This is a genomic window from Butyrivibrio sp. AE3006, assembly GCF_000424165.1.
GTDB lineage: Bacteria > Bacillota > Clostridia > Lachnospirales > Lachnospiraceae > Butyrivibrio.
In genome coordinates this window covers 57,672-115,342 of record NZ_AUJJ01000012.1, presented here as the reverse complement: position 1 = coordinate 115,342, position 57,671 = coordinate 57,672, and the positions used below count along the sequence as shown (strand labels likewise).

The window sequence follows — 57,671 nt, the reverse complement described above, 5'->3', positions numbered from 1 at the left end:
TTTATAAAAACGATAATTATATTCTTAATGATGCTTTTGACCAGGTGGTTATGAATCTTCATATATTGAAGAAACAGAACGGATACAAAAGTTTTGTTATTTGTGGCTGCGAATCCGGTAATGGTGCGACAACAGTTGCAATCAATCTGTCAGCGGCTCTTGCAAGCTCAGGATGGAAGACTGTACTTATAGATGGTGATATGCGTAAGAAGAACAGCTATAAGAGACTTAATGAGTACGCTTCTGTGGGACTTTCGGATTATCTGATGAACAGAGCATTACTGGATCAAATCATATATGAAACTACCACAGACAATCTTGCATATATTCCATGCGGGGAATTGATCAATAATCCTGTACGATTACTTTGCTCTGTAAAAATGAGCGAGGTTAGAGACAAACTCGCTGATATGTACGATTTTATTATCTTTGATATGCCTGCAGTTAATGCTGCCATGGATGCGGAAGTAATAGCTGTAAATTCAGATGCGGTTATACTTGTATCTGCCATTGGAAATACAAGGAAAAAACAGCTGGTGGCGGCAGCAAATGCTCTCGTTGATGTGAAGGCCAATCTGATAGGCACAATTATCAATAAAACCGATATGGATCAATACAAAGCATATAACGATGAATATGATTACTTCCATAAAGAAAAATACAAAGATGCATCCAAAGAAAGTAAGAAAAAGAAATAAGCTGAATGAACTTATCATAGGAGGAGTTTTAGAGCAGTAGGGCAAAGGGAGGATAAATAAAAGATTTCATGCAAAATATTCAATATATTGCTCTTTACATTTTCCTAATTGCGCTGTGTTTTGTTGGAGCTAAAATAAGAAATGATAAACAGGAGAACTGCATTAGCATTCAAGCCAATGTCAACTCATTAAGGGGCGTTTTTGCTATCTTTATTATTTACACGCATTGTACTTTGGCTATTAATGATTTGCCTTTGATATTGATTCCATTAAGGAAAGTCAGTACTTTTGGTGTGGGATTTTTCTTTGTTGTTTCCGGATTTGGTTTAGCTTACTCGTTTGGTACAAAACAAGACTATTTAAAAGGCTTTTTTAGGAAGAGAGTATCAAAAATAGTAGTATTTTCATTAGTTTCGAGAATAGTATCTGAATTGATTGAAATAATTATGCTTGGAAAAAAGTTCTCTTTAAAGAGCATATTTGTATTTAACTGGTACATTTATTCATTGATCATACTTTATATTCTCTTTTTTGCAGTTTATAAAGTAGTTGAACGTAGAGATATTAGAGTAATTGCGATATGGGCATCGGTGATTTTTGTAACGCTCGTATTTTTATACTTAAATATTAACATTTTTGATTTCGGCAGAAGTTATTTTATTAGTCAATGGGCATTTCCATTTGGAATAACTATTTATGAGTGTCATGATGAAATAGATAAACTGATGGAGAAGTATAAGATACAGATATTTGCAGCTATGGCAGTACTTTTGGGCTTTTCATTCATATGGGCTCTAAAAAGTATGGAGTATAGCATTAGTGATCTGGTATCACATAATCTAATGCTTATTCCTTTTTATTATTTTGTTATGCGTACATGTAAATATGTTACATTTGATAATGTCCTATTACGTGGCCTGAAAACTATTTCTTTTGAAATATATTTATATCATAGGGTGGTCATGGTATATTTTAAAAACGTGCTTCCAACCATAGATATTTGGTTTTTCGTTTTAGTGACTTTGGTTTCAATAGTTATATCATTTGTGATGAACAAGTTTGACAATATTGTCGGTATAGGAATAAATAAGGTGTTTCGAGTAAGGTAAGGTATTATGACAATGAAGAAAAGAAAAAATATAAGAGTATTTAATATCGTAAGCTTTTTGCTTGCAATTTCTTTATTCACTTTTTCCGGAATTACAGCTTTTGCAGTTGAAGAAGAACCTGCATCGGTTGAAAATGCACAGACCGAGGGAGGAGTCGGGGAAAATGTTGAGTTATCTAATATACAGTCTAATGATTTAAAGGCTGCTTTTATTGAAGTGCAGGGCTATTCTGTTGAAAGTGGATTGCTTGAGGCCGGTAGCGACTTAGATGTTACTATTACATTGCACAATATCAGTTCTTCTGTTAGTGCAGATGGTGTGGTGATGACTATTAACAATTCCACAGGATATGTTTTCCCTAGATATGGTTCAGATAATCAGTTTTATGTGGGAAAAATTCTTCCTGATGAAAGTAAGGATATTGTAATTCCCTTAACGGTCAGTTCCAACTTTTCAGGGGATAATATCGATATTACATGTGAACTTAATTATGCTAGTGAATCAAACCTTGTTCATAATAAATCATCCATGGTCATTACATCGGCAGCCGGAAAAAGTATCATCGTTAAGAATGTTGATATAAGTAATACTGCAACACTTAATGGTAAATCATTATTGAGTATTACATATAACAATATAAGTCTTAACAATATTACTGACGCTAAATTGGTAATTGATGGTAATGTATCGGAAGAATGCAAGAATATCAATTTGGATACTGTATATGCAGGCAAAAACTATTCCAAGGATTACAATGTTGTATTTACTGAAAAAGGAAATCAGAAAATTGTACTTAAGTTAACATATACTGATTCTGAGGGTGGCTTAGTAGAAACAGACCTCGGAACATATACTGTTACAGTAAACAACAAAGATACTTCAGCCAGGATAAAAACGACTCCTAACATTACTTTGATAATAGCCGGAAGAGTGATTGCCGCAATTGCCATAATAATTGCCATTGGTATTACGATTGTGCGTTATAATAAAAAATGATTATTTAATTAAAATAAAGCTGCTTTGGATATATAGACTAAAGCAGCTTTTTTGGGATTAAGCATGAAAAGAATAGCGATTATTTCACCTTTGATTTTACCTGTACCGGCTACTGAAGGTGGGGCTGTTGAAGGGTTGATAACAAGACTTATAGATGACAATGAAAAAGCTAAACATTTTCAGATTGATCTGTTTACAGTCGGAAATGAAAGTGAAGAAATAAAAAAAGAATTCACAGATATAATTTACGTTAATATAAGTTCTGTTCAGAAGGCTATTGATAAGTTTTCCGACGCCTTTTATAGGAGAAATAAGTTATTTAGTGCAAGACGACAAATTGATAACGAGCTGATAGAAAAGTTAGCAATTAGCTTAGATCAGCTTGAGAAACCTTATGATGCGATCATTGTAGAAAATCAAATGTCTACTGCTGTCAAGGTAGTCGAGTATTGCATAGACAGGTTTGATATTCCTGTTTATTTTCATATGCATAACTGTGTTGATGTATATAGAAGTCCTGAATACATCAGAGAGTTAGTTAAAAATGGAGTACAGTTTATAGCTGTCAGCAATTATATAAAAGAAGAAATATGTTCGTGTGACAAAAATGCAGTTGTCCATGTCTTGTATAACGGTGTTGATGTTGAAAAAAGCAGAAGAAAAGAAAACAATCAGCATATAGCACGAAAATTCCTGTACGCGGGAAGGATAATCCCGGAAAAGGGAGTCCGAGAACTGGTGACTGCTTTCGGTAACTTTATTGAACAACAGGATATTGAAAGAAAAGATGAGTTCAGGCTCGATATTATAGGTTTCTCAGATAGACAGACAAAATATGAAAAGGCAGTTCAAAAGTTATCTGAAAAATATGCAAAGAATATTACATGTGTAAAAATGCTGCCGGCAGAACAGATGCCGGAGAAATTTCTCGAATATGATGCAGTAATAATGCCAACTGTTATAATTGATGCATTTGGTCTTGTTGCATTAGAGACTTTGGCTTCAGGAATTCCGCTTATTACTACTAATTCAGGGGCATTACCGGAGGTTGTAGGTGACGCGGCTGTTGTTGTGGATAAAGATCATGATTTTGTAAATAAACTTACAAACGCAATCAGTAAAGTTGCATTTGATAATGAATTGATAAAGGAATTGTCAGATAAAGGGTTTAAGCGAGTTCAAAATACGCCTTCTTTTGATATAAAGAATTATTATAATGGCTTTTTCGAGATTGTTAATTCGAAAGAAAATACTGAAAAAATCTCGGTCATTGTACCGGTTTACAATGTACAGCAATACATAAGCAGATGTATCGATTCAATAATTTCACAATCCTATCCGAATTTTGAAATTATTTTGGTAGATGACGGCTCTACTGATTTATCCGGAGAAATATGTGACTCTTATGCAAAAAAGGATAATCGCATCAGAGTGTTTCATCAGAAAAACATGGGATTATCAGCAGCACGAAATACAGGTTTGGATAATGCAAAAGGCGATCTGATTTTCTTTTGTGACAGTGATGATTACATAAAATCCGAGACACTGGAAAATATGCTGAAGAAAATGCATAGAGATCATGCGGATATCGTTGCCTGCGGAATGATGAAGGTTGGTTCTCAGAACGAATTATTTACAGCTAATGAACATGGAGTATGGAGCGGGCATGAAGCTGTTATTCAGATGATGAGGACAAATAATGTCTGTACTGTGGCATGCAATAAGCTCTATAAGAAGGAACTCTTTGATGGTATAAGATTTCCTGTGGATAAGATGCACGAAGATGAAGCAACCACTTATAAATTACTTTACAACTCAAAAATCGTCTCATATACGCCTGAGGCTTATTATCAATATTTCATCAGGCCTGATAGTACAATGGGTGGAAAAATAGATGAAAGAGGCTTTTTTATTGTTGAAGCAATGGAGGACAGAGAGCGGTATTTTGAGAATCTCAAGGAAAAAGATTTAATTGAGCATACACAGATAGCTCTTCTTGATGCTATCAAATATGTATATAGAAATTCAAAAAACGACGAGATAAAGCAGATTCTTTTGAATAAATACAGGAAAAAAGTAACAGTTAAAAATGTGCCTTTAGTTATGGGACTGACAAAAGCTATAGCACTTGTTTTGTGGAAATATATCAGATATTAACTATGGAAAACAAATTGGTTTCTATCATAATGCCGACTTTCAATGGCTCCGTCTATATTGAGAAGTGCATTGAAACGGTATTGGCTCAAACATATAAGAATTTTGAATTGATAATTATTGATGATGGATCAACAGATAATACACTATCTGTTTGTAATAGTTATGCGCAAAAAGATAATCGTATTACAGTTATAAAAACAGATAATTGTGGCGTATCGTCTGCCAGAAATGCAGGAATCAGTGCAGCCGGCGGCGAATATGTTACTTTCGTTGATGATGATGATTATCTTGAAAATGCTTTGATTGAGAAGTATGTGGAGGCTTTTTCTGAATGGAAAGATAAAGCCGCATTTGTTACGGTCGGTATTGTGATGCAAAATGAGTTCAACAGAAATGTTGAAGATAAGAACCTGATTTTAGAGTCGGGATATGGATATTTGTTAGGCGAAAATTATCTGCTTAACAGAAGTGTTGCATCTACGCTTGCATGGCTTAAGCTTTTTAATTTTGTAACAAATAAGTGCTATCGACTCAGTAAAATTATAGATAAAAATATTAAATTTGATTCCAATGTAAATGTTGGTGAAGATTTAAAATTCAATCTGGATTATTTGTTAATTGATAATGGGAATATCGGAATGATCAATATTCCTCTCTATCATTATGTAAAAAGAAAAGAAGATGGTCTTTCATTAAAATATCACGAGGACAATCTGAAAAATACAAAAGAGATATACAGATATTTCATCGAATGGGAATCCAAGCAGAAGGGAACAACGGAGGACAATATTCTTGTGCTTAAATCCATGTATATTTATGACTGGACCAATAGATTGACATCAGAGTATACAGAGCATAAAGGGGACCGCGATTTAAGCCTGGTAAGGAAAAAACTGAACAGGGAAATTCGAAGCAAGGAATTTCGAACAATGCTCAAGGAAGTACATAAAGCAAAAAAAATAAGCTTCGTAAGATATATGTGCCTTCGAACCGGAATATATGACATATTCTATTTTGCCCGGATTATTTATATGCTTCCAAAGGGCTGAGTAAGGTTACGCTTCTTTTTATAATAAAATAATAATATCGGAAGGAATACTATGAGGGAGAGTGATAAGCTGGTATCTGTAATAGTGCCGGCTTATAATGTTGAAAAATACATAGAGAAATGTGTAAGATCAGTTATTTCACAGACATATGAAAATCTGGAGATAATAATTGTTGATGACGGATCATCTGACAGTACATGGGATATCATCAGGTCTCTGATGGCTGAAGATGAGCGGGTTAAAGGCTTTAAATCAGAAAACGGAGGCGTTTCTCACGCAAGAAATATTGCTTTAGAGAACGCGAAGGGTTATTACTGTCAGTTTGTTGATTCTGATGACAGTCTGGCTGTCGATGCTGTGCAGACGATGGTTGATGAAATTGAAAAAGCCGGTTCGGATTGGGTAAACTGTCAATATAACAGGTTAGGCGAAGATGGACATAGTCTTGAAGAATACAATTTCATTAAAGGATTTATAGACACCTCTGACGAGAACAAAAAGTTTGATTTTATAATAAATAAGCTTCTTGAATATCATGTTGGATATGAAGTCTGGAATAAGTTGTTCAAGATGTCCGTAATACAAAGCAATGGTTTAAAATTTCTTGAAAATTGTCATATAGGAGAGGATTTTGCCTTTAATATTGAGTATGCTTTCTATGCGAGCAGTATTTCATGCATAGAGAACAGACTGTACAACTATCTGGTTCGTCCGGGATCCGCTATGGGGAGCAGCGGAGCATTAGAAAAAAGCTTCGAAGAGTCGTTGATCATAGCAAAAGGACTTAAGAACAGATTTGAATCAGCGTTTATTGGAAATACAAAAGAAAAATATTGCCAACTCTTTGTGAAAATCATGAATCACGCCAGCCAGGGTTACACTGCTCCGGAGACTGTAAAGGTTGCAGCTGCTTCCAAAGATAGAATGATTTATCATAGTATACTTAAGATGGCTGTGGATCATAAAAATGATTTTAAAAGTTTTTACAGAGAAGATTTGTCAAAACTGTACTGGCGATATTGCTACTATGTTTTGACATATTTAGAGGAAAACAATGCCGGGAAGATATACTTTCGAGTTTACAATGCATATCGGAGATTAAGAAAAAGAGCAACAATTGAAGAGTGGCGATTGATTTAGAGGGTGTATCATCTCAGAGATGTTTTTTAAAATAGTAAACAACATCATTGTTGAGCTGATATTAAGGAGAATGATTTTGGGAGTGATAAAGGAAAAAGTCAAAGACTTTAAAGGTGGTATAATTGCAAGATTATATTACAACCTGAAATGGATATATTCTTTTTATCATAGTTATATTGTAAGGATAATATTATATGTTTTAATCGAACTGGTATGTATGAGTGTTGATTTTTATATAACGTATAAATTAGGTACTTTGGTCGATTTCGCATTGGATAGGAATACATCAAAAACTATCGGAATGTTTATTCTCTATATAGGTTTATTTGTTATAAATGCATTACTGAGCATCACGGCAAATAGATTTGGCGCATGGAATTGTAATTCCATGCGTTCTGAACTTGTAAAGAAGTTGTACGATAAATTGATACACGCTGATTGGGAACAGCTTACGTCTTATCATTCAGGTGACCTTATAACAAGAATGTCCACCGATGCTATGACTATTTCGGGAAACGCTAACGGATTGTTCACAACATTTATAACAAGAACGCTGATGATTATTCTTTCACTGGTAGTAATCATTATGAACGACGTATCCATGATATTTGTTGTATTAGTTGTGGCACCGATTATTTTGGTAAGCTCTAGAATTTTCATGAATAAAGTCTATGAATGTCAGGCAGCAATAAAAGTGGTTGAGAGTAAGGAAAACTCTTATCATAAAGAATCATTTCATAATATTCAGGCTATTAAGGCATTTGGACTCGCTGATGAGTTTTACAAACGAATAGAGATTCTTGAAAAAGAACGCTATAAAGCGGATATGAAATCAAATTTGTTTTCGTTATTACAATGGGGAATTACGTACCTGGGAGGTATTTTCTCAGGACTTATTTGTATCGGTTGGGCATTCTACAGAGTTAATTCCGGAATTATGACTATTGGTGCACTTACTGTAGTGATAGCCATGGCTTATAGAATTGCAACTTCAGGTAAGGAACTGCTTGCATTGGTACCGATTTCACTTCAGCTGACTGTTTCAACGGAAAGAGTCAGAGAATTACTTGATATAGAAGACGAAAAGGACGTTGATTATTCTGCCTGCGAAGAACTATTTGAAAATGGAAAAGACAAGGGCATTGCCATTAAAGTAGAGGATATGTCTTTTGCGTATAAAACCAGCAGACAGATTTTTAATAAAGTTTCACTGGAGGCACATCCGGGAGAAATAATAGCACTGGTAGGACCTTCGGGTGAAGGTAAGACGACTATGCTCAGACTGCTTCTTGGTATTTTGAATGTTCAGGAAGGAAGAGCGTTTGCATATCCTGAAGGAAATGAAGAGGAAAGCCTGGCTTTATCAACTGATACCAGGCCTCTTATAGCATATGTACCGCAGGGCAACACAATGCTTGCAGGAACAATAGAAGAAAATATGAAATTGATCGCTCCGGATGCTTCTGAAAAAGAGATAACAGATGCGTTGGAGCAGGCTTGTGCTTATGATTTTGTTAAAAAACTTCCGGACGGAATCCATCATATGATCGGTGAAAGCGGTACAGGTTTTTCCGAAGGGCAAAATCAAAGACTGGCTATTGCCAGGGCTATTCTTAGAAAGACACCCATACTTTTGATGGATGAAGCTACATCGGCTCTTGATGTCGCCACAGAGAGAAAGGTTCTCAGTAATATTATGAAGAAGGACAATACGAGGACCTGTATACTCACAACACACAGACCCAGTGTGCTTTCAGCCTGTGACAGAGTTTACAGAATCAGTGATGGCAATGTGACTGTTATTGGTGGAGCAGAGATTCAAAAACTGATGAATGAGTTTTAACCAGAAAAAGCAGAGAATGCAAAATATTAAAAAGATTGGAAAGGTTTCATAATGATCCAGGTATATTTAAGATTTTATTCTTCATGTGAGCATAATAGAATTATTGCGACCGGATTTAAAATGCTTGAAAAACTGTCAGTTTTGGAACTCCATATGCAGGTAATGCCTTCAGAAAACGAAGAGCTTAACAGAATGGGAATTGTTGAAGCAAAAGTAAAGGACGACAATAATTCTGTTACAATGGCATATGATTTAATGGATGGATATAATTTTGATACTAAGATAGTGGCAGAGTATATAGATTCAGTGGATTTTTATTTTAAGCGAAGCTTTAGTAAAGACATAAATATGAATATATTTAATGAAAATCAAAGTAAGAAAACATATCCACTATCTCTTAATTATGATGTGAGCTATTTCTTTAATCCTATAGATTACAATGGGAGCTTTTCGGAAATATTGAAGGTGTTTACTAAGAAGATAGCAAGGCGTAATGATGTGAAATATTATGAAAAGGGAACGGATGGGCTTATATATGATTGTTTATTTATGTGCAGATTGTGGAATCCGGATGAAATCTCCGAAACATCGCTAAAAGAAGAACGTAATAGAATAAATGAGGATAGAATTAAATTAATCAGAGCACTTCGTGAGGAATATGGACAAAGATTTATAGGTGGATTACAGGATAATGAGATTGCCAGAAAAATGTGTCCGGATTTAATTATTTCTCAAAAACTCACACAGAAAAATAACTATATGAAAATAATGAGAAATTCTAAAGTATGTATTGCAACTACGGGCTTACATAATAGTATAGGGTGGAAATTTGCAGAATATATGGCGGCCGGAAAAGCAATTGTTTCAGAAATGCTTAATTATGAACCATACGGTGACCTTAGAGAGGGCATTAATTATCTGGGATTCAATACAGGTGATGAAGCTCTTAAGAAAATAAAAGATTTATTGGGAAATGATTCAAAAAGAGTTTCTATGGAACAAGCAAATAAAGAGTATTATTTTAAATATCAAAGACCTGATAAACAAATCTTGAATTCTTTAAGATTGGCAGGTATTGTCAGTGATTAGATTAAGTAACTGTTGATTACTGCCAAGACTATATTTAAAAATGTGTTTACAGCTTGAGGGAAAAATGCAGGAAGACATATATGTCACAAGACCAACTCTACCGGAGTTGGATGAATACATAGAATATTTAAAACAGATTTGGGATACTCATAGCCTGACTAATATGGGAGAAATCTGTCAAAAGTTTCATCAGAAATTATCAGATTACATGAATGTGGAGTACTGTCTGCCGTTAACTAATGGACATATGGCGTTAGAGCTGGTAATTCAGGCATTTGGGCTTTCCGGTGAAGTAATAACAACTCCTTATACATTTGCATCCACAACACATGCTATTGTAAGAAATAATCTTGCGCCGGTGTTTTGCGATATAAGGGAAAGCGATTGCACCATTGATGCAGATAAAATAGAAGAGCTGATAACGGATAATACCTGCGCAATCGTTCCTGTGCATGTATATGGGATGCCCTGTGATGTTGAGAAAATCGAAAGCATTGCTAAAAAACATAACCTTAGAGTCATTTATGATGCGGCACATGCTTTTGGCGAGAGTATAAATGGGAAGAATATCGCAGCCTTTGGCGATGCTTCCATGTTCAGTTTTCATGCTACAAAGTGCTTTAACAGTATCGAGGGTGGCTGCGCGGTTCTTCACGATGATGAGTTATTACTAAGACTTTATCAGCTGCACAATTTTGGCATAATGGATGAAGAAAATGTTGATTTCGTCGGAGCCAATGCCAAGATGAATGAGTTCCAGGCTGCAATGGGATTATGCAATCTTGAGCATTTTGAAGAAAATAGGCTTAAACGTAAAAGATTATTTGATTTGTACAGAGAAATGCTATCCGGCATAGATGGTATCAGACTGCTGGATTATGATGAAGACAGGATTAAATATAATTACAGTTATTTTCCGATTTTTATTGATGACAGAAAATTCACCATGGGCAGGAACGCGGTTTATGAATATCTGTTAACTGAGAATGTACATGCGAGAAAATATTTTTATCCTATCACAAGCAAATTTAATTGTTATAAAGACATCAAATATAAGGGAGACACTCCCATAGCAGAAAAAATGTCGGAGCAGGTGCTTGCATTGCCTATGTATGCGGACCTCGACATTGAAACAGCTCGGGCTATTTGCGAATTGATTATAAAACTTAAGTGATCTTGCATATTTTAGGTCAATATTTAGCCGACAGTAAGGAATTTACAAATGAACTTAAAGGTAAGTGTAATTGTAGCAACCTATAATCAGGAAAAATATATAAGACACACGCTTGAGAGCATAGTGACTCAGAAAACAGATTTTGCTTTTGAGGCTTTAGTCGGAGATGACTGCTCAACTGATGGTACGGCAGAGATTATCAAAGAGTTTGCAACTAAGTATCCTGAAATCATAGTCCCCTATATAAGGGATAAAAATCTTGGAATGTATGGCAATATTCCTGAGCTGATGACTCATGCCAAAGGAGAATATATTTCCATTATTGAAGGTGACGATTATTGGATAGATGAAAACAAACTCCAAAAACAGGTAGATTTTCTTGATAATAACCCGGATTACATCGCATGCTATGGAAGATGTATCATCGTTGACGAAAATGAGGTACGTCATCCGGAAATAGAAGCATATGACATGTTTAAAGCTGATAAGGGTGACTATACAATAAAAGAATTTGAAGAGTATATTCTTCCGGGTCAGACTGCGACATCGATGTTCAAAGTAATAGACTATAAAGAGATGGGAGAGAAATTTCAGAAGGCAAACATTGATGTAAGCAGGATCATAGACAGGGATTTGATTTTATGTATGATGTCCTGCGGAAAAATATACAATTTTGGAGAATACTTTGCTGCTTATCGAAGGATGATGAATGTCGACAGCGGATCATGGTCATCCCAAAATGATTATTACAGCATAGATAATTTGCTGCAATATCTTGATGGCTTAAAGAGAATGGAAAAGATGGCTACAGCGCTCGGGCTCAATCTTGATTTTGATGCAAGAAGAAATTATGAGCTGGGCAAGCTATATAAAAACAAGGATTCTTTTTCTGCAGAAGATATTAAACTGATAAAAGAAAAGCTTAAAGACGGGTACAATACATCTTACAAATTTTATCTTATGAATTTGAAAGTATTGTTTAAAAAGTGATTAAAATGAGGGATTAGATAATGGATAAATTACTACTGTTAGGAAATAACTATCATGTTGATTCATTGCTGAAATGTGCACAGGACAGAGGAATATATGTTATCGTTACCGATAATTTACCTGTGGAAGAGTCGCCGGTAAAGAAGATGGCAGATGAGTACTGGGATATTAGTATAACAGATATCGATTTACTTGAAAAAGAAATCAGAAACAATGGAGTAAACGGCATTTTATGCGGAGCAAGTGAGCTTTGTATGGATGTAAATATAGAGTTATGCAAACGTTTGGATCTGCCTTGTTATGTTCCGGAAAACGCATGGGAAATAACAGGCGATAAAGTTAAGTTTAAAAATGCGTGTAGAAAACATAACGTACCTGTTGCGGAGGATTTTTCAATAGATGAAGAATTTTCAAAGAGTGATTTGGAGAAAATTAGTTATCCGGTAATTATCAAGCCAATTGATGGATGTTCAAGTATCGGAATTCATGTATGTAATAATGAGACTGAATTAATTGAAGGCTACAAGGATGCAATAAATCATTCGAATAAAAAGCAGGCCATGATTGAAAAGTATTATTCCGGTAAGGATGTAATGCTTATGTTCTTTTTCAAAAATGGAAAAGCAGAATATGTTGAATCGTGTGAGTTGATAGGTGATAAAAAGAATGGAAGACTATTTGTTAATGCAACTAATCCATCTAAGCATGTAGATTATTTCAAGAAAGAAATATTTGGTTCACTCTATGATCTTTTTAGTGATTTGAATTGTAATGAAGGCTTGGCGTGTGTCCAGGGAATTATGACAGATGGTAAATTTGTCGTAATCGAGATGAATTATCGTTTCCCGGGATGCAGTTTTATGCAACAGGGGTATGCATGCGATCTGGTTTTAAACTATATTTATCCGGGGTATGCTAAAAATAATTTGGAGTTAGTGACATATCCGGCATTGAATGCGTATGATGTTTGGCTAAGATGCGGTAAGATATCTCGAATTGATGGGATAGAAAAAATAAAAGAACTGATTCCGGGTGTTATGTTCGATAGAGCCAGAGAAGTAGGAGATGTAATTGTTGAAAACTCAGGGATGAGACAAATGTATTCACAGATATTGTTTTTCGGCGATGTAAACGATGACGATATGCGCAGATATATGGAAATCGTCAATAAATACTTAGTGGTAGAAGATCAAAATGGTAATGACATGGTATGTAGATATAAGATAGAAAATGGTCGTGCAATTCAATTATGATGCAGAAGATAAATAGACGATGAGCAAATATTACAAGATTATGAGGGGCTGGAATTATAATTTAGGTTGGGTGACAATATGAAGATAGGAATAATGCAACCGTATTTTTTCCCTTACCTGGGATACTGGCAGCTTATGAATGCGGTTGATGAGTATTTGATTATGGATAATGTTAATTACAAAAAAAATGGTTTTATTAATAGAAACAGGATTCAGATAAATGGTGAGCCTGCGTATTTTGGGGTTCCTATCAGAAAGGCTTCTCAAAATAAGTTGATCTGTGAACATGAGACAAATCTCGATGAGAGTATTGTGAACAAGATGCTTACCACAATTAACAACACATACGCAAGAGCGCCATATTTTAAGGATGTTTATGAGCATATCAGAGAAATTTTGGAATTTGGGCTTTCTGATGTAGGCCGTAATCTTTCTGATTTTTTAAATTATTCAATAAACAGAACTGCAGAAAAGCTGGGAATAGAAACTACGATAATGAGAACTTCTGAGAAAGTCAGACTTGATTATGAGTACAGGAGAGAACATCTGGTAGTAGCCTATTGTAAGCAAAGAAATGCTGATGAATATTATAACGCTATAGGTGGAACCAAGCTTTATTTTCAGAAGTTTTTTAGGGAGAACGGAATTAATCTTAAGTTTGTAAAAACAAATGATGAGTTAAGCTATAAGCAATTTACGGATGATTTTATCAAAAGCTTATCAATTATTGATGTGATGATGTTTAATTCACCGGAACAGATCAAGGAACTTTTAAACCAATTCACATTGATAGATGGATACGAAACTATTGATGATTATGAAAGAAGTGTGAAAGAAAGTTAGTTTTATATATGAAACATATAAAATCCATAGCATGAGCGATGATAGAAATAAAGATATGGAGCTTCCTGTATGATATAAACAGGGGTTGACCTAAAAAGAATACCTCAAGTAAAGTTGGATTGTTACTGACCTGGCAGTTGGTAATAATCCAAGAATACGAGAGGTATCTAACATGAATGCTAAGGCAAAGAACAACAAAAATCAAGTAAGCAACAACTTTTCGGTGATAAATACTTTATCTGCCGAAGAAAGACAAACCAGAGTGGATGATCTCTTAAATACATTGCAGGCTAAGACCTGGCATGATCTGGAGACATCAGGAAAGTTTGATAAGAATGCCAAGCTATCATTTATATCAGATGACATGCTTATAGTTGGATGCGATATAGGCAGTGAAACCCACTATCTGAGGGCTATAGATAGAAAAGGCAGAGAACTCAGCAAAAAGCCATTCTCTTTCCTTAACAACGAGGAAGGATTTGAAGCCGCAAAAGCTTGGATGGTAGACCTTGCTGCAGTAAATGGTAAGAAACAGATAGTACTTGGACTCGAACCTACAGGTCATTACTGGTTTTGCGTGGCAACATGGCTGATAAGCAATGGTATCAGTGTGGTGCAGGTAAATCCATATGCAGTAAAACAGACAAAAGAAATCGAGGATAACAGCCAGCTTAAGGATGACAGAAAAGATCCCAAGGTTATTGCAAACCTTGTTATGAACGGAAACTACGGTATGCCATATCTTCCGGAGGGCATCTACGCTGATCTGCGTAGTCTCTCACTTCTAAGGAGCCAGCTTGCTGAGAACAGGATCCGCAGCATAAACAGGTTACACAGGCTGATGAAGATTTACTTCCCTGAATATAAGGACGCATTTGGGAAAACAGATGGCAGTTTTGCAATGGAGATACTTAAGGTTGCACCGTTTCCAGAAGATATAATCAGACTAGGCGAAGACGGTATCCGAGATATATGGCACAATGCTAAGCTTAGAGGACGCGGCTATAGCAGGGCTGCTGAGATATTCAAGTATGCTAGCGTAAGCATAGGCAAGAAAGAAGGCTCAGAGCCGGACAGATATTCAGTAAAGTGCCATGTTGAAGACATCATCTCATTGGATGAGAGGCTTGCAACAGTTGAAGCTGCAATCAATGAAAAGTGTATGGAAATACCCCATGCAGAGAACATCCTTGAAATAACAGGACTTGGACAGAACATAGTAGCCGGAATCATATCTTCAATGGGAGACATTGAAAGATTTGATGACGCAAAGGAAATACAGAAACTCAGCGGATTAAACCTTGTAGCCAACAGTTCAGGCAAGCATAATGGCGAAACAAAGATAAGCCATAGAGGACGCAAAGAACTGCGAACCTGGCTGTTTCAGGGAGCTAAATCGGTAGTGGCTCATGCTCCAGAATTCCAGTATATACATGAGTATTACACTACCAGAGCGAAGAATCCTCTAAAGAAGATGCAGTCGCTGATAGTCATAGCATGTAAGCTTCTCAGAATCATATTTACTATCCTTAAAAAAGGAATTACCTACGATCCACAGAAGATGCTTGATGATATCAATAGATTTGAAGAAGCAGAAATAGTGGCTGCTTAAGAAAGAAACATGCTCCGGAATCCTGTCGAACTACTGAGCGTTGTTCAGTGGTTGGCCAGGGTTCCGGATAGGAATCCAGTAACAGCAGAAGCAAGTCTTCTGCAAAATAAAGCTACCAACTTACAACAGGATGGATTGCGTCCACCGACTTGTCGGTACCATCCAAAGTGTAGATTGGTCAGTAAAGGACAACAAACAAGAGCTGTAGCTGGCGGTGGTATTTTCCCTAGGGCTTGACCCTGTTTAGGAGCTTTGCTGGCACTTGGTGTATGAATTGGCTGGACGAAGGAAGTTGGGACACGATCCCTTTAGACACGGAAGGTTAGCCATCATAGTTGATCAAAGGAGAAATGGCCTTTATAGAGCAAACAAGAGGATGCTTTATTAGTGCTACCTGAAATCGGCTATTCAGTACAAGATACTATGACAATTCATCACCTTTGGCTCTTGTTTTGAGGAATAACAAAATCGTCAAAGCCAGTAAAAATCGTATTTTCAGGCTTGACAGAATAGGAAGGATTTTATGAAAAAAAGAATTTTATCTATGCTGTGTGTAACTGCGCTTACAGTAGCTACTTTGGCAGGCTGCGGCTCTGCGGGAGATACTGCATCTGAACCTGATGCTACAGAGCAGGTAGCTGAAGTTGAGGCTACTGATGAGCCGGCGCAGGAGGCAGAAGAGAGCGAAGCTTCTGATGCTGCTACAGAGGTATCTGAAGAAGAGGTAGCAGAGGCTACAGAAGAAGCTTCAGAAGAAGAGGCTACAGAAGTAGCTGAAGAAGAGATAGCAGATGATGGCAGAAGCTTTGAGCTTCTCAGAATAGGGTCTCTTAAAGGCCCCACAACCATGGGCATCGTAAATATGATGAAGGATTCCGAGGAAGGCAAGACTGCCGGTAACTACGAGTTCGAGATGGCTACTCAGCCCGATGAACTGGCATCCAAGCTTGTTGCAGGAGATCTTGATATAGCGCTTATTCCTGCCAATCTGGCATCAGTTCTTTATAATAAGACAGAGGGCGGAATAAGCTTTGTTGATATCAATACACTGGGCGTTTTGTACTGCGTTACAGGAGATGAATCTGTAAAAACTGTAGCAGATCTTGCAGGTAAGACAGTTATTACAACCGGTCAGGGTGCAACACCTGAGTATTCCATCAGATATCTTCTTGATAAAAATGAAGTAACTGACTGCACTCTTGATTTTAAGTCAGAAGCTACAGAGGTTGCTGCCGTACTTGAAAATGATCCTACAAGTATCGCGGTTCTTCCACAGCCCTTCGTGACATCTCTTTTGATTAAAAATGAGAATGTAAAGATTGCATTCAGTCTTGCGGATGAGTGGGAGAATCTTTCCGAGAGATCACAGCTTATCACAGGCGTTACTGTTGTAAGAAATGAGTATCTTGATGAGCATGTTGATGAAGTTGAGAACTTCATAGATGAGCATGTTGCAAGTGTAGTTGCTGCCACAAGCGATGAAGAGCGTACAGCAGAGCTTATTGCTGAATACGGAATCATCGAGAAAAAGGAGATCGCCAAGGCTGCACTTCCTAACTGCAATATTGTGTGTATCACAGGTGAAGCTGCAGGAGAGATCCTTTCAGGATATCTTGAGACTTTATTTGCACAGGATCCCAAATCTGTTGGCGGACAGCTTCCGGATAATGATTTTTATAAGCTGAGGTAAATATGACAAAATTTATCAAAAACGTAGTGGCTGCTGTTTTCTGGCTTTTAGTATGGCAGATAATAGCACTTATAGTTCACAATAAGGTTCTGCTTGCAGGTCCCATCACTTCTTTTAATGCACTTATAAGAATGTCGGGAGAGCCTGAGTTTTGGCAGTCTGTTTCCGCTTCATATTTGCATATTATCGCAGGTATATTTATCGGAATACTGCTTGGAGCGATCCTTTCCGTTGTTTCATATAAATATGAGCTGGTGGATATGTTTTTATCCCCACTTGTACTTGCGCTTAAGTCCATACCCGTTGCCAGTATAATTATCCTTATACTGATATGGGTGGGAAGTGACTTTATTTCAACCTTTATTTCTGCGCTTGTGGCATTCCCCATTATGTACGTGGGAATGAAAAACGGATTTACATCGGCAGATAAAAAGCTCCTTGAGATGGCTCATGTTTACAGAATGCCGCCTTTAAACCAATTCAGGTTTATTTATATGCCTGCTGTATTCCCGTCACTGGTAAGTGCTGTGTCTCTTGCTATCGGAATGGGATTTAAGAGCGGTATCGCAGCGGAAGTAATCGGACAGCCACTTTTGTCTATGGGAAATGGCCTGTATCGTGCTAAAATATATTTGGATACGGGAGACGTTTTTGCCTGGACCTTTGTAATCATTCTTGTTTCATGGATCACAGAGAAAATAGTTATGCTTCTGCTTTCTCTTATTAAGAGAGGAGGTATGGTAAAATGACTATAGATCTTGAGAATATTAGTAAATCCTATGGTGATCTTAAGGTTCTTGATAACTTTAATCTTGAGATAGAAAACGATCACTCTTATGTGATAACGGGTGAATCCGGAAAGGGCAAGACCACTCTTATAAGGATTTTGCTGGGGCTTGAACAGCCTGATTCAGGAAAAGTACACCTGATGGGTGACTATAAATATGCATATCTTAATGCGGGAGTTGTTTTCCAGGAAGACAGACTTTGTGAGAATTTCTCCGCAGTACAGAATGTAGTCATGGTCAATAAGAACAATTCCGTAAAGGTGGCTGAGGAGGAGCTTAAAAAGCTTCTTCCGGAGGATTCAATTTATAAGCCTGTAAGGGAGTTGTCAGGGGGCATGAAAAGACGAGTGGCTATCGTCAGGGCATGCTCCATACCTTCAGATATGCTGATAATGGATGAACCTTTTTCAGGGCTTGATGCTGTGGCAAGGCAGAAGGCAATTGATTATATCAGAGAAAAGCAGGGGAGAAATCCTCTTTTCATAACCGCACATGATGCGGAGGGCTTTGATTTCTGCAGAGAAGTGAAGCTTTAAGGTAGTAACTAATAAATGGTAGGAATTAGATAGGAGATTTTATGGTAACAAACGACAAAGGGATAGTAAGCTTTAAACACAAGATTATGGAAGAGGTATGTCGCCTCGCATGGAATGATGAGCTGGATGAAGCTCATAAGGATAAACTTGCGTATGACATGGCTCCCGGTCCCAAGCCGGAGTATCGCTGCTGCGTTTATAAGGAAAGAGAGATTGTACGTCAGAGAATCAGACTGGCATGCGGTCAGGCACCTACTTATAACGAGGGCTCTAAGAATGTGGTTCAGGTAATCGATCCTGCTTGTGATGAGTGCCCTATTTCTGCATTTTCAGTAACTGATAACTGCAGATTCTGTATAGGTAAGGCTTGCCTCAATTCATGTAAATTCGCAGCTATTCACGAAGGTGATATGCGTATGCATATCGACCCTGCAAAGTGTAAAGAGTGCGGTATGTGTGCAAAGGCCTGCCCTTACGGAGCAATCGTTCATCTTGAGCGTCCCTGCCACAAGGCTTGTCCTGTTGGCGCTATCACTTATGATGAGTATGGTTACTGTAAGATCAATGAGGATAAGTGCATACAGTGTGGTCATTGCATCCACAGTTGTCCTTTCGGAGCAATCGGTTCTAAGACTTATCTTATTCAGATCATCGAAGCTATCAAATCAGGCAAAAAGGTAATCGCTATGTGCGCACCTGCTACAGAGGGTCAGTTTGGTGAGAATATCACCATGGCTGCTGTACGCAATGCTCTTATCAAGGTTGGCTTTACTGATATGGTAGAAGTTGGTCTTGGCGGAGACATGACAGCTGCTTATGAGTCCAAGGAGTGGGCAGAAGCTTACGAACAGGGCAAGAAGATGACGACATCATGCTGTCCTGCATTTATAAATATGTTAAAGAAGCATTTCCCGGAGCAGTTTGAGAATAACATGTCCTCAACAGTTTCTCCTATGTGTGCCATTTCAAGATATCTTAAGGCTCAGGATCCTGAGTGCATAACAGTATTTGTAGGTCCCTGCATTGCTAAGAAGTCTGAGGCGCAGGATGAGACAGTGCCGAACAATGCTGATTTCGTTGTGACTTATGGTGAGCTCAGAGCTCTTATGAGATCGAAGGATGTTGAATTTGAGCCTGTTGATGATACTTATCAGGAGTCTTCAATCTGGGGTAAGAGATTTGCTACAAGCGGCGGCGTTGCCAATGCTGTTATTGAGTGTATGCAGGAGAGAGGCCAGGATGTAGCAGACCTTAAGCTTCTTAGAGCAGCCGGTGGTATCGAATGTAAGAAAGCACTTACACTTCTTAAGATGCATAAGCTCCCCGAGGACTTCATCGAGGGTATGGTTTGTCCCGGTGGTTGCGTAGGTGGTCCTTCCAAGCATAAGACAGAGGTTGAGATTACCAAGGCAAGAGCAAGTCTCCTTGCAAAGGCTGATGGCAGAAAGGTTCTTGAGAATCTTAAGAACTATCCTATGGATAAATTCTCAATGCACAGAGACGGTAAGAAGATCGACCTTCCTGATTGATAGAAATAACGTGGTTTTGCTAGATTGACATTTTTTTATCTATTATTGAGTATGAATTATTATTGATGTAAAATAATCCTCGTGTGATTTTTTGCGTGATTTTTTACAATACGTTTTCAGGTCTTTAGACCTATGTTCATAATTAGGAGGAATTAAAATGTACGGTTTTGGCGAGATGATTTCAAAACTTAAAGCAAACCCAAAAACAATAGTATTCACAGAAGGTGAAGATCCCAGAATTCTTGAGGCTTCTTCAAGACTTCTTGCAGGTAACTTCTTAAAGCCTATTCTTCTTGGTAACCCTGATGTTATTAACAGGGCTGCAGAGGAAGAGGGATATAACATCAGAGGAGCTGTTATAATCGATCCTAACAACTACGAAGATTTTGATGCTATGGTAGACGAGTTTGTAGAGCTTCGTAAGAGCAAGGGCATGACACCTGAGCAGGCAAGAGAGATTCTTTCTCATTCCAACTATTTCGGAACAATGCTTGTTAAGATGAAGAAGGCTGACTGTCTCCTTGGCGGTGCAACATATTCAACAGCTGATACAGTTCGTCCTGCGCTTCAGATCATTAAGACTAAGCACGGCAACAGCGTGGTTTCATCATGCTTCATCCTTGTTCGTCCCTCAGCAATCGGCGACAATGAAGTAATCGCAATGGGTGACTGTGCTATCAACATCGATCCTACAGAGGACGAGCTTGTTGAGATCTGCAAAGAGACAGTTGATTGCGCTAAGGCATTTGGCGTTGATCCCAAGGTTGCATTCCTTTCATTCTCAACTAAGGGTTCAGCTAAGAGCCCTTCAGTTACTAAGATGCAGAATGCTGCAAAGAAGGCACAGGAGAAGTATCCTGAGATTCCGATCGATGGTGAGCTTCAGTTTGACGCAGCAGTTTCTCCCAGAGTAGCAAGGAATAAGACACCGGATTCACCTGTTGCAGGACATGCAAATACATTTATTTTCCCTAACATCGATGCAGGTAACATCGGTTATAAGATTGCTCAGCGTATGGGTAACTTTGAAGCATACGGTCCTATTCTTCTTGGACTTAATGCACAGATCAACGATCTTTCAAGAGGCTGCAATGCTATAGAGGTTTATTCTATGGCTATCATCACAGCAAGCCTTGCATAATTGATACAAGCGTTACCGGCTTATTCTGATTGAATAAGCCGGTTTTTTAACTTATATGGAATCACTATCTGATTTCTGTAAGTTTTAGGAGACATCTATGGAATATAAAGATTACATGGTGCGTGCCACAGCAGGTAATGCACAGATTAGAGCATTTGCAATTACTTCAAGGAATCTTGTGGAGGAAGCAAGGAAGATTCACTCTCTTAGCCCTATTTGCTCAGCGGCTTTGGGCAGACTTATGAGCGGTGCTCTAATGATGGGAGATATGCTCAAAGGAGAGAAGGATGCACTTACAATAACTGTTGACGGAGACGGCCCCATTGGAGGACTTCTTGTTACTTCAAATAACAAGGGCCAGGTAAAGGGCTATGTTAAGAACAATGCAGTTGTTCTTCCCAATAACGCCGAGGGTCATCTTAACGTAGGCGGAGCTGTAGGTAACGGAACACTTACTGTTACAAGAGATCTTGGACTTAAGGATCCTTATGTTGGAACAATTTCTCTTTACTCCGGTGAGATAGCAGATGATCTTACCTGCTATTTTGTAGAATCAGAGCAGATCCCTTCATCTGTTGGTCTGGGAGTTCTTGTGAATAAGGATCTTAGCATTATGGAGGCGGGAGGCTTTATTGTTCAGCTTATGCCTGATGCTACTGAGGAAGTAATTTCCAAGCTTGAAAGCAATATTCAGGGAATGCCTACAGTTACAGATATCCTGAGAGATGGCAAGACTCCGGAGGATCTTCTTTCCATGGTTCTTGACGGACTTTCAATGGAGATTACAGATACGAGACCTGTTGAGTATCACTGTGGCTGCGATAAGGACAGAGTAGAGAGAGCACTGGTCCTTCTTGGTAAAAAAGAATTGCAGAGCCTTATAGATGATAATGAGGATATTGAGATAAAGTGTCAGTTCTGCGGAACAGCTTATAGCTTTACTCCCACAGAACTTAAAGAACTTATGCTTAGAGCAAAATAAAAAAGAAGACCTTCCATGAAGCTTTGATTAGCCAAATGGAAGGTCTTTTTATTGTTTGCTATCGCCAGAGCTACAGCAGTTAAAACGAAGCAGTGTGGAAAATTTTTAATGCGCCAGTACTTTATCGAGGCGCTTTTTTAATTCGGGTCCGACGATTGCTACTATAGCAATTTTGATTATGCTGGTAGGAATAAAAGGAATAACGCAGGCTGCCAGTGAATATGCAAGATCAGCCTGAGCAATGATCATGAACCATACTGTACCAAACGCGTAGTTAACTACTGCTCCCAGGATGAGGGCTGTAACAACTGTAGCATAGTAGAGAGCAGGCTTTGAAGATGATGTGCGAACCTTTACTCCAAGCTTATGTCCAAGACCTGCAGTGTAGGACAGTATAGGGAATGATATAAGGAATCCGCCTGTCATACCAAGAAGTATGCCAAGACCACCCTGAAATGAAGCAAATACCGGAATTCCTACAGCTCCCATGAGAAGATAAAGCAGGGTAGCCAGTGTTCCCTTTTTTCTACCTATAACAATTCCTGCAAGAGGAACGATCAGTGTCTGCAAAGTCATAGGAACACCTGCAGGCATAGGTATTGAAATCTGTGAAAGTACAGCCATGATTGCAGCAAATGCTGCGATCTCACAAATATCTACGGTGGTCAGCTTCCCTTTTGTTAATTCATTGTCCGAGTAATTCTTTTCTTTAGTCATCATTTGTCTCCTTTTAAACATAGGCAGGTTATCAAAAAATATTTAAGTTACTGTAAACCGTAAAAATTGTGTGTAAATATAGAACAATTATCAAATTATAGTAACAAATACCTGTCTGCATTATTGAGTTTATTGTTTATTGTTTATCATGTCAACTACAATTTGATATTTGTATTTGCATTGAAGACACACTAAATATGGGCATGAATTATGATTAGATACAATATATTTGAGGAAAAATGGTTATTTGTCACACTTTGTATAATAATTCACAAAATTTAAATGAATTGTACAGTATATTCTGAATAATAAGATAATTAGCTATAAAAGTGTAAATTATCTAAAATATATATTAATTAAGCGGAAATGTGTTGACAATTTAAGGCGATATTGATATCATCATAATTACCAAAAAGAAAGCGGATGGAAACAAAAGTAGCAAAGGTAGCGAGTGCTTTACCGGAGCGAGGATAAGAGGTTTCCTCTGTTTTGAGGAACAGGGCGAGATGAGGCGGCGAGTGCTTCACCAATTCGAGTCAGTGTTCCCTTATTTTTCTAACGAATCGTGGTACCACAGGAACGGCGAGTAATTCGGATGCCGGTGGTAGACAGAGATCAGGTGCGCAACTGGTTTCGGTGATGAAGGATTCGAGAAAATAAAATAATTCTACAAAGGAGAACAGTCCATTGGAAATTCAGAACTAAAGGGCGTCGATCAATTGAAGGTCGGCGCCCTGATTCTTTGTCCTTTTTTAATCTATTGTAAATATGTAGAAAAAACATAGTTGCACTTACAAAAAATTTAGTGTATATTACGAAACTATGAAACGGAAAAAACGAGTTTCTACTATTATATAAAAGAACGAGGGGCATTAAATGGCAACAAAGAAGAAAAAACTGCTTATTGTGGAGTCTCCCACTAAGGTAAAGGCTATCAAAAAGTTCCTGGGTAATGGCTATGAGGTTGCAGCCAGCAACGGTCATGTCAGAGATCTTCCCAGAAGTCAGATGGGTATCGATGTAGATCACGGATTCGAGCCCAAATATATCACTATAAGAGGAAAAGGCGACGTTCTTGCTTCTCTTAGAAAGGCAGCAAAGAACGCAGAACATATATATCTTGCAACTGACCCTGACCGCGAAGGTGAGGCTATTTCCTGGCATCTTATGACGGCTCTTAAGCTTGAGGATGCTAAGGATCGTTTTTCACGTGTGACTTTCAATGAGATCACTCAGTCTGCAGTTAAGGAAGCTATGAAGCATCCAAGGGACATCGACATGAATCTTGTTGATGCTCAGCAGGCAAGACGTGTTCTTGACAGAATGGTTGGTTATGAGATTTCTCCGCTTCTTTGGGATAAGATCAAGAGAGGCTTAAGTGCAGGACGCGTTCAGTCTGTTGCGCTCAGAATTATCTGTGACAGAGAGGATGAGATCAATTCTTTTATTCCTCAGGAATATTGGACACTGGATGCTGCTCTTAAGGTAAAGGGTGAGAAGAAGCCTATTGTAGCCCGTTATTATGGGAAGAACGGCAAAAAGGTAGATATAGCTTCAAAGGATGAGCTTAATGCTATACTCAAGGAATTAGAGGGTAAGAAATTCAAGATTTCAGAGATCAAGAAGGGTGAGAGAGTTAAGAAAGCACCGCTTCCTTTTACAACATCAACTCTTCAGCAGGAAGCTTCCAAAGCACTTAATTTCTCAACTCAGAAGACAATGCGTACAGCGCAGCAGCTCTATGAAGGAATCGATATGGGTAAGGCCGGAACAGTAGGTCTTATCACATACCTTCGTACTGATTCAACAAGAGTTTCAGAAGAAGCTCAGGCAGCTGCACAGAAATATATTGTGGATGCTTTTGGAGAGGAATATCTTGCTGAGAAAATCGCAGGCGGTAAGAATACTGCCAAGATTCAGGATGCTCACGAAGCTATCCGTCCTACAGATGTAAACAATACACCTGTTGCGGTTAAAGAGTTCCTTTCAAGGGATCAGTTCAGACTTTATCAGCTTATCTGGCGCAGATTTATGGCCAGCAGAATGGCTGCAGCAAAATATGAGACCACATCAGTTAAGATTGATGCCGGTGAGCATAGATTCACAGTAGCTGCATCAAGAACTGTCTTCGACGGATTTATGAATGTTTACACCGACGAAGATGATCAGATCGAGAAGAATACTCTTGCAAAGAGAATTGATGAGAACTCAGAGCTTGTTCTTGAGGAGTTTGAGGAGAAGCAGCATTTCACACAGCCTGCTCCTCATTATACAGAGGCTTCCCTTGTACATGATCTGGAGGCTCTCGGTATCGGAAGACCCAGTACCTATGCGCCTACAATCACCACAATCCTTGCAAGACACTATATTACCAAAGAAAATCGTAATCTCTATGTGACAGAGCTTGGTGAAGCAGTTAACAGAATGATGAATGATGCATTCCCTCAGATTGTTGACGTTACCTTCACATCTACCATGGAGACGCTTCTTGATGGTGTCGCTGAGGGCAGCGTGAAGTGGAAGACAATTGTTGAGAATTTCTATCCTGATCTTCAGAATGCAGTTGAGAAGGCAGGAAAGGAAATCGCTAAGGTTGAGATTCAGGATGAGGTTTCTGATGTTGTATGTGAGAACTGTGGAAGAAACATGGTTATCAAATACGGCCCTCATGGAAAATTCCTGGCATGTCCCGGATTCCCTGAGTGCAGAAACACCAAGCCTTATTACGAGAAGACCGGTGTTATGTGCCCTAAGTGCGGTAAGGATATTGTTCTTAAGAGAACAAGAAAAGGCAGACTTTACTATGGATGTATCGACAATCCTGATTGTGATTTCATGGTATGGCAGAAGCCTTCAGCTAAGCCTTGTCCCAGATGCGGAGGCCTTATGCTGATAAAGAATAATAAGCTTGTCTGCAATGATCCTGAGTGCGGATATATCGGAGATAAGGATACAGAAGAGTAAATTTTTAAACAATTTATTTAATTTTAATAAAATATTCGACAAATTACTTTGAAGTTGTTCAATATGTATGTTACAATCGCATTAGTTGTAGAAGATTTATGCAAAACGTCTAGCATTTTCTGAAAAAAGGAGCGATTCCAATGAGTAGCGTACAGCTTTTGGATAAAACGAGAAAAATCGGGAAATTACTACATAACAGTAATTCCGGCAAGGTGGTTTTTAACGATATCTGCACTGTGCTGTGTGACATTCTTAATTCCAACATGCTTGTTATAAGCAGGAAGGGAAAAGTGCTTGGTATCGGTGAGACTACTTCCGTCGATTCTCTTGGCGGCCTGATTGTTGATGATGTCGGCAGCTTTATCGATCCGATGCTTAATGAACGACTTCTTACGGTTTTGTCTACTAAGGAAAATGTTAACCTCGAGACTCTTGGTTTCGAGGGAGATGTTATGAGAAAATACCAGGCAATAATTACGCCTATTGAAATTGCCGGTGAGAGACTTGGCACACTTTTCATTTATAAGTGCAATGAGCCATACGATATCGATGACATTATTTTGTGTGAATATGGCACAACTGTTGTGGGCCTCGAGATGCTCAGAGCAGTTAATGAAGAGAATGCTGAAGAGAGCAGAAAACTTGCGGTTGTTAAGTCTGCTATCAGTACGCTTTCATTTTCAGAGATGGAAGCTATCATTCATATTTTTGATGAGCTCGATGGAATGGAAGGCGTCCTTGTGGCAAGTAAGATTGCTGACAGAGTAGGTATTACTCGAAGTGTTATTGTAAATGCACTCAGAAAGTTTGAGAGTGCAGGCGTCATTGAATCCAGATCTTCAGGAATGAAGGGAACCTACATCAAGGTTTTGAACGACGTTGTATTTGATGAGATCAAAAAGCTGAAAGCGCAGATGTAATAAAATGCGTATTTGTGGCCGATATATATTAAACAGGAAGTATTATGATGAAGGGATTTATCTATTTTGATAAATCCCTTTTGCCATATTTGGATTTACTAATCCTTGTATGATGTTCATACAAAAAACACAATATGAAGTGTATTTTTTGTCAATACATCTTGTAATTTGAACAAAATGAACGTAATATGTAGATAGGGTCAAAAGGCGAACGGGGGTATTTTTATGATTAATAGTAACGCTTTTGATTACATCAATGTACTTGATAAGACTGCAGATGCATCCTGGACCAGGAATGAAGTTTTATCAAACAATATTGCCAATGTGAATACGCCAAACTACAAGCGCGAGGACGTTGCGTTTGAGAGAGAGCTTGAGCGTGCTCTTGGCAACTCCAGATATAAATCCATGGACGCTAAAGTGGCAGATCTTAAGGTCAACAGACTGAAGGCAAGACCATATACAGATTATTCCAATTTCTCATACAGAATGGATGGGAATAACGTAGATATCGATACTGAGAACGTGACTCTTGCAGCCAATCAGATCAAATATCAGGGTGTAATGCTTGGAATCAATTCCGAGTTCACCAATCTGAAGAATGCGATGAAGAGCTCATAAGCTGTGAGAATGCAGCAGAATCTTAGGAGGGTCTTATGATTAGTACCGGTAATATATTTGATTCTTTTAACATAAATTCATCGGGAATGACAGCAGAGCGTTTCCGTATGGATATTATTGCTGAGAATATCGCCAATGCCAATACCACAAGAGATGCTACCGGCGATGTTTATACCAGAAAGGTAGTTACCTTTACAGAGAAGGGTGTGCAGACACCTTTTTCCAAGATACTTAATGACAGACTGGATAAATACAGCGGAAGAGGCGTTAAGGTTTCTTCTGTAAAGGATGATACCTGGACAGATTACAAGATGGTTTATGATCCGTCACATCCTGATGCAGATGAGTATGGCTATGTTACATATCCAAATGTGGATATTGTTACAGAAATGACCAACCTCATCGATGCTCAGAGGGGCTATGAAGCAAATGCCACAGCATTTAGCGCCAGCAAATTCCTAATGACTCAGGGACTTTCCATAGCTCAGTCATAATAATCATGGGGGATTAATTTATGGCAGATATTGATATCAGTCAGGTTAGAAATGTTCATTCAAGAGCCATACGTGATGCCGAGAAGGCATACAGCACCATTACCAATCCTGTAGGGGACAGATTCGGCAATGATGGCTCTTTTACCAATATTTTCACAAGGGCAGTGGAGAACATCAATACTACCAATGCCTATCTGTCAGATGCCGAGAACGAAGAGATCAAATGGGCTCTTGGCGAGACTGACAACACACATGATCTCGGTATTGCTTTGCAAAAAGCTGAGACAGCACTTCAGTATACCATTGCTGTGCGCGACAGACTGCTAACAGCGTATAGGGATATTATGAACATGCAGATATAAAGATTTCAAAAGTCCTGAGTTTCCGTGCTTGCACTGGGAAACGTAGGACCTTGGAAATCTAACAGACATGAGGAAGTAGCCGGATACGGCGGATTCCGAATGGCTGCAGGATTGCGAGAGCAGCTTGCTGCGTAGCAATCCGTATTATATCTTTAGTTTTAAACATTTAGTTTTAAACATTTAATATTTAAGCATTTAAGTTTTATGGGAGGAGAAAAGTATGCGAGAACGTCTTTTGGAGCTCAGGGATCGTATCCTTGAGTGGTTCGGACGCTTTACAATTAGACAGAAGACGCTGATGGCGGCTGCAGTCGCTGCCGTGCTCCTTACGGTTATTATTCTTGCTACGGTTCTGAACCAACCGAAGTATGTACCACTTGTTACTGCTGAGACCACCAAGCAGTCAGCTGAGATTGTAGAGCTTCTTGATGAAAATAATATAGATTACAGGTTGTCTGAGGATGTACTCAGATTCGAGGTACTTGATAAGCAGGAGACCACAGCTACACTGCTTCTTGCACAGAATGATATTCAGGCAACATCTTACAGTATTGAGAACGTAACTGATTCCAGCTTTTCAACAACTGAATCAGATAAACAGAAGAGATATGTAAAATACCTTGAGGATAAGCTTGAGAACGAATTTATTGAAGAGTTCGATGCTATCGAGAAAGCAAGGGTAAAACTGTCTATTCCCGTCAATGACGGTACGCTTCTTTCCAAAAACGAAGAAGCTTCAGCAAGTATCATACTTAGATTGAAAGATCCCGATGCCTTTAACGAGGACAATGCAGCATACCTCGCAAAGGCTGTTTCTGTTGCACTTGGTAATAAGACCACAGATAATATCGTGATCATGGACAGCGAGAGCAATATGCTGTTCTCAGGAACAGAAGAGGCATCTGCTTCCGGTCTTGCAAGTACCCAGCTTACAGCCAAGACCAAGGCTGAGCAGGCGATTCGTGCTGAGATAAAGCGTGTGCTTTCCGGAACCAATCTGTACAACAGCGTAGAGGTTGCAAGTAATCTTGTAATTGATTTTTCAAATAAAGAGACCACAACTCACAGATATTATCCTGCAGATGATCAGACACAGGGTGTTTTGAGTCATGAGGATGTATACAATGCTGAGAATGTAAATGGTACTGGCGGTATTCCCGGAACAGATACCAACAATGATGATGAGACTACTTATATGCTTCAGGATAACGAGCAGTCTTCATCTACTGTAAGTGAAGAAGCAAGAGATTATCTTCCTAACGAGGAGATCACCAATGAGAAGACTCCCGCAGGCAAGATCAATTATGAGGAATCATCTATTTCCGTAACGGCTATCAGATACGTCATCTACAACCAGGATGATTATAAGCCTGAAGATCACGGTGACCTTACCTGGGAGGAATTCAAGAGACAGACAGGAGTTACTCCCACTGAGGTTTCTGATGATATTATCAATATCGTTTCCAAGGCCAGCGGTATCGATTCTACCAGAATTTCAATGACAGCTTACGATCAGCCCGAGTTCTTTGATTCCGAGGCTGCTGCGTTGTCATTTACTGATATTCTTCAGATCATACTTATTCTTCTTATTCTTGGACTTCTTGGATTTGTTATTTACAGAAGTATCAGAATCAGAAAAGAAGAGATCGAGATCGAAGAGGCTGAGGATGAAGAGCTTCCGGAGGAGCTTTCTGTTGAGGAGCTTTTGGAGTCGCAGCCTGAAGAATTTGTTGATGAGCTTGCCGAGATTTCCATGGATGAGGGAAGTGAGACACTTCGTCTTATTGAGAAATTCATCGAAGAGAATCCGGAAGCTGCAGCTATCCTTCTTAGGAACTGGCTGAAAGAAGATTATGATATGTAAAGAACCTAAAAATACTTGAGGGGAGAGAGACCATGGCAATAGATGGGGAAGAATTTGATGATGATTTAGACGAAGGTACAGGTGGTGCGGCTCCCGGCGGTATGCCTGCTGCAAATTATGATCCTGCGCTGACAGCTAATCTTTCTGGTACTCAGAAGGCTGCAATCCTTTTGATTGCCCTTGGACCGGAGAAGTCCTCTGCTATATTCAAGCATCTTAAAGAGGACGAGATCGAGGAGCTTACGCTTGAAATTGCAAATACCAGAAGCATAACACCTCAGGTTAAGGATGCGATAATTGAAGAGTTCTATGGAATCTGCCTCGCTCAGCAGTATATAGCTGAGGGTGGTATTAACTATGCCAAGGAACTTCTTGAAAAAGCACTTGGTGAAGACAAGGCAATGGATGTTATCAGTAAGCTGACTGCATCCTTGCAGGTTAAGCCCTTCGAGTTTATTCGAAAGGCAGATCCTTCACAGCTCCTTACATTCATACAGGACGAGCATCCGCAGACTATTGCTCTTGTTATGTCCTATATGTCACCTGCACAGAGTGCGCTTATTCTTGGTGCTTTGCCTCCCGAGAGACAGGCAGATGTTGCGAAGCGTATTGCTACCATGGATAGAACAAGTCCTGATACCATCAAGGACGTTGAGCGAGTACTTGAGACCAAGCTTTCAGCTCTTGTTAATCAGGATTACACTGTTGTCGGTGGTGTTGACGCTGTTGTTGAAATCCTCAATACAGTTGACCGTGCAACAGAGAAACATATCATGGAGACTTTGGAAATCGAGCAGCCTGAGCTTGCTGATGAGATCAGAAAGAAGATGTTCGTGTTCGAGGATATCCTTCTTCTGGACGACCGTGCTATTCAGCGCGTGCTGCGTGATGTTGATAATGCAGACCTTGGTCTTGCATGTAAGGGATCTACAGAAGCTGTTCAGACCGCTATCTTCAACAACCTGTCCAAGCGTCTTGCTGCTATGATCAAGGAAGATATGGACTTCATGGGACCTGTTCGTATGAAGGATGTTGAAGAAGCTCAGCAGAAGATTGTTAATATTATCCGTAAGCTGGAAGACTCCGGAGAAATTGTAATCTCCAGAGGCGGAGGTGATGATCTGGTTGTCTAATTCGTCGAATCTTTTTAAAGCCGGCTGGATCATGGTCGATGAATCGGAAAAGCGCATAATCGACAACAATGAGCTGGCAAACAAAAAAATAGAGGCGCATCAGGAAGAAGAGGCCAGACGTCTTCTTGCGGCGAAACAGGAAAACGGCGAAGACGTAGTGTTCGACGGTTTTTCTGATGGTTTTTCGGAGGGTATCGGATACGATCAGATAGATGCCTATGATGACAGCCAGAATATCATAGGTGCAGGCTCACCGGAATTCATGGAAGGTATGGATAGCGAGGATTTCGATCCTATGATGACAGAGATGCCGGATATGTCTCAGATGTCGGAAGAGGTTATGCCTGATGATGGCATGCAGAATCAGTTTCAAGATGGATTTTTTGATGAATCCCAGGGAATGTCCGATGAGGATATGAACCTTGGAATGGAAATGGAAGAGCCACCTGCTTCGGAGATGATTCCCGAAGAACCTCAGTTTAACCTGGATGAGATACAGGCGCAGATTGACGAGCAGCTTCGCATGGCTGATGAGCAGGCTAAACAGATAGTAGCCGACGCTCAGGCCCAGGCTGAGGAGATCAGAAATCAGGCCCAGGAAGAGGGTAAGGCTGCAGGCTATGAAGAAGGCTATCAGCAGGGAATTGCAGAGGCAGAGCAGCTAAAAGCTGATGCACAGGCTGAGATAGAAGAAGAGAAAAATAAACTTCAGGCAGATTTTCAGCAGCTTATAAATACCATAGAGCCAGATATGGTAGATGCTCTTACAAGTGTTTATGAGCATGTTTTCAATGTTGAATTCAAGGACAATAAGGACATAATCCTCCATCTTATCAGAACTACACTTAGTAAGATGGATAGCGGAATCAGTATAATCCTTCACATCTCATCCGATGATTACGATCTTGTAAGTGATGAGAAGCCCTCTCTTGAGGAGGCTATGGCCAGTCCCAATTCCACTTTGGAGATAATTGAGGACCCGCTTTTGAAGGAAAATGAATGCATTATAGAATCCGAGGGAGGCGTTTTTGACTGCTCTCTTGGAGTTGAATTATCGGAGCTTGCAAGGAAGCTTAAGCTTCTTTCCTACGATAGGAGTAAGCGTTAATGTCTAGCGGTATTGTTGATTATTCAAAATACAAAAAGCTTAGCAACAACGTGTTCTATAAAGTCAGAGGCAAGGTAGTTAATGTTGTTGGGCTTACCATAGAGTCTGCAGGACCTGAAGCTAAAATGGGTGATATCTGCTATATCTATCCCAAGAGAAAAGAGGGTGAAGATACAGTAAGACCATCCGGCAAAGGCACCATGGCTGAGGTAGTTGGTTTCAGGGACAACCATGTACTTTTGATGCCTTATGAAAACACAAGCGGTATCGGAAGCGGAAGTATCGTTGAGAATACGGACTCACCACTTAGAGTTAATGTGGGCGAGGGTCTTCTTGGGAAAACACTGGACGGCCTTGGCAGAATAGATGGTACCAACTACGGAAAAGGTGTTCACCTTGAAAACGGTATAGCCTATTCAGTTGAGAATCAGCCTCCGGATCCTATGACAAGAGATCCGATCTCTGATGTGCTATCCCTTGGAGTTAAGGCAGTTGACGGACTTTTAACTGTAGGTAAGGGACAGCGTATAGGTATTTTTGCAGGTTCAGGTGTTGGTAAATCAACCCTTATGGGGATGTTTGCAAGGAATACCAATGCAGATATAAATGTAATTGCTCTGATTGGAGAGCGAGGCAGGGAGGTCAGAGAGTTCATAGAGCGTGACCTTGGACCTGAAGGTATGGAGAGATCCATAGTAGTGGTTGCCACCAGTGATAAGCCGGCACTAGAACGACTTAAGGCTGCCAAGACTGCAACCTCCATAGCAGAGTATTTCAGAGATAAGGGTAAGGATGTTCTTTTGATGATGGACTCACTTACACGTTTCTCCATGGCTCAGAGAGAGATAGGTCTTGCCAGTGGCGAGCCCCCTGTTTCAAGAGGTTATCCGCCAAGTGTATATGCGGAGATGCCAAAGCTTCTTGAAAGAGCAGGCAAATCCAGAAAGGGCTCTATTACAGGACTGTATACAGTACTTGTAGATGGTGATGATTTTAACGAGCCTATTACGGATACCGCAAGAGGTATTCTCGATGGACATATTGTACTTAACCGTAAGCTTGCTCAAAAGAATCACTATCCTGCCATAGATGTTCTTGCCAGTATTTCCAGATGTATGAGCGCTATTGCACCTCAGGAACAGAAGAAGGCTGCAGGTAAGCTTAAGAATGTTCTTGCAACATATAATGACGCTGAGGATCTGATAAACATCGGCGCATATAAGAGCGGTGCCAATAAAAATATTGATTATGCCGTATCCAAAATAGATGCTGTTAATGCATTTTTGATGCAGGAGACAGATGAGAAGTTCTCCTACGAAGAAGTTGTAGATATGCTTGAGAGACTGTTCTCTGACTGATTAGTGGTAGGTAGGTTTTATGCCCAGATTTAATTATAAACTGCAGGGTGTCCTCAATCTGAGAATTCAGCAGGAAGAGCAGGCAAAATCTGATTTCTCCGTGGCCAACAAGGAGTTGAACGATCAGCTGGATATTCTGAATGAACTTAAAAAACGCCAACAGGGCTATATCCAGGAAGGCTATAAGCTTAGAAGCTCTGCTGTTATGGATGTTCAGGCCATCATGGATAACAACTACGCAGAGAAGCAGATGGAAGTCATGATCCTAGACCAGGAGCATGTCATAGAGCGCTATGAAGCCAGGTATGAAATGGCCAGAATTAAGCTTACAAGAGCGATTCAGGAGCGCAAAATGCAGGAAAGACTCAGGGAAAGAGCCTTTGAACAGTACGTGGAAGAAGAAAAAGAAGCAGAGTCCAAAGAAATGGACGAGAGAACAAGCTTTACTTATACCAGACGATCCAGAGAGGGTAACTAATGGCTGAAGAAATAATTAATGAAAATTCGGTTTTGCCACCGCCGGATGGTGATGATAAAGCCGCCAGAAAAAAATTAAAAGAAGACCGTAAAGCCCTCAGAAAAGAACTGAAGGAGCAGAAAAAAGCTGCGAAGAAACGCCAGGAAGAACTTGCTGAGAGAAGAGCTGAGCTCAACGGAGATGACGGCGGTGGAGTAGCTACGCTTGTTGTTACATTTTTCATTATTCTGATATGGCTCATAATTATGGTCATGCTTATAAAAATGGATGTTGGCGGATTCGGATCCAATGTCCTTGCTCCGATAATAGGTGATATCCCCGGAATAAACAGGATTCTTCCGGAAGGAAGCTATACAATACAGGAAGAGACGCCTGAAACTGCTGTGTCCGACGGTGAAACTGAAGCACTTGCCAACAGCCTTGAAGAAGCTAACATTTATATCAAACGACTTGAGAATGAGCTTCGAAAGGAAATGGAAGACAATCAGACCCTGCAGGAGGAAAATGAGAAGCTCCAGGCAGAGGTAGCAAGACTTGAACCCTTCGAAGAAGAACAGGCACAGTTTGAAGCTGAGAAGGAAGAGTTTTACAAGAACATCGTCTATGCAGACAATGCTCCAGATCCTGCAGAATATCAGAAATACTACGAGCTGATAGAACCCGATATAGCTGCACAGATATATGCTCAGATTCTTCAAAAGCAGTCTGATGACAAAGAGCTTGAGCAGTATGTAAAAGCATATTCATCCATGAAGGCCAAGGAAGCAGCGGCTATCTTTGATAAGATGATGGAGAATGACACCGGTGATGCTGTAAGACTTATATCCAAGATACTTTGGGAGATGAGTGCTGAGAACAGAGGTGCCATTCTTGATAAGATGACGGAAGAGTATGCAGGTAAGGTTACGGACTATATGGAACCCAAGGCACATACCGCATCGGTTTCCGGTATTACAACAGGAAATTAATATTTTATAATCTTTTAATATTTTTCGGCCGTGTGGGTTAAGTTTTTATCCCTGCGGCCGATATATTTTTTGTAGAAGTATGCGCATACTAAACATAAAAAGAAAGGAGGAATGCAGTACATGATAAGTAACGCGATTCCTGGTATTGCAAACGTCAATACACTCGTAAACAATGCACCTGCAAAGGGAATTGCAGTCAGCAGTGATGTTAAGGATGCCTTCCGTAAAGCTCTTGCTCAGGCAAATACCGAAAACAAAGCTGCATCTGTAACTACTTCTCTTAACAAAACTCTAAATCAGACTGTTACAAAAGCTGATAATCAGCGTACACCAGATCTGACAGATGCGACTACAGAAAGGATGGATGCGGCTTCAAAGGCCGGCGATGCCACAAAGAACGGCAAAGCTAAGGTATCCGATGAAAAGGACAACACACAGGTAACAGAAAACAACGCTGTTACAAGCACTGCTGAAAACGGGAATGTCGCAGAACAGACTCAGGAAACAGAAGCTGAAGAAGGCGTTATCGTTATCAGTGAAGAAGCTGAAGGAAATGCAGAGATTACGGCAAACAGCGATGCATTAAATACAGCTCTTATCGATGAAGCGATGCAGCTCTTACAGAATCTTGCAGATGAGCTTTCACTGGACATTGAGGATATACAGAATGCAATGGAGACCCTTGGTCTTACAAATATCGCAATTCTTAATCCCGCTAATATGTCACAGCTTATCGGACAGCTTACAGCAGGTGATGATGCAATGGCTGTAGTAACCAACGCAGACATATATCTGAATGTTCAGAATATGCAGGATGCGGTGTATACAGCAAGACAGGATCTTATGGAAGAATTCGATCTTACTGAGGAACAGCTAAGCGCAGCTCTTGAAGAGTTCGCAGAGAATCTTCCCAAGGAGGAAGCACAGGGTGAGCCAGTAGTAAATACCTTCAATGAGACTCTTGTTGAAGCACAGATAGAGCAGGCACCTGTTATGGTTCAGCAACCTGTAAAGCTTGAGGTTACGGAAGAGGAAGGAATTGTCAGAGAGATTTCCGATAATACAGCCTTTGTACAGCCTGAAGTAGCAGAAGAAGTAATTGAGCTTCCTGAAGAGTTCGGACGAAACAATGATGGTGGCAACAAGAGAAATTCAGATGAAAAGGGTCAGAACACACCAATGTTCAACCATTTCTTCAACCAGATTTCTTCTTCACTTTCAGAGGTTTCGGAAGCTGCAGCACAGACCCAGCAGGCACCTATGGCAGACACACAAAAGATCATGGATCAGATTACTGAGTTCATCAAGGTCAATATCAAAGCGGAATCAACATCAATGGAACTCCAGCTTCATCCCGCAAGCCTTGGAACAGTAAACGTAATGATCGAGCAGGCAAAAGACGGAAACATGATCGCCAAGTTCATGACTCAGAATGAAGACGTTAGAGCAGCTATTGAAAGCCAGCTTCAGCAGCTTCAGGAAAAATTCAATGAGCAGGGCATCAAGGTAACTGCAGTTGAAGTAACAGTCAACGCAGGTGGTTTTGATCAGACACTTAATGACTCACAGAGCCAGAAAGAGGAAGATCAGGAGAATCAGAACATCATCAGAAAGCCCATGAGAAGAATCAGACTTGGAGATATTACACCTGAAGGCATCGAAGGCTTAGAGCAGGTAGATGAGACCGACAGACTCACAGCAGAGATGATGGCAATAAACGGAAACTCAGTTGATTTCTCAGCTTAAGAGAAACAGGAGGTACAAGGATGAGTGTTAACGCAGTAGTAGAGAATGGAAAAGTTGTCGATACCAACAACTCCAGTGCAAAAAAGGAGAAAACATCCAACGGTTATGACAAAGACGCTTTCATGAACATTCTCTGTGCACAGATGAAGTATCAGGATCCTCTTGAGCCTACATCCAATACTGAGTACATCAATCAGTATGCAACATTTACGCAGGTTGAGCAGCTCTCCAACATGGCAGAATCCTTTGCAATGTCCAGAGCGTCCGAGATGGTTGGTAAAACAGTAATAGTTACCGACGATAATGGAAACAAGGTTCAGGGCAAGGTTGACTATGTAACCTACAGCGGTGGAGAAGCATACCTTAACATCGATGGCAAGGACTACAAGATGGATACTGTTAGTAGCGTAGCAGATTCCAAGTTCGTTGAAGCTCATGATCAGGCAGATGATCTGGTAGAAATGATTGAGAAGTTCCCGGATTACAACAATCTGAACTACACACACGCAAATGATATTTACACGGCATACAACTTCTATCAGAACATGTCCAGTGACGCAATTGCACTTGTAGACAAGAAGTACATCACAGAGCTTGAAAAGTATAAGGCAAGAGCAGATGAGCTTGTAACAGAAGCTGTAAAGAATGAAACAGAGTACGAGAAGCAGCAGGCTGAAAAAGCAACAAAAACAGAAAGTACAAATACCGAAAGCAACAACGAAGGAGGATCAGAGACAACCGCTTAATAAATATAAAAAATTTGTTAAAGATGGTTATGTTTTTGATTATTTGACCGAAATATATATCGGTACAGCAAATGAACTTTGTGTTTTTTTTGAGAAAGGAGAAAGCCGTAAATGATTCATAATAACAGCGGATTCCTTTCCATAGAGCAGGTTCAGAATCAGTATCCCATAAATAAAACAGAAAAAGGCAGAGGAACAGTCGGCGTACAGAATTCAGACTTCGGTAAGATCCTCAGCCAGATCGAAAACTCAAGGGACGGTGTTAAATTTTCAAAGCATGCATCAAACAGACTTAACGACCGTAACATCGAACTTACTACTGATCAGATGAACCGCCTGAATAACGCAAGGAATCAGGCAAGTGCGAAAGGAATAAATGACTCGCTTATCCTGGTAGATCAGCTTGCATTCATCGTAAATGTACCAAGCAGCACAGTTGTTACAGCAATGGACAGTCAGGAAACTGGCAGTAACGTATTTACCAATATAGACGGAGCGGTAATCGCATAACTTTAGGAGACAAAAGGATACGAGAAAACAGACCGGACCGAGGATGTTGGGCAGAGCATCCGTAAGCTCACACAGACAGGTGAGTATCTAAGGAGGTCAAAGAATTCCCGACCGACAGAAGGAATTCAAATTCAAATCTCAAATCCCAAACTGTCAACTTAATATGTGACCCGTCCCTCTGACTTTATGTCTAATCAGGAGGACATGCCTTATGATGAGATCACTCTTTTCTGGTGTTGCAGGACTTAAGACCCACCAGGTCAAAATGGATGTTATCGGTAATAACATCGCCAATGTCAATACAACATCCTACAAGTCACAGTCAATCACCTTCAGTGATCTGATGTATCAGACCACACAGCGTGCATCCCGTGCAACCGAGACTACCGGTGGTATAAACGCAAGACAGATCGGTCTTGGTGCTAAATCCGGTGCCATCGCTACGGCCATCACACAGCAAGGCGCAACAGAAACAACAAATAATCCTTTTGATATGCGTATTACCGGTGATGCCTTCTATATTGTTAATGATGGAAACCAGACCATGTATACAAGAGACGGTTCCTTCTACATTGACGGTGCAGGCAACCTGGCAATGCAGTCAACCGGTTATTTCGTATACGGATGGACAGCTGTAGAAGATGAGACAACAGGTGAAATCACAGTTAACACAAACGGTGGAGTAGGCAAGCTTCAGCTTATGAGTGCTGAAAACATGACTTATCCTCCGGAAGGAACAACAGAGGCTGTTGTAAGCGGAAATATCGATGCTCACGACACAAACATCACAAGCGATAACGGAAAAACAGTTACTCTTGAGTTCTATGACAACTTAGGTTATCTCTATACAGCAAAATTCGCAGTTCGAGATGTAAATGATCTTGAGCACACATATACAATGACTCTCGAGGACATCCTCGATTCTAACGGAAATACAATCGGCGCTGAAAAGCTCAGCTATGTAAGCTTTACAGACGGCGACAACGAAGAAGCTAACTACGGACTTCGTAATTCCTGGACAAAGACAATTACAACAATTAACTACACAGCAACAGTAGGAGCTAAGAACGTTACCTTCAGAAATCCTTCAGGTTCAACCGCATACAGCGGAATTCCTGCATCAGGATCCATCTCAAGTCTCGTTGAAAAGGCACCCACACTCCTTAGGAATGTTTACAACCTCACAGTTGGTCTCGGCGGAGACAATACAGTAGCAAGTACAGATTATTACACAATCAATGAAGATGGTTCTATAAGCGTATTCCCTGTAGATGCATCAGATAAGGAATCTGTAAATCTTGGACAGTTCTTCAAGAATGCATCAACAGATACAACTTTCACTTATGGAACATACACCAATTCAAGCTATGCAACAGTACCCAGAAGCGTTGAGATAAAGTCAGCAGACCAGCTCAGCGATAAGCAGATGGAAGTACTGAACACAATGTTTGGTCTTGATGTAGCAAGCCTCGATTTTTCAGATGACAAGACCTACACATATCAGATTTCAAGTGACGGTGTATCAAGCCTTTCACTTACAACTAACTCATACTCAGAATCAACAGCTACAGTTCAGGCACCTTTTGATATGGTTAGCAGCACCGGAACAACAATTACATTCAACGACACAAACAGCGGATCAGATATTACTGTAGATCTTGCAACAACAACATTCTCAACAGGACTTCCTTCTGAGATACTTAAGATTTACGGACTTAAGAGTTCTGATTACAAGAGCCAGGTAAATGATAATACATTTAAGACCTACACATACAGCATAGATCCTGCAACAGGAGGCCTTTCAGTTACAACAAGAACAACCACCAATAATCAGGCATTTTATGCAACAAATCTTTCCGTAACACCAGGAACAGATGATAACACTGTAAACTTTGGATCACAGACAAACGTTCCCAAGACCGGAACACTCAGTCAGTCATCATCCGATTCACTTCTTGCAGATATGGGTATCAACAAGGCTGATCTTATTGAATCTAATGCAGGCCTTGGTGAGAATTACGTTTACAAATACACAATCGCAGATAACGGAGATCTTACAGTATTAAAGACTACTATTAAGGAAACTGCATCTTCAAGTACGGTTGGTTACAGTAAGACAGCATACACCTTCAAGGCAGATACAGCTAATAATCATGCTATCTTTAACAACAGAAGTGATGATCTTACTTATCCTCTTGAAGGAACACTTCTTGCAAACGACGCTACATCAATTGACCTTCTTAAGTGCTACGGAATGTCAGCATCTGATATCCCTGCAACAGAAGGAAATGCATCATTTACATACAAGTACTCGATCAACAAGGATACAGGTGAGATGACAATCACAAAGACCACATCCACCAAATCAGAGGAAGGTGCTTATGTAAATGACAAGGCATACTCAGTATATCTGAATACAGGATCAAACATCGTATTTAGAAATAATAAATCTGAAGTTGATACAGCAGTTCCGCTTTCGGGAACAGTATCAAGCCTTACAAACAGCCAGAAGAATATACTCACAGCTGTTTACGGCTATACACCTGCAGGAGATGACGTTACATATTCAATCAGCGAGGATGGCTCTAAGCTCACTATCGGTACAATGAATACAGCCGGTGTTAATACTTACGAGATTACAAAGACCACAAAAGAAACACAGCTCACATTTGAAGTTGACGTGGATGAGACCACAGCAACCTTCAGAAATGCCAGTGAAGAAGGCAAAATCGTATATGATGCAGTTCCCAGAACAGGATATGTATCAGAGATCAACGACGCAACAGCAACAGCAGACTTCTTTGCAGATGTTTATAACTATACACCTGATGCAACAGCAGAGAACTACGAGACACTTACATACCACATTCTTGATGACGGAAGTCTTCAGATTGTAAACAACAGCATTACACTTAAGTACAACGCAAAGACCGGTGATATCGTTCAGCCCGAAGAAAAGATCACACTTAACTTCCAGCAGGATGCAGTTATCGACGGACAGCCCAAGATGGCAGGCTTCACAGATGTTAACCTTGATTTCTCATCAACAACTAATTACAACACCATGGCAACATCCACAATCGGAGCTGTAAAGGGCGATCTTGCAAGTCTTAAGACAGGTAGAGCAGTTGGTACCATGAACGGTATGACAGTAAGTAAGGACGGAACAATCTACGCAACATATTCAAACGGCCAGACAAAGCTTCTTGGACAGATCGCAACAGCAGAGTTCGCTAATGCATCCGGTCTTGAAAAGCAGGGTGACAACCTCTACTGCCAGACACTTAACTCCGGCGAAGCAAAGGTTCAGGATGTAACATCAGACGGTGGCTACATCACAACCGGCGTTCTGGAAATGAGTAACGTAGATCTTTCAAGCGAATTCACAAGCATGATCACAACTCAGCGTGGATTCCAGGCTAACAGCCGAATCATTACAGTATCAGATACACTCCTTGAGGAGCTTACAAACCTTAAGAGATAATAGGTAATCACCCGTAGAGGTTCGGGGAAAATAGGAAGAACCTCTTCGGAAGAGGAGAACCTGGTAGAGGGCAAAATCAGAATAGGTCAGGGCAATACAGGTCCTGGCCTATTTTCGTATTTAGTTTTGGTTAGAAAAATTGAAGGGAGATGGTGGAGTTGCGGCTCTGAAAATTAATTTCATAATTATGCTATATATAATGAAATAAAAATTCAAAAAACCATATTCAAATTCAAATTTCTTTCAAAAGATTATAAACACCGGATAAACTAATCAGAAAAAAAACATTAAAGATTTACCTTTTGAAATTCCGGAGACAAAAAACGTTATTAAAACTTTAAATAAATCACGATATGTTGTATAATTCAATTGATAGTATGCACAAGATATTGCATGAAATATTATTTCATAATTTTTGAAAAAAATTGAAATAAAAATACAAATCCCTTGTTTTTCGGTATTTCATGCATACAAAAACGAAAAAAGCGTGATAAAATGAAATTATCTTATTAAATAATGTAATTTTGTTTCAATTTCGGAGATTTGGAATGATTGAGATTACCAAAATGGATGGTCGGGCAATACTTGTTAATGAAGACCTTATAGAGACGGTGGAAGCTAATCCCGATACCGTTATCATAATGGCCAACGGAAGGAAGCTCATAGTTCAGGAGACCATTTCCGAAATAATGAAGAAATGTAATGAGCGACGTGATTCGCAGGGCAGTGGATCGCAGAGCTGATAATCCGATATTTTACTATTACTTTTATGAGGGGGTAAACTAAGTGGATATAGGATCAATACTTGGCATTGGCCTTTGTTTCATTTTCATGATATTGAGTATCGTGTTTTCGGCAGGTATCACGGGTGTTAAATACTTCCTGGATGCTCCGTCGGCGATGATCACCTTCGGTGGAGCTTTCATGGCGGTTTTGGCTTCGAGAAGTCTGCCCAGTTTTATCAGCGGACTTAAATCCTACACACTTATTTTTAAAATGCCCGCTGATGACACTAAAACAGTTATCAAGCAGATTATAGATCTTTCCAATACAGCCAGAAAGGAAGGCCTTCTTGCTCTGGAAGAAGCTGCCGGCAATATCGAGGACGCTTTCATGAAAAAGGGCGTTATGCTTATTGTCGACGGTACTGAGCCCGAGCTTGTTAAGGGAATTCTTGAGGCAGAGATAGATGCCATGTCCGAGAGACATAAAGAGAACTATTCCTTCTTCGGTGATGTTGCAGGTATGGGACCTTCCTGGGGAATGATCGGAACACTGCTTGGACTGGTTCTGATGCTACAGAACATGTCAGATCCGTCATCAATCGGACCGTCCATGGCGGTTGCCCTCATCACGACGTTCTACGGTTCAGTTCTTGCGAACTGGTTCTGTTTCCCTGCTGAGAATAAGCTAAAAGCAAGAGATAACGCAGAATATACAATGAAAAGTATTGTCATAGAGGGACTTTTGTCAATTCAGGCCGGGGAGAACCCCCGTGTTACTGAAGAGAAGCTTAAGTCATTCCTGTCACCTGCAAACAGAGCAGCTTATGAGGCAGAGAATGGCACAGGCGATGGAGGCGGAGAGTAATGGCAAAAAAACCGGAAGAAATAAAGCCCGGCTTGCCGGCCTGGCAGGGTACATTCGGTGATCTGATGAACCTTCTCCTTTGTTTCTTCGTGTTGCTTTTCTCAATGGCGAATATGGATGCTGCCAAGTTTGAAGAAATAGCTGCGTCATTCAGTTCAGCATTTGGTATTTTCAATGGCGGTGAAGCTGCTTTGGGACAGGGAGCACTTGTCGGAGATGGTATTTCACAGCTCAACGAGCTTTCCAATTACATAATTTCCATGGGTATTTCACAGTCCGGCTCTCAGAATGAAGATGTTACCGATACAACTGGCGAAAATGCCAGTGAAAACGGAGGAGCCGGTGTTAATGAAAACGGTGATTCATCGGGAATAAATCCCGGAACCGGCGGTGCAGATTCCGAGGAAAATGCTGAAAATAAAGGTTCAGGGACTGAGGGTGATGCTGAAGGTACCGGTTCTGAAAGCGAAAGCGCAGCAGCTACCCCCACAGCGGAGGAAGCCAAGGAAGAGCTTGAGCAGGAACAGCTTAAGGCTTCCGAACAGCTTGCAGCTCAGGTTTCTGAATCACTTGATGCTATGGATGTATCAAATCAGATAGATGTGAATTTTACCAGTCAATTCGTACAGCTTACACTGCAGGGTGCAATCCTGTTTGATTCAGGTGAAGCGGTACTTAAGCCCGGCGCTGAAACAATCCTTAATAAGGTTGGAGCTGTACTTGAGAGATATGCCGGAGGCACCATAGAGATTGAGGGACACACAGATAATGTTCCCATGAACAGAGCAGGTAAGTACAGTAATAATGACGAGCTTAGTGATGGCCGTGCCCTTTCTGTATTCTATTACCTTGTTGAGAATACAACTCTTGATCCTGCTAACCTTAAGCACTCAGGAAGAGGTGAATATGAGCCGGTGGCTGATAATTCAACACCTGAGGGACGATCCAAGAACAGACGAGTAGAGATTCGTATTTACAATCCTTTAAGTCCTATGTATTAAGGATTGGTAATCATAAAATGTGAGGGAGAAAAACATGAAAAAGAATCTGCTTTCAATTATTATCCTGGCACTTCTTTTAGTGAATACTGTTATGACGGGGTTTATGATGCTGACAGTACTTACTACCAATAACCAGGCGGTAAAGCTCATCGGCGATATAGCTGCTGCTTTGCAGATAGAAGCTAACGGCGGTGAAAATGGTCAGGGATTTTCAGGATCTGCTACGGGCAATGTTGATATAGCAAACGTAAGTAACTATACGATAGCAGATATGACTATCACCCTTAAGGACAGCGGTGATGGCAAAACACATTACATGCTTGCTACAGTGGTTCTTTCCATGGATACATCCAATCCGGATTATGAGACCTATGGAAACGCTGAGAAATTTCCTACTTATGAGGATATGATAAAGTCGAAGATTACAGAGGTTATAGGCTCATATACACTTGATGAGATCAGACAGTATGAGGATGAAGCCAAGGCTACACTTCTTGAGAAGATTCAGGAAATCTTCGGATCAAGCTTCATATATGATGTAAGCTTCAGTAGCAAGGTTTATCAGTAATTATTGGGGAGTATGAAAATAGTTTATGGTTGTTTTTATGGAATTGAGGTGGTCTGCGCTTGAGTGAAGTATTATCACAAAATGAGATAGATAACCTACTGGCGGCGCTTAATACGGGTGAACTCGACGTAGATCAGATGTCAGCTACCGATGAGAAAAAGGTCAAGGACTATGACTTCAAACGTCCTGCCAAGTTCTCTAAGGAGCACCTGAGAACCCTGGAGATGATCTATGAACATTATGGAAGATTGTTGTCCACAACACTTCCTTTGTATCTTAGAAAAAACGTACAGGTTTCGGTTGCGAACTCAGAAACGGTTACCTATTCAGAATTTAGTAATGCACTTAGTAACCCTGTAATTTTGGGTATCATAAATTTCCTGCCCTTGCAGGGAACCATAATAATGGAGCTTCAGGCCAATATCGGTTTTTCCTTTATAGACAGAATGCTTGGAGGAGAGGGAACAGGTATTGATAAACCAAGACCCTTCACCGATATCGAGATGCCTCTTATTGAGAAGCTGATTACTATATGTATGCAGCTTATGGTTGAGCCTTGGGAGAACGTTATAGCCATCAATCCCATAATGGAGAGGATTGAGACTAATCCACAGTTTGCTCAGGTTATATCTCCTACAGATATGATCGCCATCGTAACTCTCAATATGAAGATAGGTGATACAGAAGGTCTTATGAACATCTGTCTTCCTTACTTCACACTGGAGAGCATCATGGATAAGCTCAATACCAAGTTCTGGTTCTCAACAATGCAGAAGCATGATGATGACACTTATGGTGATCATCTTGAATCCCTTGTAAGACATGTGGATGTGCCTGTAAAAGCAGTACTTGGAAAATGTAATGTTTCAGTAAGTGATTTCGTATCGCTTCAAAGAGGCGATATTATCAGACTTGATAATCAGGTAAATAGCGAACTGCAGGTATATGTAGGGGATATTTACAAATTTACGGCTTTGCCGGGAACTACGAAAGATAAGTATGCCGTCAGAATAACGTCGGTAGTAAGAGAGGAGGAAGAGTAGCAGCATGGATGGAATGCTTTCACAAGACGAAATTAATGCCCTGCTCGCCGGTATGGACACATCAGGTGGTGGAGATGCAGGAGGCGGAGATGCCCCGGCAGATGCTCCCGCAGACGCCCCTGCAGCAGATGCAGGAAGTGCTCCTTCGGGCGGTTCTGGTTTCCAGGCCGCTGAAATTGACGAGAGTCTTTTGACGGATGATGAAAAGGATGCCATTGGAGAGGTTGCCAATATCAGTATGGGCTCCTCTGCAACGACATTGTATTCCCTTGTAAATCAGAAGGTTAATATCACAACGCCCCAGGTAGAGCTTGCAAACTGGAATACAGTGCTTGATAACTATGAAAAGCCCTGTGTTTTCATTCAGATCAAATACACCGTAGGTCTTGAAGGAACCAATATCCTCATACTTAAAGAGCATGACGTTATGGTTATCACAGACCTTATGATGGGTGGTGACGGAACCAATACTGATGGTGAGGTTGGAGAACTTCAGCTGTCAGCTATTTCAGAAGCAATGAACCAGATGATGGGTGCAGCAGCAACATCACTTTCTACCATGACAGGTCAGAAGGTTGATATCAGCCCGCCGGTTGCAACGCTTCTTGATATGATTGATGATGATCCCAGTGATATATCTGATTTCCTTACAGGAACATTCTGTAGGGTTACATTCAAGCTCCAGATCGGTGATCTGGTGGATTCAACTCTGATGCAGCTTTATCCTGTAGACTTTGCTAAGAGTCTTAAGGATACTGTAAGTGCTGATGGTGCAGATCAGTCTGAAGCTCCTGCAGAAGCAGCACCTGCTCCCGCACCTGCTCCGGCTCCCACAGCTGCGCCTATGCCTGATATGGGAATGCCTGCTCAGGATATGTCCCAGATGGGAATGCCGCAGATGGGGATGCCTCAAATGGGTATGCCGCAGATGGGCATGCAGATGATGCCTCAGATGATGATGCCTCAGATGATGCCGAATATGAATGTTCAGCCGGCTCAGTTCCAGAGCTTTGCAGGAGGCAATCCCGCAATGGCTGCCGGAGAGAATATCGGACTTATCAAGGATGTTCCTTTGGAGGTAACCGTTGAGCTTGGAAGAACCGCAAAAGCGATTTCTGACATTCTTGACTTTGCACCCGGCACTATCATAGAGCTTGAGAAGGTTGCCGGTGAACCCGTTGACGTTCTCGTAAACGGCAAGTTCGTTGCAAAGGGAGAGGTTGTAGTAATTGAGGAGAGCTTCGGCGTCCGCGTAACTGAAATAGTACAATAAATGAAAAGGCAAAATAAATGTCAGTAGCATCTATTTCGCAGCTTATCACTGTACTTATCATTTTTATTCTGGTACTTGGTGCCACTTATTATGTAACAATGTGGATCGCCAAATACCAGAAGAATAATGTGGCAGGCGGAAATATTGAGATCCTTGAGACCCAGAGATTATCTAATACCAAATATATTCAGATAATCAGGGTTGCATCAAAGTATCTTGTTATTTCAGTCAGTAAGGACAGCGTGACGTTGCTTACGGAATTAACGCAAGATGAATACAAACCGCCGGAATTTGCAAAGGCTGAGATTCCTGATTTTAGTAAGGAGCTTAGTAAAATGATGGACAGGTTTAAGAAGAAGTAAGGTATGAAAAGTTTTAGGGGAGTAAAGAAGAGAGAATCATGGCTTAGGAGAGGCATTCTATGTTTATGCCTTTCTTTTGTTATGATTTTTTTGGGTTATGGAATAAGTCCCATAACCGCCAAGGCATCTACTTCTTATGTGGATGATACGCATACGACTGATCCCACAAGGGACAGAGAGACGCATTTGACAGGAACTGACAGTGAAAGAACCAATATTCACGAAGCCGGAGAGTCAAAGGATGCAGATGATCTAAAGGAACTTAATATAGCAAATACCGTTACGGTAACCTACGACAACGGTAATGGCACAATTAACGGAGCCCTGAGAATTCTCATTACTCTGACTTTTATTGCCCTTGCTCCGTTCCTTTTGATAATGATGACCTGTTTTACCAGAATCATCATTGTTCTGCATTTTACAAGGGCAGCCATAGCTACCCAGACAGCTCCGCCCAATCAGGTGCTTATGGGACTTGCATTGTTCCTTACATTTTTCATAATGCAGCCCACTCTCACAGAGGTCTATGATACTGCGATACAGCCCTTTGAGAGAGGAGAGATTGAGCAGCAGGAGCTTTTTGATCTTGGAATGAAGCCTATAAGAGAGTTCATGTATGGTCAGACTCAGACCAAGGATGTTCGTCTTTTCATGGAAATAGATCAGATGGAATGGGATGGTCAGCTTGAGACGATTCCCAATGCGGTACTTATTCCAAGCTTCCTTATAAGCGAACTTAGGACCGCATTTATTATAGGATTTTTGATATTTATACCGTTTATCGTCATAGATATGGTAGTATCATCGGTACTTATGAGTATGGGTATGATGATGCTGCCGCCTACGACTATTTCAATGCCATTCAAGATTCTGCTTTTTGTTCTTGCTGATGGTTGGAATCTGATAATTGGTAGTCTTGTTAAGACGTTCTACTAGAAAGGAGGAGGATTATGACAGTTGATGACGTCACTGCGATCATGGGTAATGGCCTGTTTATGGTAATAAAAATTGCAGTTCCTGTTCTTTTGGTGTCCTTGATCGTGGGTCTTGCGGTTTCGATTTTCCAGACGGTTACATCGATTCAGGATCAGACACTGACCTTCGTTCCCAAGATAATCCTTACCTTTTTGGCACTTATGGTACTTGGTAACTGGATGCTTACAGAGCTTGCTAACTATGTAACTAAAATCTGGTCTGATTTTAGCTTGTATATACATTAGGTGTGGGGTAAGAGGATTTGATAGATTACAGCTTCACCTTTGGTGATCTTGAAATATTTTTGCTTATTCTGGTAAGGGTGACTATGTTTGTTTATGTGGCACCCTTTTTCAGTATGAGTAATACACCTCAATGGGTAAGAATATGCTTTTCCATGTTTTTATCCATACTTTTGTATGGTACTGCACCGGTTCAGACACTGGATTATGATACGATACTTGGCTTTACCGTAATCGTTGCCAAGGAGTTTTTTACAGGACTTTTAATTGGATATGCGGCTCAGATTTGCACCATGATATCGACGCTGGCAGGTCAGGTAGTGGATATGCAGGTGGGCTTGTCCATGGTTCAGATCATGTCTCCCGGTTCAAGAGAGCAGGTATCTGTTTCAGCAGGTATTTATCAGTATGCATTTATGGGAATGATGCTTGTGAGCGGTCTTTACAGGTATCTTGTATCAGCCCTTGCTGATTCTTTTACACTTATTCCTGTAAACGGCGCTGTGTTCCACTCGGATAAGCTTCTTGATTCCATGCTTACATTTTTTGGTGCTTATATGGTTATCGGATTTAGAATCTGTCTTCCGATTTTCATTGTTACATTTGTGGTTAACGTTATTTTAGGCGTGCTTGCAAGAGTAGCTCCTCAGATGAACATGTTTGCCGTAGGTATGCAGTTAAAGCTCATTTTGGGACTTACTCTTATGTATATGACCAGCACACTTTTATATAATGCATCTGACTTTATTTTTACCAATATGAAGGTGCTTATGAGGGCATTTATTGATGATCTTATTTGAAGAAGCGGGAAAATTTAATACAGAAATGCTTCTTTGTTATGATCTGCAGTTCTTTGCTGATGGCCCGGGCGGTGAGAAAACTGAAGAGCCTACCGCTAAAAAGCTGCAGGATGCAAGAGATGAGGGACAGGTTGCGAACAGCCGTGAGGTTGGAAATGCAGCAGGTCTTCTTGCGCTCTTTATTTTGCTTAGACTCCTTTATGGATATATGGCAGAGAGCTTTACGGGAATGTTCAACTATGTGTATGGGCAGATCCCGGAGTTTACCACCATGTACGATGGCTTATTGCCGCTTCAAAATATTAAGACCGTAATGAATCAGGCTTTAGTCAGAGTGTTTATGCTGGCATTTCCTTTTTTTGCTGCGGCAATTTTGATAGGACTTATTGCAAACATCGCTCAGGTTGGATGGAAGATTACTACAAAGCCCTTGCAGCCAAAGCTCAGTAAGCTTAATCCCATAAGCGGATTTAAGAAGATTTTTTCTACAAGATCTATTTTTGAGCTGTTCAAGGCTATCGGAAAAATAATAATCATTGGTTTTGTTGTATATAACTATTTTACAGGTGTTTCTGCATCGCTTTTTACGCTTTATGATATGCCTCTGTCACAGGCGATCGGTCTCATGGGGCATACGGTCATAGATATCGGAATCAGAATAGCTGCCGTTTATGTCATAATCGCAGCTGCGGATGTTATTTTCCAGCGCAGGAAATTCCGTAAGGATATGATGATGACCAAGCAGGAAGTAAAAGATGAATACAAGAACACTGAAGGAGATCCTCAGATCAAAGGTCAGCAGAGACGAAGAATGCAGCAGGCTTCCCAGCGTCGTATGATGCAGGAACTTCCCAAAGCTGACGTAGTCATCACCAACCCTACTCATTACGCTGTTGCAATTTCCTATGACGCCGATCTTGACGAGGCTCCGAGAGTTATTGCCAAGGGTGAAGATTATCTGGCTCAGAAGATAAAAGATGTAGCTAAGGAAAACAATATTGAAATCGTAGAAAATAAGCCACTGGCACGTATGCTTTATGCAAATGTTGAGGTGGGCGAGTTTGTACCTCCGGAGCTTTACCAGGCTGTCGCAGAAGTCCTTGCTTTCGTATATCACCTTCAGGGCAGGGTATAAGGCCACAGAGCCTGCTTTTAAACTATATTTGCTCGAAAATTTATATTTTGACATAGATGTTATACTTGTGCTTCATTTTTCTCTTGAATACAAGATATAGTATGCGATATACTAGAAGTGTATAAGTATGTAAAAATGGGGAAAGGGGGAGCATTAGATGAATAACATCCTTGAAACTATCAGAAAACGTGCATTTGATTACGGCGTTGCACTTTATTTCGTTGCGGCTGTAATGATGCTTATTATCCCCATTCCGACATGGCTGATGGATTTCCTTCTTGCCTTCGATATGTCACTTTCTTTTGTCATATTGTTTACGGCGATGTTCTCTAAGGAAGTATTGGACATGTCATTCTTCCCTACAATCCTTTTGTTCACCACAATATTCAGAATAGCCCTTAACGTATCGTCCACCAGACTTATTCTTACTGGTGGTGATGCAGGTAAGGTTATCGAAGTATTCGGTTCCTTCGTTGGTGCAGGTGACCTGATCATTGGTGCCATCGTTTATGCGATGCTTATCCTTGTTCAGTTCATGGTAATCAACAAAGGTTCTGAACGTGTAGCTGAAGTATCAGCCCGTTTCACCCTGGATGCAATGCCCGGTAAGCAGATGGCTATCGATGCCGACCTTAATACCGGCGCTATCACAGATCAGGAAGCTAAGGAGAGACGTGAGAAGATCCAGAACGAAGCAAGCTTCTTCGGTGCCATGGACGGTGCTACGAAGTATGTTAAGGGAGATTCCGTTGCCGGCCTTATTATCACCGTTATCAATATCGTCGGTGGTATTTTGATGGGCGTTTTGAGACAGCAGCTTCCTATCACAGAGGCTCTTGATAAATATTCAATCCTCACAATGGGTGATGGTCTTGTAAGTTCAATTCCTTCACTTCTTGTATCACTCAGTACAGGTATCCTTGTAACCAAGGGTAGTAAAGAGGCTGATTTTGGACCTGCCCTTATCGGACAGTTATTTGGCATGTCCAAGACCTTGTATCTTGTAGGTGCGATTGTGGCAGCCCTTGGTATACTTACACCTTTGCCCAATGTTCTTTATATTCCTCTTGGCGGATTTGTGGCAGCCCTTGGCTTTATGATGGACAGACAGAAGACCGTTGCTCATACAGAGGAAGAGGTAATGGCAGAGGAGGAGCAGCAGGCAGAGGAGATCAGACAGCCTGAGAATGTTACCAGTCTTTTGCAGGTTGATCCCATCGAGCTTGAGTTTGGTTATGGAATTATTCCCCTTGCTGATGTAAATCAGGGCGGTGACCTTCTTGACCGTGTCGTAATGATCAGAAGACAGATTGCTCTTGAGCTTGGTACCGTTGTTCCTATTATCAGACTTAGAGATAATATCCAGCTTAATCCGAACCAATACATTATTAAGATAAAGGGTATACAGGTCAGCGATGGCGAGATTCTGTTTGACCACTATATGGCTATGAATCCCGGCAATGCGGATGAAGAGATCACCGGTATTCCTACTTACGAGCCTTCCTTCCACCTCCCTGCAACATGGATCACAGAGAGCCAGAGGGAGAGAGCGGAGTCTCTTGGTTATACTGTTGTTGATCCGCCTTCAATCATTGCTACTCACCTTACAGAGGTTATCAGGAATCATATTGCTGAGCTTCTCACCAGACAGGATGTACAGAATCTTGTCAATAATCTCAAGGAGAACAATCCTGCTCTTGTTGATGAACTTACACCCAAGCTTATGTCTCTTGGTGAGATTGAGAAGGTACTTCAGAATCTTCTCAGCGAAGGCATATCCATCAGAGATCTTGTTACTATTTTCGAGACTCTGGCAGACTATGCACCTTCAACCCATGATAGTGATATCCTCACAGAATATGTGAGACAAAGCCTTAGAAGAGCGATATCAAGTAAATATTTCTATCCCGGTGAGACCACCAGTGTTATTACGCTTGATCCCAAGATTGAGAAAGAAATCATGGATTCTGTTAAGCAGACAGAGACCGGCGCGTATATCACCCTTGATCCCGCCAGGACAAAGGCAATACTTAAATCAGTTGGTGAGCAGGCCAAGAAGCTTGAGGATGCGGGCAGAGTGCCTATTATCATGACATCACCTATAGTTCGTATGTACTTTAAGAAAATGACTGAGGATTATTACAAGGATCTGATCGTGATATCCTACAACGAAGTAGAACCTAATGTTGAAATGCAGTCAGTTGGGATGGTAGCGGCATAATATGATTATTAAAAAATATACCGGAAAAACTGAATCAGAGGCTACGGAAATTGCGAAGAAGGAGCTGGGTGACAACATAGTCATAATGAATGTACGCCCGGTGAAAAAGAGCGGCTTCTTTGCTATTTTTGCTCCGCCAAGAATAGAAGTGACGGTAGCACTTGAAGATGAGCCCTCCAAGGTGACAAGACCCATAAGACCCAATAATGTGCAGCTGCAAAAGACAGTTAAGCCTGCCCAGCCATCTAATGCAAGTATAGGCGAAAAACTGCTTAAGGCCCAGGAATCCGGAGAGATTCCGCCTCTTAAGGTTGGTTCTTCCGAACATGAAGAGACATCCTCCAAAAACCATGACAGAAGGGAATCAGAGCCTGCTAAGACTGTCACTGAGTCTGTGAATGAAGATAACAGCGCTATTGAGGAAAAACTCGACAGCCTTCATAACCTTCTTGAGAAGAATCTTAAAAATGAGAAGGATGAGGATAAAGAAGAGAGTAATACTCTTTCTGAAGAGACAATTACTTTTGTTAAGGTTCTTTACAATTCGCTTATTGAGAGCGAGGTTGACGAGGTTTATGTCAACCAGCTTACGGATGAAGTTGAAAAAGTCAGCAAGCCTAATATTCCTATGGATTATGTACTTGCTAATGTATACCAGAAAATGGTTCTTAAATTTGGTGCGGCTGATACCATAAAGCCTCCGTCATCCGAGGGACCAATCGCTGAGATTTTCATAGGCCCTACAGGTGTTGGTAAGACCACAACCATTGCCAAGCTTGCATCAGAGCTTAGAATCAATCAAAAGAAAAAGGTTGCACTTCTGACTGTGGATACATACAGAATCGCTGCTGCAGATCAGCTCAGAACCTATGCCACCATCATGGAGATCCCTTTCCGCGTTATTTATTCTGTTGATGAGATTAAACAGGCTGCAGAAGATTTCAAGGATTATGATTACATTATGGTGGATACCGCAGGTCACAGCCTCCACAACGAGGAACAGAAGCAGAATATGGTGGGCTTTATCAAAGCCCTGGAAGAGCTTGTAGAAACAGAGAATTATCTTGTTTTGAGCGCAACCACCAAGTACAGAGATCTTATAGAGATAGCAGATGGTTATTCGCAGCTTGTCCGTTATAAGCTTATTTTCACCAAAATGGACGAGACCAGTTCTGCGGGTAATCTTTACAATATTCACATGCACACGGGAGCTCCCATGTCCTATATTACAAATGGTCAAAATGTTCCCAGTGATATTGCTGTTTTTGATGCGCAAAGAAGTGTTAAGAGCTTATTGAGCGGTCATTAAACGCTATATTAATTTACAATAAAATGTCGACATTTTTACAGATTTTGATAAAATAGAAACAGGTATATTTATGGATCAGGCTGAACAGCTTAGAAGAATAATTAAGGCAGAAAATGCCCCTACAAGGCCGCTTGCCAGAATAATTACCGTTACAAGCGGTAAGGGAGGCGTAGGTAAGTCCAATGTGGCTATCAATCTTGCGATACAGTTTCGCAGAATGGGTCAGAGAGTAATCATACTTGATGCGGATTTTGGACTTGCTAATATTGAGATAATGTTTGGAACAGTACCCAAGCATAATCTAAGCGATCTTATTTATCAGGGCAAAAATATAAAGGATATCATTACCTGGGGACCTGAAGGCGTTGGATTTATTTCAGGCGGTTCCGGAATCTCGGGAATGTATGATTTAAGCAGGGACTATCTTGTTTATATAATTGTTAATCTGGCAGAACTTGATGCGATTGCAGATACGATAATAATCGATACAGGTGCGGGTATTTCCAATGCCGTAATGGAGTTTTTGGTTGCAAGTGGTGAGATCATTCTTGTTACCACTCCCGAACCCACTTCCATTACCGATTCATATTCGCTTTTGAAGGCACTTAATCAACAGCCCAGATTTTCAAAGGAAAACACCATGATCAAGGTTGTATCCAACAGGGTAGCTTCCACTGAAGAGGGACAGCAGCTCTTTAACAAGCTCAATGCTGTTGTTGCCAGATATTTGAAGCTTCCGCTTTCGTATCTTGGAGAGATACCACAGGATCAGAGTCTTGCAAGAGGCGTTATGCAGCAGACTCCTGTTTCGATACAGTATCCCAACGCAAAATCGGCGAAGGCGTTTGAACAGATTGCAGCGAGACTTACGGACAAAAATGCAGCGGATATTATTAAGCCGCGCGGAATGGCTGCATTTTTCTCGCATATTATCACAGGCAGAAAATTAAACGAAAAAGGTTCCGGAGAGCAAAATTCCGGTCAATAAAATAAAGGTAAGAGGGGTACCTGAAAATGCTTGCGGATTATATATCGCCCGGTAACAAAATCGAGCTAAAGGCAATCGGCAAGGTCTGGATGGATGAGGACAGTCGCACACGTAAAATCCATCTGAGTAAGATTACAGACGTAATCTCGGAGGACAGGATAGAAGTACTGATGCCAATGGATAAAGGCAAACTGGTGCTGCTTCCTGTGGATGGGGAGTACAGTCTGTGTTTCTATAGCTCAAGAGGACTGTTCCAATGTTACGGAAGGATCGTTGACCGATACCGAAGCAACAACGTCTATATTCTTGTTTTGGATCTTCTGAGTAATCTGCAGAGGCTGCAAAGACGAGAATATTACAGATTTAGCTGTGCGCTTGAACTGAAATCCAGGATTTTCTCTGAGGAAGAGGTAGAAGCCCTCCGCAGAAACTGGGGGCTTTTAATAGGCACAAGCAAACCGCTGCAGCGAAGCGTGATAGTAGATATCAGTGGTGGTGGTTTACGATTTGTCGCTAACTTCCAATATGAGGAGGGCAGCACGATTTATTGTGCGTACAGACTACCAGGAAATATTAATAATGTTGAGTATGAAATGGTGTGTAACGTACTAAGGGTACAGGAACTTGAAAACAGGCCCGGACTGTATGAACACCGCATACAGTACGCCTACATTGACGAGACTTCCAGAGAAGATATTATTCACTTTATCTTTGAGGAAGAACGAAAAATTAGAAAGAAGCAAAACTAAATGTCGAAAAAAATTTTATTAGTTGATGACTCTGCACTCATGAGAACCGTCCTTAGTGATATTATAAACTCAGATTCAAGATTTCAGGTTGTAGATAAGGCCAAAGACGGTATTGAAGCTCTTGAGTTGCTGAAAAAGAATTCCTATGACGCAGTTATACTCGATGTAAACATGCCTCGTATGGACGGAATTACGTTACTCAAAGAGATCAATAAGAATAAGATCAGAGCAAAGGTAATGATGTGTAGTACCGACACCAAAGAAGGTGCGAAGGTTACACTTGATTCCCTTGAACTTGGAGCTCTGGACTTCATTCATAAACCGGATCGTGCTTCGGAATGCCGAGGCGACGATTTCACTAAAACACTTATCAGGACACTCGATGCGGTATGCGAATCGAAAGCTCCTGTAATAAGTACGAAGGCTTTCTCACTCGATGAAATGAAAGCCTCTCGTAAGGTGGTGGAAATCGTCGGCAAGCATGCAGACAAGGTCACCGGCAATCGAATCGTTGCGATTGCAAGCTCTACGGGCGGTCCTCGTGCGCTTCAAGCGGTTATTCCCAAACTTCCTAAAAACTTAAAAACACCGGTTGTACTTGTACAGCATATGCCGGAAGGCTTCACAGCTTCACTTGCAGAAAGACTTGATTCTCTTTCTGAGATAAGTGTAAAAGAAGCAGCGGAAGGTGATGTTCTTCAGGCTGGTACAGTGTATATCGCAAAGGGCGGTAAGCACATGCATATAATTACATCCGGCGGTAAGCACACCATTCACTATGTAGATGGTCCTACAAGAGAGGGCGTAAGACCATGTGCAAACTTCATGTATGAATCTCTCATGGATTCTGATTACGACACGATTTGCTGTGTTGTACTCACAGGAATGGGTGCAGATGGTACAGAAGGAATAAAAAATCTGAAATCGGTTAAAAAGGTACATGTCATCGGACAGGATGAAGCGTCCTGTACAGTTTATGGCATGCCTAAGGCAGTGGCAACAGCTGGTCTGGTCAATCAGGTCGTTACACTTGATGACGTAGCCCAGGAAATAATAATGAACGTTGGAGTTAAGTGATCACCTGATGAGGTTCCTCACGAACCTGGTGTACCATTTAGTTACATCGAAGACTTTAGACTAAGATGTAACTTCCCGTGTTGTTTTTCGACGCCTGGTTCCCGATTACTTCTCGAAAACGTTCGCTTTTCTTATGGAGGTAAAGGGATTATGGATGTTTCTCAGTATCTAGGCGTCTTTCTCGACGAATCAAAGGAGCATCTGCAGACGCTGAATGATGCAATCATGCAGCTTGAGCAGGATCCG

At 40.6% G+C, this 57,671-nt stretch carries 52 protein-coding genes (2 of these 52 cut by a window edge); 51 read left to right on the top strand and 1 reads right to left on the bottom strand.

Annotation, left to right across the window (positions count from 1 at the left end; translation table 11 throughout):
- The 19 genes from G603_RS0108555 to hslO form a co-directional block, all read left to right on the top strand.
- Positions 1-698, top strand: the 3' portion of a protein-coding gene (locus G603_RS0108555) for a CpsD/CapB family tyrosine-protein kinase (protein WP_026669958.1). The gene continues 16 nt to the left of window position 1, outside the view; only the last 698 of its 714 coding nucleotides appear in the window; its start codon lies off the left edge, out of view; it ends in the stop codon at positions 696-698.
- A 68-nt stretch (positions 699-766) separates the two neighbouring features.
- A complete protein-coding gene (locus G603_RS0108550) occupies positions 767-1,807 on the top strand; it encodes an acyltransferase family protein (RefSeq protein WP_026669957.1) in 1,041 nt (346 codons plus the stop codon).
- A 6-nt stretch (positions 1,808-1,813) separates the two neighbouring features.
- A complete protein-coding gene (locus G603_RS0108545; protein ID WP_026669956.1) occupies positions 1,814-2,803 on the top strand; it encodes a hypothetical protein in 990 nt (329 codons plus the stop codon).
- Between the two features lie 63 nt (positions 2,804-2,866).
- Positions 2,867-4,960: a glycosyltransferase gene (locus G603_RS21470; protein WP_051207654.1), complete on the top strand. Its 2,094-nt coding sequence runs from the start codon at positions 2,867-2,869 to the stop codon at positions 4,958-4,960.
- Between the two features lie 2 nt (positions 4,961-4,962).
- Positions 4,963-6,009, top strand: coding sequence for a glycosyltransferase family 2 protein (locus tag G603_RS0108535; RefSeq protein ID WP_026669955.1), 1,047 nt, complete (start codon positions 4,963-4,965; stop codon positions 6,007-6,009).
- Positions 6,010-6,060: 51 nt separating this feature from the next.
- Positions 6,061-7,149: a glycosyltransferase family 2 protein gene (locus G603_RS0108530; protein ID WP_026669954.1), complete on the top strand. Its 1,089-nt coding sequence runs from the start codon at positions 6,061-6,063 to the stop codon at positions 7,147-7,149.
- Positions 7,150-7,168: 19 nt separating this feature from the next.
- The gene (locus G603_RS0108525; protein ID WP_026669953.1) at positions 7,169-8,992 is read left to right on the top strand and encodes an ABC transporter ATP-binding protein; all 1,824 of its coding nucleotides are present in this window, start codon (positions 7,169-7,171) and stop codon (positions 8,990-8,992) included.
- A gap of 120 nt (positions 8,993-9,112) precedes the next feature.
- Positions 9,113-10,081, top strand: coding sequence for a glycosyltransferase (locus tag G603_RS0108520; protein WP_155832648.1), 969 nt, complete (start codon positions 9,113-9,115; stop codon positions 10,079-10,081).
- Between the two features lie 64 nt (positions 10,082-10,145).
- A complete protein-coding gene (locus G603_RS0108515; RefSeq protein ID WP_026669951.1) occupies positions 10,146-11,255 on the top strand; it encodes a DegT/DnrJ/EryC1/StrS family aminotransferase in 1,110 nt (369 codons plus the stop codon).
- A 48-nt stretch (positions 11,256-11,303) separates the two neighbouring features.
- On the top strand, positions 11,304-12,245 hold the full coding sequence (locus G603_RS21465; RefSeq protein ID WP_051207652.1) for a glycosyltransferase family 2 protein: 942 nt from the start codon (positions 11,304-11,306) through the stop codon (positions 12,243-12,245).
- Positions 12,246-12,265: 20 nt separating this feature from the next.
- A complete protein-coding gene (locus tag G603_RS0108505) occupies positions 12,266-13,498 on the top strand; it encodes an ATP-grasp domain-containing protein (protein WP_026669950.1) in 1,233 nt (410 codons plus the stop codon).
- A 78-nt stretch (positions 13,499-13,576) separates the two neighbouring features.
- Positions 13,577-14,341 (top strand): WbqC family protein, encoded by a 765-nt coding sequence (locus tag G603_RS19730; protein WP_051207650.1) that lies wholly within the window; start codon positions 13,577-13,579, stop codon positions 14,339-14,341.
- Positions 14,342-14,513: 172 nt separating this feature from the next.
- Complete coding sequence (locus G603_RS0108495) at positions 14,514-15,953, top strand: IS110 family transposase (RefSeq protein ID WP_081669868.1); 1,440 nt, start codon at positions 14,514-14,516, stop codon at positions 15,951-15,953.
- 523 nt (positions 15,954-16,476) lie between these two features.
- Positions 16,477-17,643: an ABC transporter substrate-binding protein gene (locus tag G603_RS0108485; protein WP_026669949.1), complete on the top strand. Its 1,167-nt coding sequence runs from the start codon at positions 16,477-16,479 to the stop codon at positions 17,641-17,643.
- A 2-nt stretch (positions 17,644-17,645) separates the two neighbouring features.
- The gene (locus tag G603_RS0108480) at positions 17,646-18,392 is read left to right on the top strand and encodes an ABC transporter permease (protein WP_051207647.1); all 747 of its coding nucleotides are present in this window, start codon (positions 17,646-17,648) and stop codon (positions 18,390-18,392) included.
- The gene (locus tag G603_RS0108475; protein WP_026669947.1) at positions 18,389-18,967 is read left to right on the top strand and encodes an ABC transporter ATP-binding protein; all 579 of its coding nucleotides are present in this window, start codon (positions 18,389-18,391) and stop codon (positions 18,965-18,967) included. Before G603_RS0108480 ends, G603_RS0108475 begins: the two co-directional genes overlap by 4 nt.
- A gap of 41 nt (positions 18,968-19,008) precedes the next feature.
- On the top strand, positions 19,009-20,496 hold the full coding sequence (locus G603_RS0108470; protein WP_026669946.1) for a 4Fe-4S dicluster domain-containing protein: 1,488 nt from the start codon (positions 19,009-19,011) through the stop codon (positions 20,494-20,496).
- Positions 20,497-20,653: 157 nt separating this feature from the next.
- Entirely contained in the window at positions 20,654-21,637 is a 984-nt protein-coding gene (pta, locus tag G603_RS0108465) for a phosphate acetyltransferase (protein ID WP_026669945.1), read from the top strand.
- Positions 21,638-21,734: 97 nt separating this feature from the next.
- Positions 21,735-22,619 carry an Hsp33 family molecular chaperone HslO gene (hslO, locus tag G603_RS0108460; protein ID WP_026669944.1) on the top strand — a complete coding sequence of 295 codons (885 nt, stop codon included), beginning with the start codon at positions 21,735-21,737 and terminating at the stop codon, positions 22,617-22,619.
- A gap of 105 nt (positions 22,620-22,724) precedes the next feature.
- Here the strand turns inward: hslO and G603_RS0108455 are convergent, their stop codons facing one another.
- Entirely contained in the window at positions 22,725-23,339 is a 615-nt protein-coding gene (locus G603_RS0108455; RefSeq protein WP_242834856.1) for a biotin transporter BioY, read from the bottom strand.
- A gap of 873 nt (positions 23,340-24,212) precedes the next feature.
- Here G603_RS0108455 and topA point away from each other — a divergent pair.
- From topA to G603_RS0108290, 32 genes are all read left to right on the top strand, one after another.
- Positions 24,213-26,300: a type I DNA topoisomerase gene (gene topA / locus G603_RS0108450; protein WP_026669942.1), complete on the top strand. Its 2,088-nt coding sequence runs from the start codon at positions 24,213-24,215 to the stop codon at positions 26,298-26,300.
- Between the two features lie 140 nt (positions 26,301-26,440).
- Positions 26,441-27,220, top strand: a complete 780-nt coding sequence (gene codY / locus G603_RS0108445; protein WP_026524286.1) for a GTP-sensing pleiotropic transcriptional regulator CodY — start codon at positions 26,441-26,443, stop codon at positions 27,218-27,220.
- Positions 27,221-27,445: 225 nt separating this feature from the next.
- Positions 27,446-27,841 (top strand): flagellar basal body rod protein FlgB, encoded by a 396-nt coding sequence (gene flgB / locus G603_RS0108440; RefSeq protein WP_026494470.1) that lies wholly within the window; start codon positions 27,446-27,448, stop codon positions 27,839-27,841.
- A gap of 35 nt (positions 27,842-27,876) precedes the next feature.
- Positions 27,877-28,335: a flagellar basal body rod protein FlgC gene (flgC, locus tag G603_RS0108435; protein ID WP_026524287.1), complete on the top strand. Its 459-nt coding sequence runs from the start codon at positions 27,877-27,879 to the stop codon at positions 28,333-28,335.
- A 20-nt stretch (positions 28,336-28,355) separates the two neighbouring features.
- Positions 28,356-28,697 (top strand): flagellar hook-basal body complex protein FliE, encoded by a 342-nt coding sequence (fliE, locus tag G603_RS0108430; protein WP_026524288.1) that lies wholly within the window; start codon positions 28,356-28,358, stop codon positions 28,695-28,697.
- A 220-nt stretch (positions 28,698-28,917) separates the two neighbouring features.
- Entirely contained in the window at positions 28,918-30,561 is a 1,644-nt protein-coding gene (gene fliF, locus G603_RS0108420; protein WP_026669941.1) for a flagellar basal-body MS-ring/collar protein FliF, read from the top strand.
- A 101-nt stretch (positions 30,562-30,662) separates the two neighbouring features.
- A complete protein-coding gene (fliG, locus tag G603_RS0108415) occupies positions 30,663-31,694 on the top strand; it encodes a flagellar motor switch protein FliG (RefSeq protein WP_051207658.1) in 1,032 nt (343 codons plus the stop codon).
- Entirely contained in the window at positions 31,678-32,802 is a 1,125-nt protein-coding gene (locus tag G603_RS0108410) for a FliH/SctL family protein (RefSeq protein ID WP_026669939.1), read from the top strand. Before fliG ends, G603_RS0108410 begins: the two co-directional genes overlap by 17 nt.
- Positions 32,802-34,160, top strand: a complete 1,359-nt coding sequence (gene fliI, locus G603_RS0108405) for a flagellar protein export ATPase FliI (RefSeq protein ID WP_026524292.1) — start codon at positions 32,802-32,804, stop codon at positions 34,158-34,160. The genes G603_RS0108410 and fliI overlap by 1 nt, the downstream gene beginning before the upstream one ends.
- Positions 34,161-34,179: 19 nt before the next feature.
- Entirely contained in the window at positions 34,180-34,638 is a 459-nt protein-coding gene (gene fliJ / locus G603_RS0108400; protein WP_026669938.1) for a flagellar export protein FliJ, read from the top strand.
- Entirely contained in the window at positions 34,638-35,606 is a 969-nt protein-coding gene (locus tag G603_RS19725; RefSeq protein WP_051207643.1) for a hypothetical protein, read from the top strand. Before fliJ ends, G603_RS19725 begins: the two co-directional genes overlap by 1 nt.
- 120 nt (positions 35,607-35,726) lie before the next feature.
- Positions 35,727-37,352 carry a flagellar hook-length control protein FliK gene (locus G603_RS0108390; protein WP_026669937.1) on the top strand — a complete coding sequence of 542 codons (1,626 nt, stop codon included), beginning with the start codon at positions 35,727-35,729 and terminating at the stop codon, positions 37,350-37,352.
- Positions 37,353-37,372: 20 nt separating this feature from the next.
- On the top strand, positions 37,373-38,098 hold the full coding sequence (locus G603_RS21460; RefSeq protein WP_051197816.1) for a flagellar hook capping FlgD N-terminal domain-containing protein: 726 nt from the start codon (positions 37,373-37,375) through the stop codon (positions 38,096-38,098).
- A gap of 111 nt (positions 38,099-38,209) precedes the next feature.
- Complete coding sequence (locus G603_RS0108380) at positions 38,210-38,608, top strand: TIGR02530 family flagellar biosynthesis protein (RefSeq protein WP_026524295.1); 399 nt, start codon at positions 38,210-38,212, stop codon at positions 38,606-38,608.
- 211 nt (positions 38,609-38,819) lie between these two features.
- Positions 38,820-42,092 (top strand): flagellar hook-basal body complex protein, encoded by a 3,273-nt coding sequence (locus G603_RS23130; protein WP_026669936.1) that lies wholly within the window; start codon positions 38,820-38,822, stop codon positions 42,090-42,092.
- A gap of 548 nt (positions 42,093-42,640) precedes the next feature.
- Entirely contained in the window at positions 42,641-42,835 is a 195-nt protein-coding gene (locus tag G603_RS0108370; protein WP_026669935.1) for a flagellar FlbD family protein, read from the top strand.
- A 43-nt stretch (positions 42,836-42,878) separates the two neighbouring features.
- Positions 42,879-43,682 carry a motility protein A gene (locus tag G603_RS0108365; RefSeq protein ID WP_026524297.1) on the top strand — a complete coding sequence of 268 codons (804 nt, stop codon included), beginning with the start codon at positions 42,879-42,881 and terminating at the stop codon, positions 43,680-43,682.
- Entirely contained in the window at positions 43,682-44,683 is a 1,002-nt protein-coding gene (locus tag G603_RS0108360; RefSeq protein ID WP_026669934.1) for an OmpA/MotB family protein, read from the top strand. Before G603_RS0108365 ends, G603_RS0108360 begins: the two co-directional genes overlap by 1 nt.
- A 34-nt stretch (positions 44,684-44,717) precedes the next feature.
- A complete protein-coding gene (locus G603_RS0108355; protein ID WP_026669933.1) occupies positions 44,718-45,251 on the top strand; it encodes a flagellar basal body-associated FliL family protein in 534 nt (177 codons plus the stop codon).
- A 59-nt stretch (positions 45,252-45,310) separates the two neighbouring features.
- Positions 45,311-46,294 (top strand): flagellar motor switch protein FliM, encoded by a 984-nt coding sequence (fliM, locus tag G603_RS0108350; protein WP_026669932.1) that lies wholly within the window; start codon positions 45,311-45,313, stop codon positions 46,292-46,294.
- A 4-nt stretch (positions 46,295-46,298) separates the two neighbouring features.
- Positions 46,299-47,567 carry a flagellar motor switch phosphatase FliY gene (gene fliY, locus G603_RS0108345; protein WP_026669931.1) on the top strand — a complete coding sequence of 423 codons (1,269 nt, stop codon included), beginning with the start codon at positions 46,299-46,301 and terminating at the stop codon, positions 47,565-47,567.
- A 17-nt stretch (positions 47,568-47,584) separates the two neighbouring features.
- Positions 47,585-47,929 carry a FliO/MopB family protein gene (locus tag G603_RS0108340; RefSeq protein ID WP_026669930.1) on the top strand — a complete coding sequence of 115 codons (345 nt, stop codon included), beginning with the start codon at positions 47,585-47,587 and terminating at the stop codon, positions 47,927-47,929.
- A gap of 3 nt (positions 47,930-47,932) precedes the next feature.
- Positions 47,933-48,865, top strand: a complete 933-nt coding sequence (fliP, locus tag G603_RS0108335) for a flagellar type III secretion system pore protein FliP (protein ID WP_026669929.1) — start codon at positions 47,933-47,935, stop codon at positions 48,863-48,865.
- Between the two features lie 14 nt (positions 48,866-48,879).
- On the top strand, positions 48,880-49,149 hold the full coding sequence (gene fliQ, locus G603_RS0108330; protein ID WP_026524304.1) for a flagellar biosynthesis protein FliQ: 270 nt from the start codon (positions 48,880-48,882) through the stop codon (positions 49,147-49,149).
- A gap of 17 nt (positions 49,150-49,166) precedes the next feature.
- Positions 49,167-49,946, top strand: a complete 780-nt coding sequence (locus G603_RS0108325) for a flagellar biosynthetic protein FliR (RefSeq protein WP_026524305.1) — start codon at positions 49,167-49,169, stop codon at positions 49,944-49,946.
- The gene (gene flhB / locus G603_RS0108320) at positions 49,933-51,081 is read left to right on the top strand and encodes a flagellar biosynthesis protein FlhB (RefSeq protein WP_026524306.1); all 1,149 of its coding nucleotides are present in this window, start codon (positions 49,933-49,935) and stop codon (positions 51,079-51,081) included. The genes G603_RS0108325 and flhB overlap by 14 nt, the downstream gene beginning before the upstream one ends.
- A 157-nt stretch (positions 51,082-51,238) precedes the next feature.
- The gene (flhA, locus tag G603_RS0108315; RefSeq protein ID WP_051197820.1) at positions 51,239-53,302 is read left to right on the top strand and encodes a flagellar biosynthesis protein FlhA; all 2,064 of its coding nucleotides are present in this window, start codon (positions 51,239-51,241) and stop codon (positions 53,300-53,302) included.
- Between the two features lies 1 nt (position 53,303).
- Positions 53,304-54,611, top strand: coding sequence for a flagellar biosynthesis protein FlhF (gene flhF, locus G603_RS0108310; RefSeq protein WP_026669927.1), 1,308 nt, complete (start codon positions 53,304-53,306; stop codon positions 54,609-54,611).
- Between the two features lie 70 nt (positions 54,612-54,681).
- Positions 54,682-55,599: a MinD/ParA family protein gene (locus G603_RS0108305; RefSeq protein ID WP_026524309.1), complete on the top strand. Its 918-nt coding sequence runs from the start codon at positions 54,682-54,684 to the stop codon at positions 55,597-55,599.
- A gap of 26 nt (positions 55,600-55,625) precedes the next feature.
- Positions 55,626-56,348, top strand: a complete 723-nt coding sequence (locus tag G603_RS0108300) for a flagellar brake protein (RefSeq protein ID WP_026669926.1) — start codon at positions 55,626-55,628, stop codon at positions 56,346-56,348.
- On the top strand, positions 56,349-57,425 hold the full coding sequence (locus G603_RS0108295; protein ID WP_026524311.1) for a protein-glutamate methylesterase/protein-glutamine glutaminase: 1,077 nt from the start codon (positions 56,349-56,351) through the stop codon (positions 57,423-57,425).
- A 150-nt stretch (positions 57,426-57,575) separates the two neighbouring features.
- Positions 57,576-57,671: the start of a chemotaxis protein CheA gene (locus tag G603_RS0108290; RefSeq protein WP_026669925.1), read on the top strand. Its footprint extends 2,082 nt past the window's final position; the window shows 96 of its 2,178 coding nt (coding positions 1-96); its start codon is at positions 57,576-57,578; the stop codon falls past the right edge of the window.

What these genes read in the sequence shown, in the direction of transcription:
- G603_RS0108550 (WP_026669957.1), top strand. Translation starts at nt 767, where the DNA reads ATGCAAAATATTCAATATATTGCTCTTTACATTTTCCTAATTGCGCTG.
- G603_RS0108545 (WP_026669956.1), top strand. Translation starts at nt 1,814, where the DNA reads ATGACAATGAAGAAAAGAAAAAATATAAGAGTATTTAATATCGTAAGC.
- G603_RS21470 (WP_051207654.1), top strand. Translation starts at nt 2,867, where the DNA reads ATGAAAAGAATAGCGATTATTTCACCTTTGATTTTACCTGTACCGGCT.
- G603_RS0108535 (WP_026669955.1), top strand. Translation starts at nt 4,963, where the DNA reads ATGGAAAACAAATTGGTTTCTATCATAATGCCGACTTTCAATGGCTCC.
- G603_RS0108530 (WP_026669954.1), top strand. Translation starts at nt 6,061, where the DNA reads ATGAGGGAGAGTGATAAGCTGGTATCTGTAATAGTGCCGGCTTATAAT.
- G603_RS0108525 (WP_026669953.1), top strand. Translation starts at nt 7,169, where the DNA reads ATGTTTTTTAAAATAGTAAACAACATCATTGTTGAGCTGATATTAAGG.
- G603_RS0108520 (WP_155832648.1), top strand. Translation starts at nt 9,113, where the DNA reads ATGCTTGAAAAACTGTCAGTTTTGGAACTCCATATGCAGGTAATGCCT.
- G603_RS0108515 (WP_026669951.1), top strand. Translation starts at nt 10,146, where the DNA reads ATGCAGGAAGACATATATGTCACAAGACCAACTCTACCGGAGTTGGAT.
- G603_RS21465 (WP_051207652.1), top strand. Translation starts at nt 11,304, where the DNA reads ATGAACTTAAAGGTAAGTGTAATTGTAGCAACCTATAATCAGGAAAAA.
- G603_RS0108505 (WP_026669950.1), top strand. Translation starts at nt 12,266, where the DNA reads ATGGATAAATTACTACTGTTAGGAAATAACTATCATGTTGATTCATTG.
- G603_RS19730 (WP_051207650.1), top strand. Translation starts at nt 13,577, where the DNA reads ATGAAGATAGGAATAATGCAACCGTATTTTTTCCCTTACCTGGGATAC.
- G603_RS0108495 (WP_081669868.1), top strand. Translation starts at nt 14,514, where the DNA reads ATGAATGCTAAGGCAAAGAACAACAAAAATCAAGTAAGCAACAACTTT.
- G603_RS0108485 (WP_026669949.1), top strand. Translation starts at nt 16,477, where the DNA reads ATGAAAAAAAGAATTTTATCTATGCTGTGTGTAACTGCGCTTACAGTA.
- G603_RS0108480 (WP_051207647.1), top strand. Translation starts at nt 17,646, where the DNA reads ATGACAAAATTTATCAAAAACGTAGTGGCTGCTGTTTTCTGGCTTTTA.
- G603_RS0108475 (WP_026669947.1), top strand. Translation starts at nt 18,389, where the DNA reads ATGACTATAGATCTTGAGAATATTAGTAAATCCTATGGTGATCTTAAG.
- G603_RS0108470 (WP_026669946.1), top strand. Translation starts at nt 19,009, where the DNA reads ATGGTAACAAACGACAAAGGGATAGTAAGCTTTAAACACAAGATTATG.
- pta (WP_026669945.1), top strand. Translation starts at nt 20,654, where the DNA reads ATGTACGGTTTTGGCGAGATGATTTCAAAACTTAAAGCAAACCCAAAA.
- hslO (WP_026669944.1), top strand. Translation starts at nt 21,735, where the DNA reads ATGGAATATAAAGATTACATGGTGCGTGCCACAGCAGGTAATGCACAG.
- G603_RS0108455 (WP_242834856.1), bottom strand. Translation starts at nt 23,339, where the DNA reads ATGATGACTAAAGAAAAGAATTACTCGGACAATGAATTAACAAAAGGG.
- topA (WP_026669942.1), top strand. Translation starts at nt 24,213, where the DNA reads ATGGCAACAAAGAAGAAAAAACTGCTTATTGTGGAGTCTCCCACTAAG.
- codY (WP_026524286.1), top strand. Translation starts at nt 26,441, where the DNA reads ATGAGTAGCGTACAGCTTTTGGATAAAACGAGAAAAATCGGGAAATTA.
- flgB (WP_026494470.1), top strand. Translation starts at nt 27,446, where the DNA reads ATGATTAATAGTAACGCTTTTGATTACATCAATGTACTTGATAAGACT.
- flgC (WP_026524287.1), top strand. Translation starts at nt 27,877, where the DNA reads ATGATTAGTACCGGTAATATATTTGATTCTTTTAACATAAATTCATCG.
- fliE (WP_026524288.1), top strand. Translation starts at nt 28,356, where the DNA reads ATGGCAGATATTGATATCAGTCAGGTTAGAAATGTTCATTCAAGAGCC.
- fliF (WP_026669941.1), top strand. Translation starts at nt 28,918, where the DNA reads ATGCGAGAACGTCTTTTGGAGCTCAGGGATCGTATCCTTGAGTGGTTC.
- fliG (WP_051207658.1), top strand. Translation starts at nt 30,663, where the DNA reads ATGCCTGCTGCAAATTATGATCCTGCGCTGACAGCTAATCTTTCTGGT.
- G603_RS0108410 (WP_026669939.1), top strand. Translation starts at nt 31,678, where the DNA reads ATGATCTGGTTGTCTAATTCGTCGAATCTTTTTAAAGCCGGCTGGATC.
- fliI (WP_026524292.1), top strand. Translation starts at nt 32,802, where the DNA reads ATGTCTAGCGGTATTGTTGATTATTCAAAATACAAAAAGCTTAGCAAC.
- fliJ (WP_026669938.1), top strand. Translation starts at nt 34,180, where the DNA reads ATGCCCAGATTTAATTATAAACTGCAGGGTGTCCTCAATCTGAGAATT.
- G603_RS19725 (WP_051207643.1), top strand. Translation starts at nt 34,638, where the DNA reads ATGGCTGAAGAAATAATTAATGAAAATTCGGTTTTGCCACCGCCGGAT.
- G603_RS0108390 (WP_026669937.1), top strand. Translation starts at nt 35,727, where the DNA reads ATGATAAGTAACGCGATTCCTGGTATTGCAAACGTCAATACACTCGTA.
- G603_RS21460 (WP_051197816.1), top strand. Translation starts at nt 37,373, where the DNA reads ATGAGTGTTAACGCAGTAGTAGAGAATGGAAAAGTTGTCGATACCAAC.
- G603_RS0108380 (WP_026524295.1), top strand. Translation starts at nt 38,210, where the DNA reads ATGATTCATAATAACAGCGGATTCCTTTCCATAGAGCAGGTTCAGAAT.
- G603_RS23130 (WP_026669936.1), top strand. Translation starts at nt 38,820, where the DNA reads ATGATGAGATCACTCTTTTCTGGTGTTGCAGGACTTAAGACCCACCAG.
- G603_RS0108370 (WP_026669935.1), top strand. Translation starts at nt 42,641, where the DNA reads ATGATTGAGATTACCAAAATGGATGGTCGGGCAATACTTGTTAATGAA.
- G603_RS0108360 (WP_026669934.1), top strand. Translation starts at nt 43,682, where the DNA reads ATGGCAAAAAAACCGGAAGAAATAAAGCCCGGCTTGCCGGCCTGGCAG.
- G603_RS0108355 (WP_026669933.1), top strand. Translation starts at nt 44,718, where the DNA reads ATGAAAAAGAATCTGCTTTCAATTATTATCCTGGCACTTCTTTTAGTG.
- fliY (WP_026669931.1), top strand. Translation starts at nt 46,299, where the DNA reads ATGGATGGAATGCTTTCACAAGACGAAATTAATGCCCTGCTCGCCGGT.
- G603_RS0108340 (WP_026669930.1), top strand. Translation starts at nt 47,585, where the DNA reads ATGTCAGTAGCATCTATTTCGCAGCTTATCACTGTACTTATCATTTTT.
- fliP (WP_026669929.1), top strand. Translation starts at nt 47,933, where the DNA reads ATGAAAAGTTTTAGGGGAGTAAAGAAGAGAGAATCATGGCTTAGGAGA.
- fliQ (WP_026524304.1), top strand. Translation starts at nt 48,880, where the DNA reads ATGACAGTTGATGACGTCACTGCGATCATGGGTAATGGCCTGTTTATG.
- flhB (WP_026524306.1), top strand. Translation starts at nt 49,933, where the DNA reads ATGATCTTATTTGAAGAAGCGGGAAAATTTAATACAGAAATGCTTCTT.
- flhA (WP_051197820.1), top strand. Translation starts at nt 51,239, where the DNA reads ATGAATAACATCCTTGAAACTATCAGAAAACGTGCATTTGATTACGGC.
- flhF (WP_026669927.1), top strand. Translation starts at nt 53,304, where the DNA reads ATGATTATTAAAAAATATACCGGAAAAACTGAATCAGAGGCTACGGAA.
- G603_RS0108305 (WP_026524309.1), top strand. Translation starts at nt 54,682, where the DNA reads ATGGATCAGGCTGAACAGCTTAGAAGAATAATTAAGGCAGAAAATGCC.
- G603_RS0108300 (WP_026669926.1), top strand. Translation starts at nt 55,626, where the DNA reads ATGCTTGCGGATTATATATCGCCCGGTAACAAAATCGAGCTAAAGGCA.
- G603_RS0108295 (WP_026524311.1), top strand. Translation starts at nt 56,349, where the DNA reads ATGTCGAAAAAAATTTTATTAGTTGATGACTCTGCACTCATGAGAACC.